Annotated in this window: 49 protein-coding genes and 1 pseudogene (1 of these 50 running past the window's edge); 20 read left to right on the forward strand and 30 right to left on the reverse strand. The window is 40.4% G+C overall.

Features of this window, described 5'->3' with window-relative positions; genetic code table 11:
* Positions 1 to 77 precede the first annotated feature (77 nt).
* Positions 78 to 446, reverse strand: a complete 369-nt coding sequence (locus tag RMY32_RS00975; RefSeq protein WP_322713898.1) for a type II toxin-antitoxin system RelE/ParE family toxin — start codon at positions 444 to 446, stop codon at positions 78 to 80.
* 161 nt (positions 447 to 607) lie between these two features.
* The gene (locus RMY32_RS00980) at positions 608 to 2,362 is read right to left on the reverse strand and encodes an N-acetylmuramoyl-L-alanine amidase (protein ID WP_322713899.1); all 1,755 of its coding nucleotides are present in this window, start codon (positions 2,360 to 2,362) and stop codon (positions 608 to 610) included.
* An 84-nt stretch (positions 2,363 to 2,446) separates the two neighbouring features.
* Between RMY32_RS00980 and RMY32_RS00985 the strand changes: the two genes are divergently transcribed.
* Both RMY32_RS00985 and RMY32_RS00990 read left to right on the forward strand, forming a co-directional pair.
* Complete coding sequence (locus RMY32_RS00985) at positions 2,447 to 4,084, forward strand: CTP synthase (protein WP_322713900.1); 1,638 nt, start codon at positions 2,447 to 2,449, stop codon at positions 4,082 to 4,084.
* Positions 4,085 to 4,199: 115 nt separating this feature from the next.
* The gene (locus tag RMY32_RS00990; protein ID WP_322670423.1) at positions 4,200 to 4,622 is read left to right on the forward strand and encodes a hypothetical protein; all 423 of its coding nucleotides are present in this window, start codon (positions 4,200 to 4,202) and stop codon (positions 4,620 to 4,622) included.
* 120 nt (positions 4,623 to 4,742) lie between these two features.
* Here the strand turns inward: RMY32_RS00990 and RMY32_RS00995 are convergent, their stop codons facing one another.
* The 4 genes from RMY32_RS00995 to RMY32_RS01010 form a co-directional block, all read right to left on the reverse strand.
* Entirely contained in the window at positions 4,743 to 6,212 is a 1,470-nt protein-coding gene (locus tag RMY32_RS00995; RefSeq protein ID WP_322713901.1) for an ABC transporter substrate-binding protein, read from the reverse strand.
* A 176-nt stretch (positions 6,213 to 6,388) separates the two neighbouring features.
* Positions 6,389 to 7,291: an ROK family protein gene (locus RMY32_RS01000; protein WP_322713902.1), complete on the reverse strand. Its 903-nt coding sequence runs from the start codon at positions 7,289 to 7,291 to the stop codon at positions 6,389 to 6,391.
* Between the two features lie 110 nt (positions 7,292 to 7,401).
* A complete protein-coding gene (locus tag RMY32_RS01005; RefSeq protein ID WP_322713903.1) occupies positions 7,402 to 7,596 on the reverse strand; it encodes a hypothetical protein in 195 nt (64 codons plus the stop codon).
* Between the two features lie 101 nt (positions 7,597 to 7,697).
* Entirely contained in the window at positions 7,698 to 8,594 is an 897-nt protein-coding gene (locus RMY32_RS01010) for an ABC transporter permease (RefSeq protein ID WP_322713952.1), read from the reverse strand.
* A gap of 330 nt (positions 8,595 to 8,924) precedes the next feature.
* Between RMY32_RS01010 and RMY32_RS01015 the strand changes: the two genes are divergently transcribed.
* A complete protein-coding gene (locus RMY32_RS01015; protein WP_322713904.1) occupies positions 8,925 to 9,218 on the forward strand; it encodes a hypothetical protein in 294 nt (97 codons plus the stop codon).
* 325 nt (positions 9,219 to 9,543) lie between these two features.
* On the opposite strand, the gene trxB is transcribed toward RMY32_RS01015, so the two are convergent.
* Positions 9,544 to 10,914, reverse strand: coding sequence for a thioredoxin-disulfide reductase (gene trxB / locus RMY32_RS01020; protein ID WP_322713905.1), 1,371 nt, complete (start codon positions 10,912 to 10,914; stop codon positions 9,544 to 9,546).
* 180 nt (positions 10,915 to 11,094) lie between these two features.
* Here trxB and RMY32_RS01025 point away from each other — a divergent pair, with 180 nt between their 5' ends.
* From RMY32_RS01025 to RMY32_RS01035, 3 genes are all read left to right on the forward strand, one after another.
* The gene (locus RMY32_RS01025) at positions 11,095 to 11,661 is read left to right on the forward strand and encodes a Uma2 family endonuclease (protein ID WP_322713906.1); all 567 of its coding nucleotides are present in this window, start codon (positions 11,095 to 11,097) and stop codon (positions 11,659 to 11,661) included.
* Between the two features lie 204 nt (positions 11,662 to 11,865).
* Entirely contained in the window at positions 11,866 to 12,423 is a 558-nt protein-coding gene (locus RMY32_RS01030) for a type IV pilin-like G/H family protein (protein WP_322713907.1), read from the forward strand.
* Positions 12,424 to 12,614: 191 nt separating this feature from the next.
* A complete protein-coding gene (locus tag RMY32_RS01035; protein ID WP_322713908.1) occupies positions 12,615 to 14,852 on the forward strand; it encodes an O-linked N-acetylglucosamine transferase, SPINDLY family protein in 2,238 nt (745 codons plus the stop codon).
* 186 nt (positions 14,853 to 15,038) lie between these two features.
* Here RMY32_RS01035 and RMY32_RS01040 read toward each other — a convergent pair whose 3' ends face one another.
* The 10 genes and pseudogenes from RMY32_RS01040 to RMY32_RS01085 form a co-directional block, all read right to left on the reverse strand.
* The gene (locus tag RMY32_RS01040; protein ID WP_322713909.1) at positions 15,039 to 15,365 is read right to left on the reverse strand and encodes a helix-turn-helix domain-containing protein; all 327 of its coding nucleotides are present in this window, start codon (positions 15,363 to 15,365) and stop codon (positions 15,039 to 15,041) included.
* Positions 15,365 to 15,738: pseudogene (locus tag RMY32_RS01045) on the reverse strand (type II toxin-antitoxin system RelE/ParE family toxin). The gene RMY32_RS01040 and the pseudogene RMY32_RS01045 overlap by 1 nt, the downstream one beginning before the upstream one ends.
* Before the next feature lie 123 nt (positions 15,739 to 15,861).
* Positions 15,862 to 20,367 carry a glycosyltransferase gene (locus RMY32_RS01050; RefSeq protein ID WP_322713910.1) on the reverse strand — a complete coding sequence of 1,502 codons (4,506 nt, stop codon included), beginning with the start codon at positions 20,365 to 20,367 and terminating at the stop codon, positions 15,862 to 15,864.
* Positions 20,368 to 20,545: 178 nt separating this feature from the next.
* Positions 20,546 to 21,649: a DegT/DnrJ/EryC1/StrS family aminotransferase gene (locus RMY32_RS01055; RefSeq protein ID WP_322713911.1), complete on the reverse strand. Its 1,104-nt coding sequence runs from the start codon at positions 21,647 to 21,649 to the stop codon at positions 20,546 to 20,548.
* Positions 21,630 to 22,061: an FdtA/QdtA family cupin domain-containing protein gene (locus RMY32_RS01060; protein WP_322713912.1), complete on the reverse strand. Its 432-nt coding sequence runs from the start codon at positions 22,059 to 22,061 to the stop codon at positions 21,630 to 21,632. Before RMY32_RS01060 ends, RMY32_RS01055 begins: the two co-directional genes overlap by 20 nt.
* A gap of 11 nt (positions 22,062 to 22,072) precedes the next feature.
* Positions 22,073 to 22,810: a class I SAM-dependent methyltransferase gene (locus tag RMY32_RS01065; RefSeq protein WP_322713914.1), complete on the reverse strand. Its 738-nt coding sequence runs from the start codon at positions 22,808 to 22,810 to the stop codon at positions 22,073 to 22,075.
* 3 nt (positions 22,811 to 22,813) lie between these two features.
* The gene (locus tag RMY32_RS01070; protein WP_322713915.1) at positions 22,814 to 24,232 is read right to left on the reverse strand and encodes a hypothetical protein; all 1,419 of its coding nucleotides are present in this window, start codon (positions 24,230 to 24,232) and stop codon (positions 22,814 to 22,816) included.
* Positions 24,229 to 24,972 carry a methyltransferase domain-containing protein gene (locus tag RMY32_RS01075; RefSeq protein WP_322713916.1) on the reverse strand — a complete coding sequence of 248 codons (744 nt, stop codon included), beginning with the start codon at positions 24,970 to 24,972 and terminating at the stop codon, positions 24,229 to 24,231. Before RMY32_RS01075 ends, RMY32_RS01070 begins: the two co-directional genes overlap by 4 nt.
* A gap of 16 nt (positions 24,973 to 24,988) precedes the next feature.
* Complete coding sequence (locus RMY32_RS01080; RefSeq protein ID WP_322713917.1) at positions 24,989 to 25,966, reverse strand: hypothetical protein; 978 nt, start codon at positions 25,964 to 25,966, stop codon at positions 24,989 to 24,991.
* A 136-nt stretch (positions 25,967 to 26,102) separates the two neighbouring features.
* A complete protein-coding gene (locus RMY32_RS01085) occupies positions 26,103 to 26,492 on the reverse strand; it encodes a tetratricopeptide repeat protein (protein WP_322713918.1) in 390 nt (129 codons plus the stop codon).
* An 860-nt stretch (positions 26,493 to 27,352) separates the two neighbouring features.
* Between RMY32_RS01085 and RMY32_RS01090 the strand changes: the two genes are divergently transcribed.
* Positions 27,353 to 27,571, forward strand: coding sequence for a DUF4327 family protein (locus RMY32_RS01090; protein WP_012407469.1), 219 nt, complete (start codon positions 27,353 to 27,355; stop codon positions 27,569 to 27,571).
* 91 nt (positions 27,572 to 27,662) lie between these two features.
* Here the strand turns inward: RMY32_RS01090 and RMY32_RS01095 are convergent, their stop codons facing one another.
* The 3 genes from RMY32_RS01095 to RMY32_RS01105 all read right to left on the reverse strand — a co-directional run bounded on the left by RMY32_RS01095 (position 27,663) and on the right by RMY32_RS01105 (position 32,236).
* Entirely contained in the window at positions 27,663 to 28,949 is a 1,287-nt protein-coding gene (locus RMY32_RS01095; RefSeq protein ID WP_322713919.1) for a protein kinase domain-containing protein, read from the reverse strand.
* Positions 28,950 to 29,097: 148 nt separating this feature from the next.
* A complete protein-coding gene (locus RMY32_RS01100) occupies positions 29,098 to 31,092 on the reverse strand; it encodes a serine/threonine phosphatase (RefSeq protein WP_322713920.1) in 1,995 nt (664 codons plus the stop codon).
* A 328-nt stretch (positions 31,093 to 31,420) separates the two neighbouring features.
* Complete coding sequence (locus RMY32_RS01105) at positions 31,421 to 32,236, reverse strand: basic amino acid ABC transporter substrate-binding protein (RefSeq protein ID WP_322713921.1); 816 nt, start codon at positions 32,234 to 32,236, stop codon at positions 31,421 to 31,423.
* Positions 32,237 to 32,367: 131 nt separating this feature from the next.
* Between RMY32_RS01105 and RMY32_RS01110 the strand changes: the two genes are divergently transcribed.
* Entirely contained in the window at positions 32,368 to 33,570 is a 1,203-nt protein-coding gene (locus tag RMY32_RS01110) for a PLP-dependent aminotransferase family protein (RefSeq protein ID WP_322713922.1), read from the forward strand.
* Between the two features lie 126 nt (positions 33,571 to 33,696).
* Here RMY32_RS01110 and RMY32_RS01115 read toward each other — a convergent pair whose 3' ends face one another.
* From RMY32_RS01115 to RMY32_RS01130, 4 genes are all read right to left on the reverse strand, one after another.
* Positions 33,697 to 34,152 carry a hypothetical protein gene (locus RMY32_RS01115; RefSeq protein WP_322713923.1) on the reverse strand — a complete coding sequence of 152 codons (456 nt, stop codon included), beginning with the start codon at positions 34,150 to 34,152 and terminating at the stop codon, positions 33,697 to 33,699.
* 366 nt (positions 34,153 to 34,518) lie between these two features.
* Positions 34,519 to 35,145, reverse strand: a complete 627-nt coding sequence (locus tag RMY32_RS01120; RefSeq protein WP_322670449.1) for a J domain-containing protein — start codon at positions 35,143 to 35,145, stop codon at positions 34,519 to 34,521.
* 234 nt (positions 35,146 to 35,379) lie between these two features.
* The gene (locus RMY32_RS01125; RefSeq protein WP_322670450.1) at positions 35,380 to 35,988 is read right to left on the reverse strand and encodes an ATP-dependent Clp protease proteolytic subunit; all 609 of its coding nucleotides are present in this window, start codon (positions 35,986 to 35,988) and stop codon (positions 35,380 to 35,382) included.
* Between the two features lie 117 nt (positions 35,989 to 36,105).
* Positions 36,106 to 36,768: an ATP-dependent Clp protease proteolytic subunit gene (locus RMY32_RS01130; protein ID WP_289797597.1), complete on the reverse strand. Its 663-nt coding sequence runs from the start codon at positions 36,766 to 36,768 to the stop codon at positions 36,106 to 36,108.
* Positions 36,769 to 37,006: 238 nt separating this feature from the next.
* On the opposite strand from RMY32_RS01130, the gene RMY32_RS01135 reads away from it, so the two are divergent.
* The 4 genes from RMY32_RS01135 to RMY32_RS01150 all read left to right on the forward strand — a co-directional run bounded on the left by RMY32_RS01135 (position 37,007) and on the right by RMY32_RS01150 (position 41,037).
* Positions 37,007 to 38,263 carry a VWA domain-containing protein gene (locus RMY32_RS01135; RefSeq protein WP_322713924.1) on the forward strand — a complete coding sequence of 419 codons (1,257 nt, stop codon included), beginning with the start codon at positions 37,007 to 37,009 and terminating at the stop codon, positions 38,261 to 38,263.
* A 12-nt stretch (positions 38,264 to 38,275) separates the two neighbouring features.
* Positions 38,276 to 39,556 carry a VWA domain-containing protein gene (locus RMY32_RS01140; protein WP_322713925.1) on the forward strand — a complete coding sequence of 427 codons (1,281 nt, stop codon included), beginning with the start codon at positions 38,276 to 38,278 and terminating at the stop codon, positions 39,554 to 39,556.
* 305 nt (positions 39,557 to 39,861) lie between these two features.
* Entirely contained in the window at positions 39,862 to 40,086 is a 225-nt protein-coding gene (locus RMY32_RS01145; RefSeq protein WP_322713926.1) for a hypothetical protein, read from the forward strand.
* Between the two features lie 246 nt (positions 40,087 to 40,332).
* On the forward strand, positions 40,333 to 41,037 hold the full coding sequence (locus RMY32_RS01150; RefSeq protein WP_322713927.1) for a hypothetical protein: 705 nt from the start codon (positions 40,333 to 40,335) through the stop codon (positions 41,035 to 41,037).
* 475 nt (positions 41,038 to 41,512) lie between these two features.
* Here RMY32_RS01150 and RMY32_RS01155 read toward each other — a convergent pair whose 3' ends face one another.
* Positions 41,513 to 41,719, reverse strand: coding sequence for a hypothetical protein (locus RMY32_RS01155; protein WP_322713928.1), 207 nt, complete (start codon positions 41,717 to 41,719; stop codon positions 41,513 to 41,515).
* Between the two features lie 67 nt (positions 41,720 to 41,786).
* Positions 41,787 to 43,991, reverse strand: a complete 2,205-nt coding sequence (locus RMY32_RS01160) for a hypothetical protein (RefSeq protein ID WP_322713929.1) — start codon at positions 43,989 to 43,991, stop codon at positions 41,787 to 41,789.
* A 194-nt stretch (positions 43,992 to 44,185) separates the two neighbouring features.
* Here RMY32_RS01160 and RMY32_RS01165 point away from each other — a divergent pair, with 194 nt between their 5' ends.
* The 3 genes from RMY32_RS01165 (at position 44,186) to RMY32_RS01175 (ending at position 47,169) form a co-directional block, all read left to right on the forward strand.
* Positions 44,186 to 44,572 carry a VOC family protein gene (locus RMY32_RS01165; RefSeq protein ID WP_322713930.1) on the forward strand — a complete coding sequence of 129 codons (387 nt, stop codon included), beginning with the start codon at positions 44,186 to 44,188 and terminating at the stop codon, positions 44,570 to 44,572.
* Positions 44,573 to 45,050: 478 nt separating this feature from the next.
* Positions 45,051 to 46,070, forward strand: a complete 1,020-nt coding sequence (locus RMY32_RS01170; protein ID WP_322684543.1) for a saccharopine dehydrogenase-like oxidoreductase — start codon at positions 45,051 to 45,053, stop codon at positions 46,068 to 46,070.
* A gap of 193 nt (positions 46,071 to 46,263) precedes the next feature.
* On the forward strand, positions 46,264 to 47,169 hold the full coding sequence (locus tag RMY32_RS01175) for an alpha/beta fold hydrolase (RefSeq protein ID WP_322713954.1): 906 nt from the start codon (positions 46,264 to 46,266) through the stop codon (positions 47,167 to 47,169).
* 80 nt (positions 47,170 to 47,249) lie between these two features.
* Here RMY32_RS01175 and RMY32_RS01180 read toward each other — a convergent pair whose 3' ends face one another.
* On the reverse strand, positions 47,250 to 47,615 hold the full coding sequence (locus RMY32_RS01180; protein WP_322713932.1) for a BON domain-containing protein: 366 nt from the start codon (positions 47,613 to 47,615) through the stop codon (positions 47,250 to 47,252).
* 270 nt (positions 47,616 to 47,885) lie between these two features.
* On the opposite strand from RMY32_RS01180, the gene ilvN reads away from it, so the two are divergent.
* From ilvN to RMY32_RS01195, 3 genes are all read left to right on the forward strand, one after another.
* Positions 47,886 to 48,404 carry an acetolactate synthase small subunit gene (ilvN, locus tag RMY32_RS01185; RefSeq protein ID WP_322670465.1) on the forward strand — a complete coding sequence of 173 codons (519 nt, stop codon included), beginning with the start codon at positions 47,886 to 47,888 and terminating at the stop codon, positions 48,402 to 48,404.
* Positions 48,405 to 48,560: 156 nt separating this feature from the next.
* Positions 48,561 to 48,863, forward strand: a complete 303-nt coding sequence (locus RMY32_RS01190; RefSeq protein WP_322713933.1) for a type II toxin-antitoxin system Phd/YefM family antitoxin — start codon at positions 48,561 to 48,563, stop codon at positions 48,861 to 48,863.
* Positions 48,838 to 49,152 (forward strand): Txe/YoeB family addiction module toxin, encoded by a 315-nt coding sequence (locus RMY32_RS01195; protein WP_322645488.1) that lies wholly within the window; start codon positions 48,838 to 48,840, stop codon positions 49,150 to 49,152. Before RMY32_RS01190 ends, RMY32_RS01195 begins: the two co-directional genes overlap by 26 nt.
* 11 nt (positions 49,153 to 49,163) lie before the next feature.
* On the opposite strand, the gene RMY32_RS01200 is transcribed toward RMY32_RS01195, so the two are convergent.
* The 3 genes from RMY32_RS01200 to RMY32_RS01210 are packed head-to-tail and all read right to left on the reverse strand — an operon-like array spanning position 49,164 to position 56,231.
* Positions 49,164 to 50,297 carry a YbjN domain-containing protein gene (locus RMY32_RS01200; protein WP_322713934.1) on the reverse strand — a complete coding sequence of 378 codons (1,134 nt, stop codon included), beginning with the start codon at positions 50,295 to 50,297 and terminating at the stop codon, positions 49,164 to 49,166.
* 23 nt (positions 50,298 to 50,320) lie between these two features.
* The gene (locus RMY32_RS01205) at positions 50,321 to 50,965 is read right to left on the reverse strand and encodes an SMI1/KNR4 family protein (RefSeq protein ID WP_322713935.1); all 645 of its coding nucleotides are present in this window, start codon (positions 50,963 to 50,965) and stop codon (positions 50,321 to 50,323) included.
* A 7-nt stretch (positions 50,966 to 50,972) separates the two neighbouring features.
* On the reverse strand, positions 50,973 to 56,231 hold the full coding sequence (locus RMY32_RS01210; RefSeq protein WP_322713936.1) for a DUF4157 domain-containing protein: 5,259 nt from the start codon (positions 56,229 to 56,231) through the stop codon (positions 50,973 to 50,975).
* Between the two features lie 836 nt (positions 56,232 to 57,067).
* Here RMY32_RS01210 and RMY32_RS01215 point away from each other — a divergent pair.
* Together RMY32_RS01215 and RMY32_RS01220 are read left to right on the forward strand one after the other, a co-directional pair.
* Positions 57,068 to 57,478 carry a hypothetical protein gene (locus tag RMY32_RS01215; protein WP_409882160.1) on the forward strand — a complete coding sequence of 137 codons (411 nt, stop codon included), beginning with the start codon at positions 57,068 to 57,070 and terminating at the stop codon, positions 57,476 to 57,478.
* 131 nt (positions 57,479 to 57,609) lie between these two features.
* On the forward strand, positions 57,610 to 57,671 hold the 5' end (the start) of the coding sequence (locus tag RMY32_RS01220; protein WP_322713938.1) for a hypothetical protein. 145 nt of this gene lie beyond the right edge of the window; the window shows 62 of its 207 coding nt (coding positions 1-62); it begins with the start codon at positions 57,610 to 57,612; the stop codon falls past the right edge of the window.

Raw genomic sequence — 57,671 nt, forward strand, 5'->3', positions numbered from 1 at the left:
GGAATTGCGCCAACGGATTAAACATGAGTTAGCTCAAATGTCTTCCGAGTTAATCTCCTGTTTGACCTGTTATGATTTTATCCTTGAAGCTCTGTTCCATGAAGCTTTATTCTATGCATCTTCATAGAGAATTGGTATAAGATAACAGCACTGATGCCAGCTTTTTTAATTGCTTTTTCTTCTTTTTTGTTAATGTTACTGCGCTCGTTTTTCGAGAAGCCGAAAACAAAAAACCAGCAATCTCCCTTGTTGGTTGCGACGAATGTATGAAAGCCACCACGCTTACCTTGTCCAGAGTGGGCAATCCGCTTTTTGAACAGCCCGCCTCCTAGATCGGCTTCGTAAAGTCCTGCCGTCATTTCGTTTACAGCAGCGCAGAGGCTGAGGTCGTTTAAACCCTCTTTGCGTGCCCAACGGTCAAACCATCGGGTTTTGTAAATTATCATGCTATGGTCATTATCTTCGCTTATTATATAGCACCAAGTGCTATGCTTGGCAATACACTATAAAACTCAAAAAGCTTGAACAAAGACCGATCGCAACATTGAGTAGAAACTAGCTAATCGCACTCCACCAGATACAAAGGTAAAACTTTAGTTCTCCAATTTTATTTAACACTTTTAAACCACTCAGTAATCCCTTGAGCGATCGCTTTTGCCATTTTCTTTTGTTCCTCTGGGTTCGCTACCTGCTCAAATTCATCGGGATTGCTCATAAAACCCAATTCCAGTAACACCGATGGTGCAGCAGTTGGACGTGTCAGCGCCAGGTTATCCCAAAACACACCATAAGAAGGTCTACCGATTTTTTTGACTACATAGTTGTGTAAAAACATTGCGAGACTGTGTGCTTGGGGTTGATACCAAAAAGCGCCGAATCCCTTGGTTTTTTCAGCATCACCATCATCGGGTAAAGAATTGTGATGTATGGAAATAGCGATGCATGGTTCCTCTCGACTGATAATTGCCTGACGTTCTACGAGCGAAACTTCCTTGTCGTCCTCCCGCGTCATCACCACCGTTGCCCCTCGCTTCACCAACTCGTCGCGCAGCAACTTGGATACCACCAAATTGACATCTTTTTCTAAATATCCAGTTGGCCCACTGGCACCAGTTTCTTTACCGCCATGCCCTGGATCTAGTACAATCTTGAAATTAGCTAAAAGCTTGCGTCTTGTGTTCCCAATTTTAGGCGGATGACGCAAAGCCAAAACCAGGGTTGTACCGTCGTATGTCAGCTTGTATCCCCACTGTTGAGCTTTTTTGAGGTTAAAGGTGTATTTTACTTGTCCTGGAGCCTCCTGTTGCCAGTCTAGGCGATAAATTAGGGGGTCATCATCCAGGCGAATGATGTCCGTTTGGGCAGTAGTATTGTAGAGAGTGAGAGCGAAAGTTTGCTCACTTTGTTGTACGCTCACGGGTACGGGAACTTGCAAGGGGAAAACTATCTCTGTCGCACTAGGGAGTTGACGGTATCCGACACTGCGAATTATTGTCTGTGGCGGAACTGCACCAGGTAAAATGCGGGTTTCTTTGCTATTAATCCAAGCGCCATAATCTAGGCGCAACCATTCACCTTCCCTACCTGTAACTGTGGCGCGTGTGCCTTTGGGCAGTGGTGTGAGTCGGGAATAATCGGTGCTAGGGCCAGTACGAGCAACGCCTGATTCTACTGTAACCTCAGAAACTGGCAACTGTGTTCTTGAGAGGATTTCAATCTTACCAGATCCTGGTTGAGTTATCGTCTTGCCATCAAGCGTCAATTGAAATTGAGGTTTTCCTAGATCGGCGGCTGTTGCCACTGTGGTGCAACCTTGATAGTTGCCTACGCTAGACTGGGCATGAGGCTGATTTCGCCCTGTCAAAGCTGCCGAATTACTTGGTAGTTGTGCCTGTTGAGGTTGCGGCAAAAGGGCAATAGTTTGATTAGCCAGGATTACAGAGACATTAGCGTTAGGGGGTACGATCGCACTAAAACAAATTACTTCTCCTGGTAATCTGGCAATGTCAACTGCGGGAGTCAGGGAATCTTTCGCAAAGGCTACCCCCTGTGGTAGTTCAGGACTAGCGTTAAGCCCGATCACCTTAATCTTAAGTTCTTGATTCTGGCGACGCACAGTAAAAAGATTCTCCCCCAACTGCAAGGGGAAACTAGGGGAAAAATGACCAGCTTTGCTGCGGGTAATTGGCTTACCATTGATCAAAACCTGACCATCTGGTGGTGCAGTGCCCAGAAAAAAGATTTTTTGGGCACTTGTCTGGTAGTTTGTCTGGGGAAAAACAACTATAAGAGATGGCTCTGCCAATGCTACCGAGGAGGTGAGAATACAGCTTAATATTACTAATCCTAAGAGGTTTTTCACAGCAAATCACAGAAGATGACACCACAACAACTGTGGCACAATGACGGGATGTATTTTTAGAAGTTGTTAGAAATTCAAACTACTATGACTAAGTTTATCTTTGTTACTGGAGGCGTAGTTTCCAGTATTGGTAAGGGCATTGTAGCAGCAAGTCTAGGGCGTTTGCTCAAGTCGCGCGAATATTCGGTGTCGATTCTCAAACTCGACCCTTATATCAATATCGATCCTGGGACGATGAGTCCCTTTCAGCATGGGGAAGTATTCGTTACCCAAGATGGTGCGGAGACAGATTTAGATTTGGGGCATTACGAACGCTTTACCGATACCTCAATGTCGCGCTTAAATTGTGTGACTACTGGCTCAATTTACCAAGCAGTCATTAATAAAGAACGGCGCGGAGATTACAATGGCGGTACTGTACAGGTAATTCCTCATATTACCAATGAAATTAAAGACCGGATTCTGCGAGTTGCTAAAAGTACAAATCCTTCTGTAGTAATTACAGAAATCGGTGGGACGGTGGGAGATATTGAATCGCTGCCGTTTTTGGAAGCAATTCGCCAGTTCCGTAAAGAGGTGGGGCGGCAGAATGTGCTGTATATGCACGTAACTTTGGTGCCGTGGATTGCCTCTGCGGGTGAAATGAAAACTAAGCCGACACAGCATTCAGTTAAAGAACTCAGATCCATTGGCATTCAACCAGATATTTTAGTTTGTCGCAGCGATCGCCCTTTACCGAAGGGATTAAAGCAAAAATTGTCGGGATTTTGCGATGTGCCGGAAGAATGCGTTATCACTTCCCAAGATGCCAAAAGTATCTATGAAGTACCCCTAAATCTAGAACGGGAAGGAATGGCAGAACAAGTGCTGAACTTGCTGCAAATGGAACAACGTAAACCAGATTTGACGCAGTGGCAAACCCTGGTACAACGTTTGCATAGTCCGAAGCACGAGGTAGAAATTGCCATTGTTGGTAAATATGTACAGTTAAGTGATGCTTATCTATCTGTAGTGGAAGCGCTCAACCATGCTGCAATCTCCACTTATGGCAAACTGCGCCTGCGTTGGGTGAATTCAGAAGAATTGGAAACTGAACCAGCCGAAAATTATCTTGAAGGTGTTGATGGCATAGTTGTACCAGGAGGTTTCGGGGTTCGGGGAGTCGATGGCAAAATTGCCGCGATTAAATACGCCCGCGATCGCCAAATTCCTTTCTTGGGTTTATGCCTGGGAATGCAATGTTCTGTGATTGAGTGGGCCAGAAACGTAGGGGGATTAACAGGTGCTAATAGTGCTGAATTTGACCCTTACACAACTAATCCGGTAATTAATTTATTGCCAGAACAGCAGGAAGTTGTGGATTTAGGGGGTACAATGCGCTTAGGATTATATCCTTGTCGTGTTCTCCCTGATACTTTAGCTTTTAAGCTCTATCAAGAAGATGTAATTTATGAACGACATCGACATCGCTATGAGTTCAACAATGCTTACCGCGATTTGTTGTTAAAGTCTGGCTATGTAATTAGTGGTACTTCTCCCGATGGACGTTTAGTTGAAATTGTGGAATTACCCAAGCACCCATTCTTTCTTGCTTGCCAATTTCATCCAGAATTTCAATCACGCCCCAGTACACCTCATCCTTTATTTAAAGGATTCATTCAAACAGCGATCGCTCTTTCCCTTTCAACATCTAGCAAACCAACACCATTGGAGGTGTCATAACAATTCAAAATTCAAAATTCAAAATTCAAAATTAATTGCAACATTAACTTAAGGCTTCAGTAGATTTGGATATTCAGGGTGCATCATTCGTAAATTTCGGACTTGAGGAGATGTTGTGGCGTACTGGGTGAAAATCCTTTACGAGAGGAAAGAATATGTAGTAAATTTTGAACGTGTCCATGCTTTTTGTTATGAACTGAATGGCAGAGTTACTTTTTGGCTACCCGATAGTGCCATTCCCATAATAATTAACCCACAAAATAACCTAGAAGATTATCAAAAAATTCTCGATTATTTAGAATGTGTGACAGGATTAGAATTAGAGCGTGCCCACTGGGTGAAAATAATTTACGAAAAAAATGAATATGTCATTAATCTCAACTGCATCAGTTCCTTTTGTCATGAACCGAACGGCAGGATAACTTTTTGGTTGCCAGATGGCACTATTCCTATTATCATCAACCCTGTGAGTAATCCTGAATCTTATGAAAAAGTTGTGAAATATGTTCAAAAAGCAACAGGATATTCTTTGTCTTGAAATTCCTGTATAGCAGAACAAGGTAAAATTCAAAATTCAAAATTCAAAATTCAAACATTTTAGAACTTCTGCCTCCTGCCTCATCCCAACTACAAATATTTACGCGATTCTACTTATCGCTTACTGCCATTCATCAAAAATTTGTTTTATCCGCTCAATTGCCGTGTTTGCTGCTTCTTCTGGAGATATGCTATTGACAACTATTCCATTGAGAGCTTTACCCCAAACATTCTCTTCTAAAACTAGGCTGTAAGCAGGGTTTTGGACAATATAAAATGGACGAGTATCTTTAGTTAATGTTTGAGTTGCAGTGGAAAGATGAGGATCTGCTGGATTTGTCCAAAAAGGATCTTTCCAAACAGACTTCATTACTGGTAGATACCGACCTCCGGTAGCTTTGAGATAGTTTCCTATTATTTCAGGTTTAATTAAATATGCGAGAAAATCTTTGGCTACCTTTTGGTTTTTAGACTCGGCAAACAAAACTATTTCATTAATCGAGACTAAGAAGCGCATCGGTTTACCATTAGGTTTGTTCGGAAATTCTAAGATACCAAGCTTATGACGATAGGTGTCAGAATCTTGGCGGACAGCAGCAGGAATCGAAAGCGAGCTGTTAGGCGTCATAACCACGCCATGATTGAGTAAGCTGCGATTATTGTCTGGATTTAACCAGTTTACTGCGTCTGGTGGTACGTAACCCTGCTGGAAAAATTTCGCATACCACTCTAAGCTTTTAACAATACCTTGATACACCTTGGGATCGTTGAGCAAAAGTTGACCCTTGGAGTCTAAAATTTGGACATTGTATGCCTCTAAAATCTGCTCAAATAAGTAGTAGGTATCTGTAGAACCAGTGGAAAAAGGAAAGCCTAACCCATAAATATTCTGTTTTTGCTGTGCGCGCAAATCATCTTGCACTTGTTTCCAAAACTCCCAGAAAGCATCCCACTCTTTAGGGATATCGCTTTGAGTTCGACCTACTTTCTCTAGTAAGTCTCGCCAGTAGAAGATGTGAATTGTTAATTGATTAATTGGGACTGCATAGTAACTCGGCTTCTTATCAACATTGTTATATAAACGAACTGCTTCCAACACACCTTCAGAATAAATACTTTTGACTGGCTCAATTACATCAGAGACATCCGCCAATTTACCTTCCCAGGCAAGACGTGGATACAGCTCTCTCTCAGCACTGCTATTGATGACAAGATCGGGTGAATTACCTGCCTGAAGTGCTCTTTGAGTCTTTTGTGGCAATTCATCGTTAGTATAGAAAGTAAGTTTAATTTTGTTGCCGCTTTGTTTTTCCCAGTTATTAACGATCTTCTGGAGCGCTTCATCCTCTTCCAAGGTATAACCTTTATCTGACCAAATCTTCAGGACTTTACTGTTAATAGGAGACTCGGTGACTGAAGATTGGGTAGATTTTAAGATGTTAATGCAGGCAAGAATTATCAAGCTGAGTATTAATGCCACGAGTACGTAGCGATGGCTAGCTCTGATTAGCATTACGGCAAAAGTTTGCCTAACTCTTTGCTGATTCTTCAAGCCTTTAGCCATTGGACTGGCTTTTGTTCTGAATAACATGCTCATTTTATGATTTTTGCCAGAAAAACATCTTTACTGCATCTTCTGACATTACATAGCGTTTATTCAAGCTTAAATAGTTGCTTTTCACTCACCGAAACAGTGCCTCGGCTTAGAGTAACGTTAGCGGAAAGTTAAGGTTTAGCCCGTGCTGAGTAAAAAGTAAAATTAATAATTTAAAATCTTGAATAGTTTTGCCATGCCAACTTTGCTGCACCTAATATTCCTGCAAAATTGCCTAACTTTGCTGGCAATATTTGTAAACCCGCTCGTGATAAAGGCTGCACTCGCTTCTCAATTTCTGCCTTCACACTTGGTAAGAAAAACTCAAAGCTACCACTGATACCGCCACCAATCACGATCGCTTGTGGTGTCAGTACATAAATCAAACTCGTCAAACCAACTCCTAAATAAACACCATATTCTTGCCAAAAAGTCAATGCTGCGGCATCTCCTTGTTGGGCAAGAAAACCCAATTCGATGGGTTCCTTGAGAGTGCGGCGGCGAATGGCAGTAGCACAGGCATATTGTTCCAAAGAGCCTCGATTGCCACTATTACAAATTGGCCCATCAGGATTTAAGGAAATTAAACCCAACTCCCCGGCGGCTCCTTGATGTCCAATAAATAATTTGCCATCAAGGATAATTGCGCCACCAACCCCAGTACCTAAAGTTAGCAGAATCAGATTTTGAAAGTGGCGACCGGCTCCCAGCCAAGCTTCTCCCAAAAGAGCGCAATTAGCATCATTAGCGATCGCAGTTGGTTTGCCAGTTTTAGCTTCTAACCAGTCTGCTAAAGGCACATCGATCCATCCAGGTAAGTTAATAGCGATTTTGGCAATGCGTCCTGCGGCATCGGCTGGGCCAGGAGTACCAACACCAATCGCAACAGCTTGATTATCTGGATCGATTTGAGCGATCGCATCTAGCAGAACCGCCAACACCGCTTCCGGCGTTGTTGGTTGAGGAGATACCACAGTTAAAGATTGCAGACAAGTACCATCATCTGCAAAACGCCCCAGCTTAATTGCCGTTCCCCCGACATCAATGCCAATTACTTGAATTTTGTCATTTGTCATTTGTCATTTGTCATTTGTAATTGGGTATGAGGCATTGGTAATTGGTGAACAGTTATCACCCATTGCCTATTGGCGATCGTCGAGTTCAAAATCAAGAATTCGTCAGGGTTTTAGGATTTGGCACGAAAATATTCTAAATTTTCTGTCCTATTGGGTGCGACTCGTAAATTAGCAACAGTCATAGTACGAACACTAGATTGCTCTTGCCAAGCTGTAATTGGCGCACCTCTTAAGATACCAGCAAGAGCAAAGGAAAGGATAAATCCGCCAGTAGCGGCAGCAATTAACGTTAGATTATCTCTCATACAAATCTCTGTATTGTTTATTTGTCATTTGTCATTTGTCCTTTGTCTAAAATTAATGACCAATGACTAATGACTAATGACTAATGACCAATGACCAATGACTATTGTCGGATTCTATTTTCTCTCCGTAATCGAGGATTGACAAATTCATTTAACCCCTCACCAAGTAGTGATAACCCTACCACCATGAATGTCATCGTCAAACCAGGAAAAAGGGTAGTCCACCAAATTCCAGTAGGTAGAGCTTCTAGGGCTTGTTTTAAATCATGTCCCCATTCTGCCACTTCTTCGGGAAGTCCTAGCCCCAAAAAGCCTAAACCGCCCAACACCAAAATTGCATCAGCGGCGTTGAGCGTGAATAGGACGGGTACGCTTTGAATGACGTTGAAAAACAAATAACGAGAAAGCACAACCCAAGTAGAAGCGCCCATTGCTTGAGCAGCTTCGATGAACACTTCAGTTTTCACGCTCACGGTGTGGTTACGGACAACGCGATAGTATTGGGGGATGTAGGCAATGCTAATAGCGATCGCTGCATTCAATATCCCACGCCCCACCACAAAGGCCAGTGTCACAGACAGCAGCAGTCCCGGTAAGGTGTAGATGCTATCCATAATAAATAGCAGCACTTTATCCAATTTACCGCCGAGATAACCACTCAGCATCCCCAAAGGCACACCGATAATCATACTCAGTGCCGTTGCCAAAATTACCACCTGCAAAGCAGCTTGAGCGCCGAACAATGTCCGAGAGAATACATCATAACCCAGGCGACTAGTACCAAACCAATGTTTAGCTGAGGGTGGCTCGTGAATTGGATTAGAGAGAAAATCTTTGGGGTTTTGCAGCCATCCCCAAGCCTGCAATACGGGAGCGAAAAATGCCAGGAAGATGAAAAATAGGGTAATGGCTAACCCGATGAGCATGAGTTTTTGCGAAAGATTAAGACTTTTGCCAAACTGTAAAAATGTTGGTAGCCGCCGTCTTGTAATGGCCATAAAGCGATCGCCTAAAGCAAAGCTTGATACGCTGACCATTTTACATATTTAGATAAGGGATTGCGTAAACATCTTTAAATAAAAGTCCGACTACTTCACAGGGATACAGATATAGACTGAGTTAGAGGTGAAATTATGCCTGATTTTTGCCAGTGCTTTTAACTGCGATTCAGAGTACTACAATGTTTGTGATAATCTTTATCAACGAATCAGTCATCTTGAGGATGCAGCCTTTGATTTTTTTGACACACTTTCAGTATTTTAACTGTGGTCTTGGCTGTTAATACTTAATTAATATGTAGCACAATATTTTTTATTATCTTAGTCATTGTGAAACCTCTTCTACAGACTTACTTAGAACAAGAAATTTGGATACTAGTGAGAGATAAGTGGTATTTCGCCACAATTATCGGAGTTTGGGATGATTTATTGTCGTTTAAACATAGAACTTACAACAAAGATACAGAGGAGGATACTTTCTGGGAAATGGTTGTGAAAATTAGTGAAGTAATTGCTATTGATAAAGTTAAGTCTGTTATTAGTAGAAAACCAGATATGCTGATTTCACGGCTACTAAAAACCGATCAAAGTACAAGCGATCATCATCAAGATAATGAATATTAATTAGCTCTATTTCGCAGTTAGACTTATCCTTTACATCTGTCTCAAGATGCCAAGCATAAGCAGTGAAGTTGTTCGCTTTTCGCATTTTTTCTTGTCATCACTAAAACTTGATGTCCCAAGTACACGGCTTCTTGTATGGAGTAGGCAATTCAGGCTATCACTTAAGCGAACTATAGCAATCCGATTTGATTTTTGAAAAAATCTAAATATACGTAGGGTGCGTTACGCTTCACTAACGCATCCTATGTATATTTCAAACATCAAATATCAGGCCTACATAGCAGGTATTGAGTAGAGTCTTCCTCAGTTCCCAATACCTACTATCTCAAAGATTACTTTCAATCAACTGGCGATATTCGCTCTTTTGCTTCACGCCTTTGACTTCCTTCACCAGTTCCTTATTTTTGAACAATTGAACTGTTGGCGTTCCTGTCACACCAGCATTTTCAGCAATATCTCGGTCTTTGTCGATGTCAATTTCTACAAAGTGAATAATGCTTTCAAATTCATCCACTACTTTATTTAAAATTGGCTTCAGGGTATGACAAGGGCCACAACCAGGAGAGACGTATTTAACCAGGAGCAAGCGATCGCTTTCATGGAACAATTTTCGTAAAGCATAACCTCCCTCATGGCGCGTCCCATCCAAATTAAATCCAGCTTCTTCCTCAGCTTCAGTCTTTTTGGCTGGCTGATGTTCTAATTCATTATCTTTTGTTTCAGGCTGTTGATGGAATTCTTGAATCAAGCCACTGGATGACAACCAGCGTTCTGCTAACATCGCCGCCATACAGCCAGTACCCGCAGCCGTAATTGCTTGGCGAAACTCATGATCTTGTACGTCGCCAGCAGCAAAAACGCCTTCTACACTGGTTTCTACAGAACCAGGCTTGGTGACAACGTAACCTACCTCATCCAGTTCTAATTGTCCTTTAAATAGAGAGGTGTTGGGACTGTGACCAACGGCGTAGAATAAACCTTTAGCGTGCAGTTGGCTCTCTTCACCAGTTTTAGTATTGCGGACTTTCACCCCTTCCATGTGACCGTTACCGAAGATATCCACGGCTTCTGTGTTCCAATGCACTTGGATTTTCGGGTTGTTCAAAACGCGGTCTTGCATAGCTTTAGAAGCCCGCATTTTATCGGTGCGTACCAACATATTCACTTTAGAACCATATTTGGTGAGGTAAATTGACTCTTCCGCCGCCGAGTCGCCAGCACCAATCACAGCCAATTCTGCGCCGTGGAAAATTGGTGTTGCACCATCGCAAATTGCACAAGCGGAAATACCCCGACTCCAAAATTCGTGTTCGTTGGGTAAACCCAAACGCTTTGCTGTTGCACCCGTAGCAATAACGATGCTGTTGGTTTTAATTTCCCTTTCTTGCGATCGCACTGTAAAGGGACGCTGACTCAAATCAACTGAGATAACATCTTCAGTATATAGTTCAGCTCCCCAGCGCTCCGCCTGCGCCTTCATCTGATCCATCAGTTCCGGCCCGGTAATTCCTTTCGGAAATCCCGGAAAATTTTCAACTTCTGTTGTTGTCATTAGTTGTCCACCAGGTAATCCCCCGGCTTGGAAACCTTCAAATACAACAGGTTTCAAGTTAGCACGTCCGGCATAGATGGCGGCTGTGTATCCTGCTGGACCAGAACCGATAATTACCAAGTTTTCTACAGTTGGGTTACTCATGAAAATATATGAACTCATAACGACTACGCTTAATATAGCATAACAAACTGTGATTGGCTACGCCAGATGGGAAGCGATCGCAAGTTAGAAAAATCGGGAATACAGAGACAGCGCTCATAGGTTGCCGCTTGATGTGTGAGGAGTATTTATGATAGCTATAAGAATATTTCCTGTCGTGTTATGTCTTTTACTATTACAGACTTAGAGCAGCTACAAACCGAGCATCCAGAATGGCAGATGGAGCTGGTAGAGGGGAAAATCGTAGTTATGGGGCCATCAGATTACGAGTCAGAGGAAATTGGTACTCGGTTGAGTACCTTCTTGAATATTTGGGTAATGTCGCGCAAGCTTGGGCGAGTGACTGGCTCTAGCGCAGGCTTCATATTACCTAGAATAGAAAAGGACGACTCGGAAAAAAGGAACCTACGTGCCCCTGACGTGTCGTTTGTCCGCGCTGACAGATTGAAAAAGACCAAGCGCGACTTTGTAGAGTTAGTTCCAGACTTGATAGTTGAGATTAAATCTAAAAGCGACAGAATCAAACCACTTGAAGAGAAGATTCAGTTATTCTTGCAACTTGGGTCAGTAGTCGGCATACTGATAGATCCTGATAAATTGACATTAACAATTTACCGATTAAACCAAACTCCAGTGGTGTTGGAGAATGGAGACACACTTATATTACCGGAGTTGCTACCAGGTTGGGAACTGGCGGTATCAGAACTGTGGCCACCTGAGTTTGAATAAAGTACTCTCACAAATGAAATTAAGAATCTAGCCCTTGGCAAACACCAGGAGCTTAGTTATATGTGTGTCATTTGGAATGCAAGGATTCTGAATTGTGTAACTGTATCTCCCCAAACTTTTTTTCTAGAGATGATAGGAAAGCGATCGCAGCTGGGTAAGTTACATCTAGAACACCCAAGCACTTCCTACCCTAGGAAAACACTTATGAAAACCGAATTAAAAGCCAAGTTTCTCCAACACATCCTCAACAAAAAGAATGAAAATGAGGGTTTTACACTTATTGAATTACTAGTAGTAATTATCATCATCGGTATTTTGTCTGCGATCGCTCTACCTTCTTTCTTGAACCAAGCTAACAAAGCCAAGCAGTCAGAAGCTAAAACTTATACAGGTTCGATGAACCGCGCCCAGCAAGCTTTTTACTTGGAACAGAACCAATTTGCAGCCCAAGCTGACTTTGGTAAATTAGGCCTTGGTGTGGCAACACAAACCACGAATTACATATACAAAATTACTGGCGGTGGTAGTGGTACCCCTAGCCTAGTAACCAACCAAGCAAGTACAGTCGTTAGTACTGCACCTCTCAAAACTTATGTTGGTGGTGTGAGTGTAGCAACACAAGCTGCTACTAGTGAAGCTACTACTATAGCTGTTTTGTGTGAAGCTGATAAAGCAAGAGTTAACGGTGGTGCAGATATAGCAGACGCTACCGCTGGCGCAACCGGACCTAGTTGCCCTACCAACTTTACTCCTTTGAGATAAGTAGAAACATGATTTACTACGTGAGAATATAGTTCGGTTAAGCCACTTCATCGCAAAACTAATTCTTTCTGTAGTTTGTATTTAACTAAATTATGTATTTTTTAAAGTGGGTAGATTTTTCTATCCACTTTATTTCCATAATGTGAGTCATTCACAACATATTACCCATACACTTTTCCCCAACAATCACAATGATTACTAATACATACAATTGGCAAAATCAGGCTGAAGAATACTTTATTCAAGAAAACTATCTGGAATCGTCAAAATTATATGAGCAAGCAATCGCCATAGAGCCAAATGCTGTTTTATATTATTGGTATTTAGGATTAATATTATTATTACAAGGGCAAGAAACAGAAGCTCAAATGACTTGGATGCTGCCAATGACAGAGGCAGACGAAAAGCGTTTAGAAATTTGGACGATTGAACTGTTTGAATTTTTGCAAATAGAAGCAGAAAGGCGCGAAAATCTGAGGCAATACTCCATAGCCTGGTTAATTCGTCAACATATGCGGGAAATTAATCCTAGTGATATCAATAATTTACTCCAGATTTTATTACTTTCTATCAAACTCGAAAAATTTGAAGAAATTGATGATTTGCGTGACTGGGGATTAATTAAACTTTTAAATGAAAAGCAAAGTACAAATGTCAATACCGAACTATTAACACAAGTTTTACAAGAAGTTTTAAGTACTATTCCTTTACATCCAATAAATTTAGATTTAGCAGAAGCTTGTTTACCTTACTTTTCTGATATTTATCAATGCTTCGATATACTGCTTACAGCTGCTCTGCAAATTGGTCATACTTTACTACAGCCTGTACTAGCATCATCTCTTCTGGAATTACATTTACGATTGGAGCCAGAAAATGTAGAAATTTTGCGGCATTTAGCGACTTTTTATCAAGATGCTCGTAATTATTCCCAGGGTATAGAGACAGCTAAGTTGTGTTATTCCTTATCAGAAGGCTTGGCTGATAAAATTTTTGCACTCCATTTGCTGTTAAGAGGTCTAATGTCAGCAGGGGGATATTGGCAAGAGATATGCACAACTTGCCAAGAGTTAGAAACTGTATATCAAAAGTTTATCCAAGCTAAACCAATTGCTTTAGAAGAAGCAAGAATATTACGGTTGCTAACACCATCTTTTGCGATACCTCACATTAAAGATACTCCTGCTGAATTCCGAGCTATTCATAATAAAGTAGCTGAAATTTTTAATCACGATCTTCAATCTCTTGCCAAATCAGAAGGAAAAAACTACAATCGCCAAATTATTAATTATTCCTCTTTAACTATTAATTCAAAAAAATTAAAAATTGGTTATATATCTTACGCTTTAAGGAATCATTCTGTTGGTTGGCTAGCTCGCTGGTTATTTCAGCATCATAATCGAGATAAATTTGACATTCATACTTATTTTGTTAACTACAAATTAGTAAACGACTATCTCCAAGAGTGGTATCTAAGTCAGGCAGGAAAAGCTCGTCAATTAGGTATGAATGGTCTAGAAATTGCTGACCAGATATATCAAGATGAAATTGATATTTTAATTGACCTTGATAGCATCACTCTAGATGTTACTAGTGAAGTGATGGCACTCAAGCCAGCCCCCATTCAAGTTACTTGGCTGGGGTGGGATGCATCAGGTATACCTGCAATTGATTACTTTATTGCAGATCCTTATGTACTGCCAGATGATGCACAAGATTACTATACAGAAAAAATCTGGCGATTACCCCAAACTTACATCGCAGTAGATGGTTTTGAAGTTGGTGTACCAACTCTCCGCCGCGATGACTTGGATATTCCTATGGATGCCATTGTCTATCTCAGCGCCCAAAGAGGATATAAACGCCATCCAGAAACGACAAAGTGGCAAATGCAAATTATTAAACAAGTACCTAATAGCTACTTTTTGATTAAGGGACTTGCTGAACAGGAAACAATTAAACGCTTCTTTTACCAAATTGCTGAAGAAGAAGGTGTAGATTGTTCTCGGTTACGATTTTTACCACAAGTTTATTTAGAGTCAGTTCATCGTGCTAATTTAGGCATTGCTGATATTGTATTAGATACATTTCCCTACAACGGAGCGACAACAACTTTAGAAATATTGTGGATGGGTATCCCGTTAGTGACGCGAGTCGGCGAACAATTTGCAGCGCGTAACAGCTACACCATGATGATGAATGCAGGGATTACAGAAGGCATCGCTTGGACTGATGAAGAGTATATAGAATGGGGTGTGCGCTTAGGAAAGGATGAGGCTTTACGTCAGCAAGTCGCTTTAAAATTGAAAGCATCTCGACAAACAGCACCCCTGTGGAATGGCAAACAGTTTACCCGTGAAATGGAGAAGGCTTACGAGCAGATGTGGCAGAACTATAGCGGTTCTCAATCGCACGGAATACAGACCTAACCCCCAGCCCCTTCCCTTGTAGGGAAGGGGAGTAAAATTCAAATGCCTCTCTCCTTTTAAAAGAGAGGTTAGAGTGTATTGCATCCAAATGAAAAGCGATATATGATTTACCACTACACAAGCAAAGTCCACCTCCGTGGACTAAGGAAAAAGTAAGGTTTTTAACCCGCGTAGGCGAATTTTGCCCTATAGCGAGATCACTGTTTCAGCAGATTGGCCCGACGCATGACGAGGGCGAAGATGCAAGGTGATTTCCGTATCGAGTCGCTTGAGGAAAATGAGGAGTTTGCCTTCGCTGAACCGTTGAAACTCTCCTTTCATCAAATGAGATACTTCTGGTTGGGGAATGCCAAGAAGTTCGCTAATTTCGCGGTGTTTCAAATTGCGTTGAGAGAGGAGGCGGAGTACTTCAATCCCTATCTTGCCCCGCGTAAAAAGTTCTGAAGCATTCGACAAACCGAGGTCAGCAAATACGTTGCCACTGCTTTCTTCAAAAACGGGTTCCTGTGTCATTATTGTTTTTCCCTTGCCACTGCATCCTTATAACGTTGTTTAATCAGGTCAACATCAGCCTGTGGGGTTTTAATACCCTGCTTTGATTTCTTCATTTGAAAAGCGTGCAGGACATAGATTTTCTCTCCAATCTTTACTGCATAGACTGCCCTGTAAGTATCAGTATCGTAGCGTTTGACTTTCATACACGCCACTTCCAACCCCTTTAAAAGGCTTGGCATCCATTGGTGTTTCTCCTGCTTGCACCAATTGCAGCGCATAGCCTACTGATGCACGCACTTCTTCAGGAAATGAACGGATATTTTTGAGAGAGTCTCCCATCCAAACCAGAGGTCGTAAAGGAATTTCATATAATATCCTCGTCATCGTCCATTTTATATGAAATTTACTATAAAACAAGTCAGACAATAGCATGAAATGTCCCCCGCGCCACTTCCGAGGTAAGTTGGGAGGGGCAAGATTGGGTAAATTAGAAATTTAAGCGCTAAAGTGCTTGCTACAAACTTAAGCTATCTACATCGCAGGATGGAAGAGTTTCTGCTTTCGCTTGTGCGATCGCCTGTTGATTATCTGTTGCTAAAGTAATTCGAGTATGAATTCTAGGCAAAAGAGTTTTCCATTGTGTATCACTTATCTTACTAAGCAGAGAAATTTCTGGCCCTTCAGTTATATCTACATCATCTTCCATGAGCAAATTCATGGTCAAAGACGATAAAAGCATATCGGCTTCTTCTTCAGAAATATTTTGAGTATTTATCAGGAGAGTTATGTGGCTTTTATCTGGGTGAGTGGTGAGAGTAGAAATAACACTCGCTAAATCTTGATATAGTAAATCTTCTGGCTGTAACCAGTCTGGGAAAATAATTAGATTAATATCTCCTAAGCGGAAATTTTGACTCAGAGTATCTGCAAGATATTTACTAAATAGTTCTTGGAAGAGGCTGCCTATTTTAGCTGAGTAAGCGCGGCTATCTAGAAAACTAGGATTAACTTGCATTTTTTCCTTGATTTCGGCGCTCTTTTGTTGACGTAATTCAGGATCGGTTCCAAGTGCAACTGCTAACTGTATATAAGACTCTTCACTATCTGCGACTAAATTAGGTATATTTAATGCTTGCACCATTGCAGCCCCCATTGCAGAGCGAAAGCTAGTTCCCCGTCTAGCAATTATTGGTAAATTAACCTGTAGTGGTTCTATCAAAGAAGTTGTTCCAGCAAATGGAAAAGAATCTAGATAAATATCCGCAATTTTAAAGTATTCTTTAACTTCTTGTCGATTTGGCACTGGCTGAGGATCTAAAACTATTAATTGTTCTGCTGGTATTCCATGCTTTGAAAATACTTTAATTAACTGATTTATAAAGGCTTTTTTAGGATAATTGTTTGACCAATTCGGGCCAAATGGCAGAAGCACTAAAACAGAGTTAGAAACTCCAGAAATTATTTTTGCCCAAGTATCAATTAGTTCGGGGATGATTTTAAAGAAGTTAGCACCAGAGATAAAAATAACTGTTTCTTCGGATATACCCAAACTTTTTCGATCGACTTTGACAGTTATATTTTCTTCTTCATTACCATAACTAAAGCAATGAACAGACCCTTCAAGTTTCACCAACTTTTCTTGATATTGCTGTTCTGCCGTTGGTGATGGATCGGTTAGCGTACCAGAAATGTAATAATCTATATGCCGCATTCCTGTTGTTACTACAGATCCGCCACTTGTGATTTGTATTCTGGCTAACCGATGCATTGATAAGAAGCAGATTTGATTAGTTACTGCCGTCACATTGGTAGCAATAAACAATATATCAAGATCATCAGCACGAATAATATTTACCTGTTCTTCTAAATTTTGTGGTAGTAGTTTAAAGTAGTTGGCACAGCTTTGGCAATATTGCTCTAGTTGATGACCAGTTTGATTAAGAGAGTACAAAATTACTTCAAAATCTCTACTGATATGCTCATAAACAGGTAGGTAAGCAAATGTTTCAGAACCAGGTAGAAAATGTGCAGCCAGGACACCCAAACGAATTTTTTTTCTGGTTATAGGTCTATCAGCAAAATCGTAATCTACCTTATAACCATTTATCTTGAGTAAAAATTCTATAATTTCTGCACGTTTAACATAGATATCTTTAAGATTATGCTCATTAAAATATAGTGGAATAAAATTAGAAATGGACACAAAATTACTAACTATTTTATCCCACGATTGAGAATTCGAATTTTGTAATATCGATGTGTGTAAATAATTAATCCATCTTTGCATAAAGCAATAGTAATTATCTGCTTCACCCGGCTTTTGAAAGTGAACTGGGGAAGAAAATAGGAATTGTAAATAGTCCTGAACTAACCAATGGGGTATGTGAGAGAGGTCATACTGTAATGGTAGCTGATCAGCACGACAATACAGCATAGCTGCTAGTAAACTCTGAATTGCTTTTGGCCGATCAAAACCTTGAGATATACTTGTAACGATATTATTAATAAAAATCTGTTCATCATTAGTCAAGCTTTCATGTTTGATGCTACTATTTACTAACATATTATGTGTCTTACCTAGCAGACCTACATACATATCTGTTATCTGAGCGTCTGAAGCATTTAGACATTCTTCTGCTATTTGTTTTCGCAACTTCTGCAATTCTGCATTTTTTTCGCTCAAAGCTGCGTATCTATAAAGGGCTTGTTGTCTCGTTGCTTGAGGATATCGTTGATCGCTGTAAATCGTCTGAAACAATTTTTGATAATCTAATAAAATAGCATCCTTTAAAGCCGTATTCCGACGAGTTTGTTGTTGTGGGTGTATCCTAAAGTGAGATAAAACTTGATCGACAAAACCAACTTTGTATTGGCTCATAATTCTGAGCCACATTTCCAAATCTACAAGTTGACAAAACTCAGAGTTAAATAATCCTACTTTATCAAAAACATCTTTTCTAATTAGTACTGTGCTTGGCTCTCCAATTTTATTAATTGGATTGTCAAGTATATTTGGATCTAGCAAAAGTTGCTGTCCTGATTGAATTGTCTTTAATGTTGACCAAGCTTTGTGTACATCTTTAGCTTCATGATGCATTAAAAAGTTTGAATCGTAAACGGTATGACCAATATTAGTGAAGAGTGTTCGCGGCGAAAAAACTAAACCTATCTCTTCATCTTGTTCAGCCAAATTCACCATTTCTTCAATAGCAGTTGGCTCTAATAAATCATCTTGAAATAAAAACTTTATATATTTTCCTTGAGCTTGAGAAATACAATAGTTCCAGTTTTGAGCTAGTCCATACTGATTATGTCGAAAAATTGAAAATTCAAAAAGTGATTCTTGCTTGAATGAGTTAGCGATATTAACAGTATTGTCACTAGAATTATCATCAGATATAATAATTTCCATATTTGGATAAGTTTGTTTGAAAACACTATTGATAGCTTCTGCAATAAAATTTGCACCATTATAAGTAGGGATACAAATACTAACAATAGGTGATTCCTTTCTTATTCCTCGTTCTACTTTAGTTAGAATATTTCTTTCACTTAGATGCTGTTGTTTATCGTAATAGTTGGTTTGTGCAGATTGATTATTTTGTATTCCTAAAGATAAAATATCTTCAATTACATAAGTATCTGTAATAGCAAAAAACTTATCAAAAAATGATTGCAAATCATTTTTATAGTATGGTTGAAGCTCATCAGGGATAGGCGTTGTTTGTCTTAATTCAATTTTTTTTAGTAAGTCTGGTAATATTTTGGGTATATGATTTTTTTGATAATGTCTTCTAGAATAAACAGATTCTGTCTTTAACGCTTCAGAAGTAGTGTTTCTTAAGTATCTATAAAGTTCGTCGGGTGTTTGCCAGCGAAAAGCTTCTGGATAAGCAATATCTGTACTACAAAGTTGACGAGAACGATAATTATTATGAACTATAATTGGTGTACCAGATGCCATAACCTCAATACCTGCACGACCACCGCCTAAAGGAAATGACTCTAAATATATATCAACTTTATGTTCGGACATTGCTTTCCCTAAGCTTTTAACCCAGGGAATGTGAATAAATCGTTCTAAACTAATTCTAAATTGCCCTAGCTCTCTTTCTATAACACTAAGTGTATGCTGTGATAAATCTCCAATATGTATATGAAATCCACCAGTAGAGGCAATTATTTTAGGCACTTCATGAATATAAGAATATAAATAAGGAATTTCTTTAAACTTATTTTCACTGCCAGAAGAACAAGTTCTTAATTGGCCGTCTGAAACAAAAGAAGAGGAACACCTATCAGAAACGTTATCAACCACTAAGGGAAGATAAATATTGTTGGAAATTCCTAAATTATTACGACAGTTATAGAAAGAACCAGGGTCACTATCTATATGTTGTGCATAGGAAAGATATACGCCAAGACAAAGAAGATGACCAGCATGATGATAAAAAATTAAGTTTGGTGTTAAATTTGGCTGTACTGCCGCTACTGCTACAGCATCCTGTGGATGATTAAATAGAAATACTTGATTTGCAGGATTGGCTATCAAAGCTTCCTGAAGCCACCTCAACTTGTCTATTGATGTGCCTTTTGTTGACCAAAGTATCTGCACGTTCAAAGGTCTAAATCTCTCTTCAACTGCTGGACGATCAGTTGAATTAAAGGTATCAGTAATCAGAATTAAATGTTTCTTCTCTGGTCGAGCTTTTATCAAATCCTCAATAACAGCAGTGTGTCCTCCAGTTTTATATAGTTGAGTAGCTATATATATAATAAGTTCATCATCTGGGTTATATTGATTTTCTAAAAAAGGTTTTTGAATTTTCAGAAGTTCGCTACCAATGCGTTGACATAATTGATCTAAAATAACTGAGCCAAATACATTAGTTATCGTAATTACACTTGCTTTACCATAGGCTATTTTATGAGCAAAGTGAATAATTATATTTAGAGCCAAATTTAAATCACCTGCATCTATGGTTTTTAATATTTCTGATTCAAACTCTGCTAATGACATAGTATTGTTTCCTTGGTATACCCAAACAATTAATAAATCAACTCAGGATCAATGCATTGATTTCCGGGAGCATCCCTTTTTGTAGCTCGTTTTTTTAGATCAACTAGATAGTAGACTTTTTGACACCAAATAATTATATTTCTTCCAAAATTGAGTGATACCTGATTTATGATTTACTTTATGAACCCCATTTTTGTAATACTTCTATTACTCTGTCTAAGAGTTTATTAGAAAGATGAGATCCCATAGGTAAACTAAGGACTCTTGTTGATAGATTTTCTGTAATTGCTAGTACTTCTTTAGTCCATTCATTGTCAATGTAAGCTTTAGACAAGTGAGGAGGAATAGGATAATGAATTAAACTACCAATGCCAGAAGTATCTAAATGATTTTTTAGATTGTCTCTTTGAGGATGAGTGATGACAAATAAATGCCATACTGGTTCAGCCCATTCTGATACGTAGGGTAATTTTAAATCTACAACTTCTTGCAATGATTTTAGATAGTATATGGCTATTTGTTTGCGTCGTTCATTCCATTCATCTAATTTCGTAAGCTTCACTCTCAAGAAAGCAGCCTGTAATTCATCCAATCGTGAATTAAATCCTTTGACTTCATTCTCATACTTAACGCGAGAGCCATAGTTACGGAGCAGACGAATTTTATCAGCTAATTTAGCATCGTTGGTTGTAATTGCTCCCCCATCACCAAAAGCCCCTAAATTTTTACCAGGATAAAAACTAAACCCTGCTGCATCTCCTAAACTACCAACTCGACGATTTTTATAACGTGCGCCATGTGCTTGAGCCGCATCTTCAATAACCTTAAGATTATGTCTATTAGCAATTTCATTGATGCAATCCATATCTGCTGGCTGACCATAGAGATGAACTGCTATGATTGCCTTTGTTTTGGAAGTAATAGCTGCTTCTATTTTCTTATGGTCAATATTATAAGTATTGATATCTGGTTCAACTGCTATTGGTGTTGCTCCTGCATAAGAAACTGCTAGCCAAGTGGCAATATAAGTATTAGCTGGAACAATTACCTCATCACCTGCACCTATTTCCAAAGCTCGTAAAATTAAATGCAAGCTTTCTAATCCATTACCTACCCCAACGCAATACTTAGTTTCACAGTAAACAGCAAACTCTTCTTCAAAAGCTTCTACTTCCTGACCAAGAATATACCAGCCAGACTCCATGACGCGCTGATAAGCTGCATCAAGTTCTTCTTTTAGTTCCAGATAAGGAGCTTTTAAATCAAGAAAGGGAACCTTCATTATCTTTGTTTCTCACTGCTTTGATGAATTCTTCATAATGACGGTAGTAATCAGACTCGTCATAAAGTTCTGAAGCTAAAGCCATACATACCGCTCCAGAAGAAAAATTATCAATTTCTCTCCAAGTTAGAGGAGATATATAAAGTCCATAATAAGAGCGATTCAAATGATAGTTATTTTTTTGAAATCCGTCATAAATAGTAACATCAAAACTACCAGACATTGCTATCAAAAACTGATGACATTTATTCAGCGCATGACCAGCACGATTTGAACCACCTGGCACATCATATAAATAGAAAACTCGTTTGATGTCAAATGGGATATGTTTATCACTTTCAACAAAAGTTAAGTTTCCGCGAGAGTCTTGAATTTTGGGAAGCTCAATAAGCTTACATCTGGATACATTCATGATGTTGCTAATTATTTATTTTGAATTTGTGCTACTACGCCGATATTGGCTAATAAATCTTTGGGAATACTAGTGGATACTTCATTTAATGCCCTCAATAAATCTTGAGAATATTCAAGCATCATAGAATTTGGTAGAACTTTCAGAAAAAAACCTGTTGAATCTACCAGATGATAATCGATAGCTTTTATATCTGCTTCAAGCGTTTCCAGAGAATATACTCTCTGATGTCCTACCAATAAGTCTCTTTGACTTAAAGTATCTAATGCGGGTTGTAAACCCATGATTACAGCTAATTTCCTATGAATAGAGTTTTTATTGGGTACAATAGCTATGATTACACCATCATCTTTGAGCCATTGTTTCATTTGCTTTAATAAAACTCTAGGTTGCTCAATATGTTCTAAAACGTGCAGTGCTAAAATTGCGTCGAATTTTTTAACTGGCTCGTAGTCTTCAAATAAGCAATGAACATAATCAATTTTTTGACCAAATTCTTCTTTTGCTTTATCTATTAGAACAGAAGAGCCTTCAACTAAAGTGACGTTATAATTATCATGTACTAAAGCATTCGTAAAAATACCTTCACCATACCCTAATTCGAGAACTTGTGTTTTTCCTTGAAGGTGCTTTTTAACCCATTCAATAGTATATATCTGACCCAAATCTTCTATGTGTTTGTCTGAAATATTTTCATTTGTGTGATAATTTAAGGCAATTTTATTTAGTTCTTCTTTTGATATTCCCATTTTTTAAATCTCCATTTGTTTAGCAACCTGTAAGCCCTGGATTATTTGATCATTTAAAGATGACGACATAAAACTAGAGCTATTACCGATAAGTTTAATCTCTGGAAATTTTCTTAATACCATAGATTTCTCGGTATTAAAGCACTCATAACTATTTTGGCTAGGAACCATTAATGAATGTTTCCAGTGCTTACAATAAAAATACTGAATATCAGTATTGGATTCTATAATATGTAATTTAATTAATTCAGATTCTATTCTAGTTTTGATTTGTGCTTCATCTATAACTCCTATTGATGTTGCGAAATCAGTATTAAATTCTACTACTATTTTAGTGAGATACGAACTGCTTCTGGAACATATATTTTGATTAGTTACTCTATAGGAAATAAATTCTTTATCCAAAATAAATAAGGTGCTAAATTCCCTATTTATCGTATTACTTAAAATTCCTATAAAACAAATGCTTATAGATGCTTTGTCATAACTTAATGGCTGCTGATTTTCTTGAATAAGTTTGATAAGTGGAAATAGGTCTAAGCCCCACACAAGATTATTAGTCTCAACAAAATGATCGTTAGCTAACTGTAATTGATAACAATCATTAAAAATGAGAGATTTTATAGTTGCATTTTCGATATTAATTCTACTATTATCCTGAGCTTTCATTAACAAAGCATTAACAAAAGTACCTGCATATCCCTGATATGGATAATAAAATTCTGTATATTTTAAAATTTGTGGTGCTATTTCAAACTGAGATAAGATAGTCTCAGGATAGTAAAGTGGTAGCCATACACCTCTATGGTAAATTCCTAAAAAATCCGCAGTATTTTTATATATGACTTTTTTACAAAAAGATTCAATAAAAAGATTGTGAAAAGTTGTACCCTGATTTGCCAGCGATATTGCGTTAAAATTATTAGTAAAAAATAAATTATTTTTAAGTTTATTCTTAGCATGAAGTGAAGTGTTAGAATTGATTGTTATTTCTAACAGCTCTTTTTGAATAGCTTCTTTAATTCCAACACTAAGTTTTTGAAAAACACTTAGGTTATTAGAAATCATTAAATCACCAAATATTTCCCCATTAAAAAACATTTTAGGTTGAGGAACTACTTTTGTTATTATTAAATCACTTACATAACTTTTTATTAAAGAAGTAAATCTTCCAGAATCATTTCGTAAATTGGGATTATAATTCAAAACCTCATCAGATTGATACTGATGAAACGAATCGAACTCAAAAAAGGTCATCCCACAATCAAAATGATCGTTGTGAAACGTTAAACCACCAAAATGCCCGCCCCAACTAGATAATGGATTTATTATTTTTACTTTCCAATCTTGATCTGCTAAGGCAATTGCAGCTACTAGACTAGAAACATTATTTCCTATAATTGTAGCTTGTCTTTCCATCATTTATTTGCTTTGATATTAACAAAAATTTCAGAACCCATTTCCGGCATATATTTAACCATCAGATACAATCCATTTAAAATTTCTTTTGTAAGAATATTTTGAGTATACATTTTTTGCATTTGCTCATGAGTAAAAGGCTTAATAAAGTAAGATCCAGATTCAATTATAGAGAAGCCATGACTAATTACGAAAGATTTTAAGTTGTCCAAATCAAAAGTTTTAAATTGCTGCATTTTATTTTGGGTAGCAGATTTTTCAAAAATATTACTTATTAAACCCATTTCGTAAGCTAATATGCGGTGAAATGATTTTGCATTTGGAACATTAACATGGATTACAGTATTAGCAGAACTTATTTTATTAATAGACCTTAATAACTCTTCTGGATTTTCAACTTCATGTAAAAGACTACTCATGACAATATAATCAAATTTCTCTTTGGAAAGAGAAGCAATGTTATCTTCTAATTTACCTAAATGTACTGTGACATTACTTCTACTTTTAGCCATCACACAAGCATTGTCATAAAATTCCAATATTGGTTCAACAATGTGTATACTTTCAAAGCTACTTATGTAGTTAAATAAAGGATCTAAACCGCAACCAATTTCACATACTTTTTGAGCTTTATATGTCACTAAATATTCCAGTATTTTCTTTCTTCTATAAGAAATTTGGATCTCTTCAAAAGGAAGACTAAGATAATCTTCGTAGTATTTTTTTAAATTTCGTGTTTCCATACTTTTTATAATTTTATTAATTTGTCGAAATCATTCTTTTAGAATCCTTTGAAAAAAATAATTTAAGAGATTCTTGGCATCCTAAATTTTTTTTGAATTGCATCAATCCAATATTGGGTTCTCCTAAAATTGTTGATGTACCAAGATCAAGGAGTTTAAAAGCTTTTTTCTGAGCGTATTCATATATATAATTAGCTAGAAGTGTTATTGGGCTATAATTTTGCATATTATCTATATCACCCCAAGCATAAACATAAAGTATTAAAGGATTAATTACCACACATATGCTGCTACATACAATTGTATTTTTATTAAATACACCAAATAATTTTATTTTTCCGGGGAACATATTAACCATTTGCAAAATTTGTTCATAGTTCATTGAAAACATGAATCCTCGCCTTGTCCTATTTTCTAAAATAACAGAATAAGCTTGTTCATAAATTGAATAATCAAGTTCTTGTCCTGTAAAACCTTCTCTTAAACATTTATTCAACCTTTTTCTATTGCCATGATTAATTTTTGCCGAAAAGCATATATCATCCACAGCTAAATTATAATTAAGCTCATGATTTTTGACTACATAACCCAGCCTGATCATAATATTATAGGTGAGAGAAAATAAAGATGGATTATGACACATAGGTTGCATTATAACTTCTATTCTATTAGCACCTATACGCCATAAATAATCATCAACAGTTATAATAAACTGCTCATAAATATTGAACTCGATATTTTCTTGAATTACAAATCCTCCAAATGTTCCTTTTGCTGGACTTTTGAATACATCAGACGCAATTTCTGTAAAATGTATTGTACCTAATACTATCTCAGAATTTTTTTTACATAATTGAAAATAGAAAGCTCGCTCAGTTTGATGAATCTTAAAAAAATCACAAGTATTGAAAAGATGATTTATTTCGCTATCGATAAAGTAATTTACCTTAACTTCATATTTATCATCAATAGATAAAATAAAGTGTCTGTTCATTATTTTTTATGATTAAAATATGAATAACTTGCTGTAACCGTTTTTAGCGCATACTTAACACTCTAAGGCTGTATTAACCTATCTTCTTAGTTACTAGCCTTTCGCGGCGATAAATGCTTGATAACAAGGAAAGCTTTTACTCGCCCATTTTCTTTTTCACATCCGCTAGAACAGTCTTATAATCTTGCCGCTCAGGATGTAACTTCACCAGCTTCTCCAAAGGTTCCATCGCACCCTTATAATCTTTCAATTGCAACCGCAGCAAAGACAGTTTCTCTAAAGCAAGTTGGTTTTCTGGTTCCCGTTGTAAAACCAACTCGTAGCCCCGCGCCTGTTGCTGTAATCCTGACTCAGGAGAAGCAGACGCAGTTGCTGGCTTAGGTTGGGTAGCCTGTTGGATTGCTGGAACGACTGCAAATAACGTAGAACCAAAAAACGAGAACATCGACACTATCGTGAGAATCTTTTGTCGCCGCTGAATCTGCTTTTTGCGGGTAATTAGGTATTCTTCGTCTGAACCAGCCATGTCTCACATACTTGCTGCGGTAAACACTTAAGTATCAGCAAGCCTCCGTTCTGAGGATACCCATCTGCTCAAGAGAAACTAACATCCGCGCTAAAAATTTTTTACACAAACTTCAAATGCTGACTCAGAAGACGAGAGAACCTTATGGTAAGCCTATGTTGTAACAACAATTTTGCCATGCGTAGTTTACCGCCGTAGGCATCGCTCCGATATCTCAAAGCAAAACCCTACCCTGTGCCCTAACAAGTCTTATTCTCTGAGCAAAAGATTAAAATTATATAAAGATTTGCAATTATTTTGCCTAAAACCAGATGTTTGCGATAATCTAAATAACATTTAAATCAACAACTTTCAAATTAGCTCGTATCCTATAGCTACTGCAACAAGCAAGCATATTTTTCCTAATTTAAACAAACAGAATTTTCCTAGTAATCCTTAGTCACACTACTTAGTGGAACTTCCCTGAGGACTAATTATTCTGCTCGGCGTTCACAATAGATATCTTACGAAAGGTAGTGTTGCACTGTTGCAAAAAAAAGGTAGACGTAAAGAGGAAAAACAAAAGGGGCAAAAGTTAAAGAAAAAAGGGTAAACATAAACATCCCTTACTCCTTCTCCCAATACTTTTGTCTGACTTCTGCGAAAAGTTTAAGGACTACTTGGTAAAATTGGGATTTTCTGGTGGTAATTACCGTACAAAACCGAATTTACCAGTAACTTAGTAGAGTTTGTTATGGTATAGTTAAAAAGTTAAGACTAGCTTTACCAAATTAAACCACTCTACGGGCCGGCAACAATTGCAGAATGGGAAGCAGTTTTAATTAAGCATTTACCCACAAAATCAGAATTCAATCGAGGTTATGACTCAGCAAGTGATTCACCCAATGGTGAAATTGCAGCGCAACGTGCAATCACTCATAGAATCGAATATTATCAAGCCAAGCGATAGCATCTGGAAAATCGCTCTGCTCTATGGTAATGAATGGCAGCACTGGAAACAAGAACTGCTTGACTTTGGCTTTAGTATGCAAGACCCAGTTAGTGAATTGCTAGCTGTAGAAACTTGGGATGAAGAGTAGGGAATAGGGCATAGGGCATAGGGAATAGAAATTTTTAATATTCACTACTCCCTAGACGCGATTAATCGCGTCTCTACATACTCCCGATTCTCTAAACTTTGCAGGCAGTTAAAGCTGCTGCCAATTCCTTTGCATTTTGATAGCGATCGCGTGGCAATGGTTCTGTAACCCGATCGATAACATCTCTTAATTGGGAACTAATAGTGGGAACTTTTGCCACATCAAACCTGAAGTTTCGCCCTCGTTGGCGGTAATACTTGAACGGGTTTTCGCCTGTGAGCAGAAAAATCAGCGTTGGCCCAATTGCATACAAATCAGATTGAGTTAAAGGTTGTCCTCGTTCTTGTTCGGGAGCGCAGTAACCTTCTGCACCAATTCGAGTACCGGGTGCTGTGCCAATTTCCTTAACTGCGCCAAAATCTAGCACCACGATCCGATTTTCTGAACTTCGCACCATTAAATTGGCGGGTTTGATATCGCGGTGAATCAGTGGAGGCTCTTGGCTATGAAGATAGTCTAAAATATCGCAGGTTTGGATCATCCAAGCGATCGCTTGGTTTGGTGTCACTGGGCCAGTGGTATAGACACGTTTCTCCAAATCTTGTCCGTGGATTAGTTCCATTGCCAAGTATTTTTTTCCGCCTTCTACAAAGAAGTCATAATACTTGGGAATTCCAGGATGGTTAAGGGATTTGAGAGTGTGCGCCTCTCGCTCAAATAACTCTTGAGCTTTGACAATTTTTAGCATATCAGCATTCATTTGCTTCAACACCAGCAGTTGTGGCACACCCGCAATCAGACCAGCCTCATCCCAAGCCAGATAGGTAGTACCCATACCTCCTTGTCCGAGAGTTCGCAACACCTGATAATGGCGAATTCTCTGTTGGACTGAGAGAGGTTGACCGCAGTGGATGCAAAACAAATTGTTTGGAGAATTGCCTTCGTGCGTGCAAGTGGAAGATAAATTTGCCAGATTCCTTGCTGAGTAAAGCGTCTCAGCGGCGTTTTCTTCTGTACCTTGTATTTGTTCGTGCGATCGCAAACCAGTTTCCAGTACTGTTACCTGCTGAATTTGGAATTGCAATATTGGGCCTCCCTGTGCCAATTGCAAAAGGGAATTATCTGGTAACGGACTCTGAAGTACAAGGATACCGTTGAGAAAAGTCCCATTTGTACCTTTACTAATCAGCTGCCAAGCATCGCCATTGCTAGCGTCACCGACTTTTCTCAGTTCTAGATGATGCCGGGAAACTAAACTATCAGTTAAAACAACGTGATTATCTGCCGCTCGACCAATCCGAATTATGGAGGAGTTCTCAAAGCTCCACTGCTGGAGGGGCGTTTTCTGTTGCGGTTCTAACAGGGTCAGACTAACCACAATACAACCTACAAGGTAAATGGATTAGGGATTGGGGAAGGTGGGGTCCCAAGAAGGGGATAAGGGGTAATGGAGATTGGGTATTGGGGATTGGGGAGTAGAAAAATTATTTCACAGTTCCCAGTCCCCAGTCCCCAGTCCCTTAATTTCAACTTTCTAGATTTGGGCGTACTTTTGCCCGAATAAGTATACCAGTAATATTGTCGTGACCGTTGTGTTGATTTGCCAAATCAATTAATTCTGTAACCCCCCGTTCTAAGTTAGCACCAGAACTAAGTAAGGGTTCTAAGTGCGTCTGCCAATGGGTTTCTAGTAAATCATTATCTGATAGACCGTCTGATGCCAACAGCAGAAGAGTGTCTTCGTTGATGTCGAAAAAGCCAACGTCGGGATTAATCGAGTTTTCATCACGAGGCCCCAAGGCTTGGGTGAGTTGGTAGGCATCTGGACGGGCGTAAGCGATGCTTGCTTCTACTCCTCGGTTTATTTCCCGTTGCCCAACTTCGTGATCTACTGTGACTTGTTCTAGTCCCTGTTTGCGCGTCAGGCGATAGAGACGGCTATCTCCGACATGAGCAACTGCTGCTTGAGTATCTTGAATTAAAAGCATTACTAAAGTTGTACCCATACGCCCAACTCCAGAACGGGCATCTTGTTGATTGAGCTTGTAAATTGCCTCATTAGCTAAAAACACTGCCTCACGAATGCTATCTTCTGTTGGCAGCTGGTTGGCAATCCAGTGTTCTTGAAAGTATTCCCTTAGGGTGTTGACTGCTAACTCACTGGCTATCTCGCCGCCAGCGTGTCCACCCATACCATCACAAAGAATATACAAACCATGCCCTTCTAGAACTCGACTTTTAGGGAACTCCAGTTTCTGAATTTTGGTTTCAATGCCAAAGCAGTCCTCGTTATGATGACGTTGACGCCCCACATCTGTGCGTCCTGCATCTTCTAAGCTACTTAACTGCATCGCCAGCACCACAGTTGCCATATCATCAGTTTTGCTAATGATATCTTCTAACTCATCTGATTGCGGGGTAGTGGACACAGCAGTATTGTTCTCCTTTATTGGGGGCAAAGTTGCGCTTCCTAATGCTTCCAGTTCAACAGAAATTTCCTCCAAACGCGATCGCAATTGAGCGATCGTCTGAATCTTACCTATCTCTAAATCCCCCAACATTTGGACTACAGAGCCAAATTGAGTTCGTTGCGATTGTCTAAATAGTGCTTGCCAAACCCTTCCCAAAGCTTGGATAGTTAACGGCTCCTCTGGAATGGCAGATGTTTGGCGAGGAGCATCTTCTAACGACTCCGTGGCGGGTTGAGAATTCGGCGATTCCAAATACAACCTTTGTAGTGCCAACGTTTGGTCTTCATCCAATCGCAAATTCGACAAATCTAAAAGGCTTTGACGACAATTTACTGGTTCTAAGACTGCCCAAAGGTGGGTCATTTCATAACACCAGTGTAAAATTTTTAACGAACTGGTTGTTTCTTCTTGCCACAGGTCGAGTAAATACTGCCAATCCGAGCGGTTTTCGATTATTAATACCTGTATATCACCTTGCTGCCATGCGTCGTGAATCGACGGTATCCCCCGCTCACCTTGGGATTGTAAAGCAATATAAAGTTTAGCAAGGCGAGGAATCTCATTCGCTTCCACTGATGGTGTGAGCAAATCTGATTCCTGATTTTCTAGGATTGCCTCAATCGGTGATATTTGATACGGCTGGCAGTCTAGAACTCTCACACCCACATCAGTAATAATGGCAGTTTCCGTTTGAGCAGGTAGGGCATCTAATAATTGATAGCGTTCTTGGGAGTCTAAATAGGAGCCTAATGTAATTTGAGAACTAGGAGATACAGAAGATGAGGAGGGTATTGCTCGTTCATCTCCCTCACCTCCCACATCTTGGACATCCCCTTCTCCTCTCAAAGCTTCCCCAGTCTTTTCTTTAACAATAATTGCCCAAAACACTGTTCCACATTCTGTGTCGCAGTTATGACAACGTAATACATTCACAAGTACATCATCAGTACCGCATTCAGGACAAATCTTGTGAGTCAGGGACGTGCCACAGTTTTGACAGAATTTGTTGCTATTGGGGTTTTCAAATTTACACTGAGGGCAAATCAGCATAGTGGAAGTTCCTTTATTCCCATTCGTTCCAAGGTGCTTCTAGCCACTAACATCCAAGGTGCCACAATTGGCTGTCCCTGACTACAGTAGATTGTAGTTGATCAATGAATTTTGGTGGCAGTATTAATTGTGACGCATATTAGATAAATATTTCATATATTGGCAGCTAATTCCTTGGAAATGGGGAATGGGGAAGAAGCAGGGGGGCAGGGGAGCAGAGGGGCAGGGGAAAAGGTTAAAGGTTAAAGGGAAAAGGAATAAATTTAATCTTTCCCCTTTTCCCCTTCCCCTTTCCGTTTCCCCATGCCCAATGCCCAATGCCCAATTATCAAGAGTCTGGCAATTGTGGAGGTTCAGCGTCAAACCATTTTTGATAAATTTGCTTGTAAGTGCCATTGGATAACAAAGTTGCTAAACCTTTGTTAATTGCATCCAAATGTGGTGAATCCTTGGGCGTAGCAATCCCGTAGTATTCTTGGGTGAGCAAATCCGCAACAACTCTAATGCCTTTGAGTTTGCCATTTTTAATAGCATACAAAGTAGCGAAAGCATCGCTAACCACGGCATCAACGTTGCCATTGAGTAAGTCTTGGAAAAATTCTGGCCCAGAATTAAAAGTACTAATTTTGGCGTTGGTGATGGTTTTGGCAAAATCTGCCCCAGTGGAACCAATTTGGACAGCAATTTTTTTACCTTTGAGACTTTTCAAGTCTTTAATATTTTGATTGTCTTCGCGGACAGCGATCGCAAGTCCAGCTTTAAAATAAGGTCGTGAAAAAGCAATTGTTTTCAGGCGTTCGGCGGTAATCGTGATTCCGCTAATTGCGGCATCAACTCTTTTAGCTTCTAAAGTCGAGATCGTGCCATCAAAGGGCAGACTTTCAAACTGGATTGTAAAATCTGCTACTTTAGCGATGCCTGCGGCGGGCGACGCCAACGCATTCATCAAATCAATATCAAAACCTTTTAACTTACCGTCAGCTGTTTGAAATTCAAAAGGGACAAAGGTGGGGTCTGTGGCCACCTTGAGAATTTTAACATCTGGGTTAGTAGTGGGATATAAACTTTGACAGGCAATAATTAGTAGTAGGCAGCCTAAGCTTAGAATTAGCTGCTGCCACTTGAAGTTAATTAATTTCATCATAGTAATTTTGTTCTAGTAATCAATTTTTACGATACTTGTCAAGATGTTATAAGAAAGAATACATACGTATGACTTTTTGCTAATTGCCTTTGTGTGTGTTCTATATTCTGACTCTCAATTTTTAATCGCTTATGGCTTCTACCACTTCTGCTTACCAAATTGCTGATTTGTTCGCCAAAAGAGCTAGAAATCTGACACCACCAACTTACGGCACTGAGTTAACCAAAATCATCACCGTCAGCTTTGCCTATGGTCTGGCTGACCCAATTCTCTTTCCTCATGCTGATTTGTCTGCTGCAAGTGCTGCTGTACTGGCAGAAGAAGCTCCGCTCGCTCTCAATTACGGGCCACCTTCAGCCCAACTTTACGAACAAATAATCCTCCGCTTGCAGGCTCAAGGAATCCCTGCCGATCGCGATCGCGTGATTATTGGCTACGGTTCCAGTCAGATTTTGGGCTTGCTACCAGATGTGTTTCTCGAACCTGGTGATGTGGTAATTGTAGAAGGACCAACCTTCTTGGAAGTAGTTAATAGATTTGTCCAGGCTGGCGCCCGCCTGATTACTATTCCTGTAGATGAGATGGGAATGGATGTAGATGCGTTAGAAGAAACTTTAAGCGACTTGAAAAAACGGGGGATTCGACCCAGGTTTATTTACACTATCCCTACTTTTCATAATCCCACAGGCTCTACTATGCCGTTATCTCGTCGCCAAAAACTGGTAGCGTTAGCGGCTGAGTATGGCGTATTGGTGGTAGAAGACGATGCCTATAGCGATTTGCGCTTCCAAGGCGAAGCTGTGCCATCCTTAGCAAGCCTTGACAAGGAGGGGTGGGTGTTATACGTGAATACCTTCTCGAAAATCATTGCGCCTGGTATCCGGCTAGGCTGGGCTTGTGGCGATCCAGCAATTATTGAGCGGTTGGCAATGTTCAAAAGTGAAGGGCCTGTGGGGCCGTTTGTCAGCCATGTAGTTGGTCGCTACTGTGCTACAGGCAAACTAGATTTTCACATTCAAGAGCTAATCGCCTGCTACAAACATAAGTGTAATTTGTTGTTAGAAGCGATCGCTCAAGAGTTTCCCAGTGATATAGTTGCTTTGCGACCAGGTGGTGGCTTTTTTGTATGGTGTAAATTGCCGTCAGACATCAGCGCCGAAGCACTCCTAACTGCTGCCAATGAACACGGTATCAGCTTTCTCCCAGGAACTCGCTGCTACGCCAATGGACAGGGGGATGATGCCATCAGGTTAGCTTTTAGCTTTCAACCAACTAAAAAGATTGTCGAGGGAATCGCTACCTTGGGAGCAGTGCTACGTGGATGGCAGCGATGATCGTACCAATTTTAGATTTTGTGGATAGTCCGATATAAGGAAATCTCTGGTCAGACTTTTTTTCCTTACGAGCCGTAACAATTAGCGAACCGCTCTTTCTTTTCCACATTCTGTGAAAAGTCACGCTTAGTACCAGTTAGTGCGGGTAACAACGGTTCCGGTACCGCAGACTAGGGCCGCGCGAGAGAGGCGGCCACTGAGGTTATTGCCGACCTTCGTGTAGGCAAAGTTAATGCCCGGATCGACGGTCTCACCAACATAGTCCCAGCTGCTGGGGTTGGGGTTACTGCTCCGGGTGCGATCGAGGTAGACCTTGCAGTAAGGCGGCGCGTTGTCGATTCGTGCGAATGAACCGCATTGGCCGCTGTAGAAGTACTTCAGTGTTATGTTGCTTCCAGCCCAGGTTGCCTTCTTGCTCTGCTGGAGGTTGTAACGGCAGGGCGTGGACTCCGAGTAGCGACCTTCATAAGGGTAGCTTGGATAGCCCGGACTGTTGAACGGCGCAGCCTCAGCGGCGGTCGCAAACGCTAGCGATGTGGAGATGAATAGGCCGAAAACCCTGGTGATTGTTTTGATCCCCATGAGTGGTTTCCAAATTTAATTTTATATTTATTTACTAGATTAACTGTTTATAGTAAGTAGGCAGAAAAATTTCTAAGTATGTAACAAAAATCTAAAGTAATTAATCCTCTTTAATTACTTTGAACAAAGAAAAAATAAGAGCGTATTTTTTAACTGTAAATAAAGTGATAATTAAAGCGTTTATTTTCTAATAAAATCCTAAAATCAAGGTTTTTGGTAAAAGTTTTATACTCAGAACTAGCCCTTTCAAGGTGAGTCAGCATTTTTTGGGAATTTATTTAACTGCATTAGTCGCAGATAACACAGAAGTAAGAAGAATTATTGTCCAAAAATCTTACCTAGTTTGAAAGGGCTAATTTTGAATCTTTAAAAAATTTGCTCCAAGCGCTGGAAATCACGCTGGACTTCATACCAGAGACTTTTATTATGAGGGTCTGTTTTCAAAGCTTTTTTGAGATAAATTCTGGCTTTGAGTAATTGTTTTTCGGAAATTAGCGCCCGTCCCCAAATTTGATAGGCGATCGCTAACCATTGACGGACTTCTGCATCTGTTGACAAACGATCTGCTAAAGCTTCCGCCAGGGCGATCGCTTGCGGAAATCGTTTTTCTTGCAAAAATCGCTGCAATTGCTCATAAGTCTTCCACTTCAGCCGTTCTTCTATTTCCAACAGATTAGGCGGCTTTGGTTTCCCTGATTCTTGACTTGTCACCGTTGTTACTGGTGTTTTCTGCCTATGCGTCGCCTTCGCGTCATCACGCCCACCAGATGTTGATACCTGAGTTGAATGTGCCACAGTTTCCTCTGGTAGTACCACTGTCATCAGGAGTTTGTACGCTTCTGTCAAGGCAATAAACTTATCTTTGGCTTTGTTGTCATCTGGGTTGATATCGGGATGATATTGCTGCGCCAGTCGTCGGTAAGACGCTTTGATGTCAGCAAAAGAAGCTCCCGATCTTAAACCTAGTAAACGGTAGCAATCTCCAAGATCCATCTTGAGCTATCAGCTATCGAATATTTAGCTATTGGCTATTATCTGTCAGTATCAGCTTCAAGCCCGGACTATTAATGATAAGGGCTAATTTTCTATTTTAAAGTTCAATGTTGACAGTTTGTTCATAAAAGGGCATTGGGCATTGGGCATTGGGCATTGGGGAATTAATTATTCTTCCTTGTTCCTCTGCTCCCCTGCTCCTCTGCTCCTCTGCTCCCTGCCCCCTGCCCCCTACTAACCAGCTACTACAGAGGTTCGTTCTTCAATCACGCGGTCAATTAAACCGTATTCTTTTGCCTCTTCGGCAGACATGAAAAAGTCACGATCCATATCTTTTTCAATTTTTTCTATGGTCTGACCTGTTTTATCGGCATAAATGCCATTGAGCTGGTGACGAATCCGCAGAATCTCTCTAGCTTCAATTTCGATATCGGTTGCTTGTCCACGGGTTCCACCTGAAGGCTGGTGAATCATAATCCGTGAGTGAGGCAATGCTAGGCGTTTGCCTTTGGTGCCAGCAGCCAGCAGGAAAGACCCCATTGAAGCAGCTAATCCCACGCAAATAGTTACTACATCTGATTTAATATGTTGCATGGTGTCAAAAATAGCCATGCCAGATGTAACCATTCCACCGGGGGAATTGATGTATAAATAAATGTCTTTACCTGGATCGTCTGAGTCCAGATACAGCATTACAGCGATAATTTGATTGGCAATTTCATCATCAATATCACGCCCCAAGAATATAATCCGTTCTCGGTAAAGGCGATCGTAGATGCTAATCCAATCTGTATATTGTCCACCGGGCATCCGGTAAGGAACTTTAGGAACGCCTATAGGCATAATTTACTCCGTTTTTAATTAGTCAGTCATTAGTCATTGGTCATTGGTCAATTGGTCGTTAACATTAATAATTTTTGGTTATTAACAAAGGACAAATGACAAAGGACAAAAGATAAATTAAAGGACACTGGCAGGAAGTGGAGGATTGGCGAGTTCTTCTTTCTCAAAAACTCGGTCAATTAAACCGTATTCCTTCGCTTCGTAGGGTGTTAAATATAACAAGCGATCCATGTCTTTAGTAATTTTTTCTGGAGCCTGTCCAGTGGTGCGATGTAAGATATCAACTAAGGCCCCTTTATTTACCAAAACTTCCCTGGCGCGAATTTGAATATCCGTTGCTTGACCTTGGGCGTAGCTCTTGGGCTGATGCAGGATAATCGAGGAATGAGGCAAACTAGCGCGACAACCTTTTGTACCAGCACTGAGTAGCATCGCTGACATTCCCATCGCGGAACCGACGCAGATGGTGTGGATAGGAGGCTTGATATATTTCATGGTGTCATAGATGGCGAAGGCTTCGGTTTCAAAGCCAATGGGTTCGCCACTGTAACCGGAAGTGCCGGTGGAGTTGATATAGATTTTAATCGGTTTTTCGGGGTCGTCGGATTGCAAGAACAGCAATTGGGCCACGATTAATTCCGTAACAGCAGGCACCAGTGGCATCCCAATATAGACGATTCGCTCCTTCAATAAAAGGGAAGGTAAATCTGGCGGTGGTGTTCGGTAAAAGTTATCGCCGTAATATGGGGCTTGAACAGCCTTAATTGGGGAAATGTCCATAGCAACTGATCGCCTGAAACTATGCCGTTAACTGTAATACATCCTAGCGCGATGCACGCGTCCCTCAAGGTGCGGATTTCTCCCTAATGCTGAAGGTGGCTTCGCATCTGCCAATGCTTGGCTTCTAAGATATTCTGATTATATTAGTGTATTTATGTTGGATAAGTTTTCCGTAGAGCTAAAGTAGTGCTTTGAAGTTATTTTTTTATATGTATATCCTGAATAGGGACTCTGAGTTATGAAGGTTAATTTGCAGCCTGCCTTGAATGATGGTAATTTGGACGCAAATCAACTGAACAGTCAACGTCAGTTGGGAATTTCGATTTCGGCGATCGCAGAGACTCAAGACCGCCATGTACCCCTGAATTTGTGTTTAATTCTCGATCATAGTGGTTCGATGAATGGGCGATCGCTAGAAACGGTGAAAAAAGCCGCGAATCGTCTGGTAGATAGACTCAACCCTGGCGATCGTCTCAGTGTGGTAGTTTTCGATCACCGTGCCAAAGTCTTAGTATCCAATCAAAGTGTCGAAAATCCAGAGAAAATCAAACAGCAAATCAATCGCCTCGCCGCCGATGGGGGAACTGCGATTGATGAAGGGTTGCGTTTGGGGATTGAGGAGTTGGCGAAGGGCAAAAAAGATACTGTTTCCCAAGCTTTTTTATTAACCGACGGGGAAAATGAACACGGTGATAACAATCGCTGTTTGAAATTTGCTCAATTGGCTGCTAGCTATAATTTAACTTTAAATACTTTGGGATTTGGTGACAACTGGAACCAAGATGTTTTAGAAAAAATTGCCGATGCTGGCTTAGGTACTTTATCTTATATTCAAAAACCCGAACAGGCAGCCGAAGAGTTTAATCGCCTGTTCAGCCGCGTTCAAACTGTGGGATTGACTAATGCTTATCTATTATTCTCCCTGATGCCCAATGTCCGGTTAGCGGAACTTAAACCCATCGCCCAAGTTTCCCCAGACACAATCGAGTTACCACTGCAACAAGAAGCTGATGGACGTTTCGCTGTGCGGTTGGGAGATTTAATGAAAGATGCAGAACGAGTAATCTTAGCTAATATTTATTTGGGACAATTGCCAACAGGTGAACAAGCGATCGCTAATGTGCAAGTCCGCTACGACGATCCAGCCGCCAACAAAGTAGGTTTAGTTACACCAAATATCCCAGTTTATGCCCATGTAGTCAAAAATTACCAAGCAGACCCGAATCCCCAGGTGCAACAGTCTATTTTGGCATTAGCGAAGTATCGCCAAACCCAGTTAGCCGAGACGAAATTACAACAGGGCGATCGCTCTGGTGCGGCGACAATGTTACAAACGGCTGCGAAAACTGCCTTGCAAATGGGAGATACTAGTGCAGCGACGGTGTTGCAAACTTCTGCCACCCAGCTACAATCTGGACAAGATTTATCCGAAAGCGATCGCAAGAAAACCAGAATTGTCTCCAAAACAGTTTTGCAAGATACTCCTCCCCAGTAAACTCAGGTTTAGATGAAAGTTAAATTGCTCTCGGCGTTAAATGACAATAATGTTGATCTGGCTCAAACAAGTAGCCAACGTCAATTGGCAATTACAATTTCGGCAATCGCTGGTGAGTCCGATCGAAATCTTCCCCTTAATCTCTGCTTGATTTTGGATAAAAGTGGTTCCATGCATGGACATCCAATTAAAATGGCGATCCAGGCGGTGGAAGGTTTAATCGATCGGTTGAAAGTAGGCGATCGCATCTCGGTTGTAGCTTTTTCTGGCACTGCGGAAGTCATTATCCCTAACCAAGCGATTGAAGACCCCGAAAGCATCAAATCTCAAATCAAAAGCAAACTGACCGCTAGCGGCGGTACTGCGATCGCTGATGGTTTGGAATTGGGAATTACAGAACTGATGAAGGGCACAAGAGGCGCTGTTTCTCAGGCGTTTCTACTGACGGATGGACATGGTGAAAGCGGTTTGCGGATTTGGAAGTGGGATATAGGGCGAGATGACAATAAGCGCTGTCTGAAACTGGCGCAAAAGGCTGCCAAGCTGAACCTAACTATCAACACTTTCGGATTTGGCAATAGCTGGAATCAAGATATGCTAGAAAACATTGCTGATGTCGGTGGTGGTACTTTAGCTTATATTGAACGTCCCGAACAAGCTGTGGAGCAATTTAGCCGACTGTTTGGACGGATTCAATCGATTGGGCTAACTAATGCTTACTTGCTGTTATCTTTAGTGCCCAATGTCCGACTAGCAGAATTGAAACCCATTGCTCAAGTTGCCCCAGACACAATCGAGTTACCAGTGGAAACTGAAGCTGACGGTGGCTTTGCTGTGCGTTTGGGAGATTTGATGCAAGATGTAGAACGGGTAGTTTTGGCTAACATTTATCTGGGACAATTGCCAGAAGGGAAACAAGCGATCGCGCATCTGCAAATTCGTTATGATGACCCATTGGTTAACGAACAAGGCTTACTTTCGCCCTTGATGCCAGTGTACGCAGATGTAGTGCGGGCGTATCAACCGACATCTAATCCGCAGGTGCAACATTCTATTTTAGCATTAGCAAAGTATCGCCAAACCCAGTTAGCCGAGGCGAAATTGCAACAAGGCGATCGCACTGGTGCAGCAACGATGTTGCAAACAGCTGCTAAAACCGCTTTACAAATCGGAGATAAAGGTGCAGCAACAGTGTTGCAAACTTCTGCTACTCGCTTGCAAGCTGGGGAAAAACTTTCCGAAGCTGACTTGAAGAAAACTAGGATTGTATCTAAAACCGTTTTACAAGAATAGTAAAAATTCAACGTTACTGATTAACGGTATGAAAGTTTCGCGTCGAGGCGCAAAGCGAGAAAAAATATTTTATTCCTCAATTGAGCAACAAAGTAATAGCATATTCCTAATTTAACCTGAGTTCGATAAACCTCTCCCTGCCTTGAACTTTAGTTCAAGGCTGTCCCTCTTTGACTCGGAGAGGGACGATTTTGCCAAGTAAAATCAGGGAGAGGTCTTTTTGATTGAGCGAATTTTGCGGACACTATATAAGCCGTTGAATTCACGTTAACTTATTGATTAACAACCAACGAAGAGTTTGACTTATGCTGATCCAAAAGATTGTCCAAGAATTGCAAGACATCCCTGAAGACAAACTAGCAGAACTTTATGACCTAATTCACTACTTTCGGCTAGGTTTAAGTCAAGAACGTACACAACCTCTTGCGGTGAGCGAAGTCGAACCGCGCACCCCTGGTTTATTAAAAGGAAAACTCGGCGATGCTTTCTTTGAACCACTACCAGAAGATGAACTCCAGCAATGGGAATGAGCTTCCTCATCGACACCCATATCCTGCTGTGGTGGCTCTTTGACGACCCAAAACTCCATATTGACTGCCGAGACATCATTCGCAACCCAGATCATCGCATTAAGGTGCAGCGACAGTATTGCAAACTTCTGCCACTCGCTTGCAAGCTGGGGAAGAACTTTCCGAAGCTGACCTCAAGAAAACTAGGATTGTATCTAAAACCGTTTTACAAGAATAGTAAAAATTGATTTTGTTTGGAAGTGTAGAATGTCAACAATAAACTCTGTTATTGATAAGATTGCAATCCTTGCAGAACAAAGTGGTTATATAGGCTGTCTTGAAGATTGGAGTGTTTGCGGCAGTTATAATCCAGATTATCCTCCAAGATTAAGTTTTGAGCAGATCCAGGAACTTACTCAAAATTATCCGTTTAATTTACCATTAGAACTTTGTGAACTATACCAAAGGGGTAATAGTTGTTTGCCTATTGGTGTCAACCACAACAAAAATTGGGATTCCTTCGACAGTTATTTTCCATTTCAATTTCCATTGGAAGATGACGTTTTTTTCCCGTTAGGAGAAGCAATTAATACATATTGCTCTATAGCCTCTTGGTTAAAGAAGAACGAACACAAATTACAGCTATCAGGAAAGACAAATGATTGCCAGCAAAAAATTCTAGTTTCTCTCCTGAATAACAATAATTTTTCTTCACGCTTGTTTCCTATTTCTAGCCCGGAGAATGGCTTATACGTTGTAGTTGGTAATGAAAAACAACAGGAAACATCACCAATACTCTTTTTATGGGAAGATTTAGTAATTTCTATGGAATGGCCAAGCCTTACTTGCATGATGCTAGGAATGGCAGAAGTCATGGAAAGAAAAATGCAGTCACCAAAGCCTAATGGGTATGAAATCGAAGCTATTTGGCACAAGTATGCTGTCGCAGATGCTTCAGTTTTTCCAACATAAAGTGAATGGGCTGAAAAATTAAATATAACTACGTGATAATAGTAATATCTAGGTATTAAATTAATATATTAAGCAGCATTTGAAGGATTTTTGCTGAATGAAGCGATCGCTACCTCCGCCACAGGCATCGCAAGCTAGTGGCTTAACGATATACCAAAATGAATGCGTAAATTACTTAAATAAATAAGTAAACTGGGGTTTGAAAAAGTAAAAGCTGATTTTACTTGCGGAAAACACCAAAATGAGAAAGTAAAAGCTTGTTTTGCTTGCGGAAAACACTAAAATGAGAAAGTAAAAGCTGCTTTTGAGAAAGTAAAAGCTGATTTTGCTTGCGGAAAACACTAAAATGAGAAAGTAAAAGCTGCTTTTGAGAAAGTAAAATGTCATTTTGAGAAAGCAATATGCCTTTTCGCTTATTAAATATGAAGTTTTGAGAAAGCAATAAGCCTTTTTGCTAATTAAATATAAATTTTAGTTAAATATGCGAAAGGTTAGATACAGGCAACAATGGTAAACGACGGATACGAAACGTAGCAATGCTGCCGCAGAGAGTGGTAATCCCTGAGCAAGCAACAGTTTCATAGCGGTTAGGTAGTTCAATGATGCGATCGCTCAAGTAGGACGATGCAAAAATTAACCCACCCGACGTTACGCAGCAACTTGAAAATACTTGTGTGTACACAGTAGCTCTTACAAGGAAAGGGGTTTGAGTCTTACTCCCCTTCCCTTGTATAGTAGCTAGTGCGTTGCTATAACGAAGGTTCAGTTAACAAAGGTTCAGTTATCAAAGATTCCTTTAGCGAAGATTGGTCTATCAAAATCAAAGGTTGGTCTATTGTCTCATTTACTTCAAGAGCGAACGATTTAATTACGCTGTTACCCACTTGTGTACCTAATTGGATATCGGGATCTTTTGCGGCATCTATAGCAAAAGTACCTTCAGAAGTAGTGATAGTATTGCGTATTACTTTACCATTTATGGTTATAGCGTCTTGGGTTGTAGGTGTTTTGCTTGTTACTGGTATCTGAGTTACTCCAGAGGATGGGATATGAACCCCGCCGAAAATACGGCTTGCGGCATTGTCCTCTATTGCCTCGGAAATGGTATTGTACGTCAAAGCCTGGCCTGGTAAGTCTTGCGAAGGAACTGTGAAAGGTGTGTTGTCCCCGAAGAAGTTAATCAATACTTGACCTGCTGCCGAACCAAATGCAGCGTGTCCTGAGTTGTAGTCTGGGAACGGTGGGGTTAAAGGAGTATTAAAGAAGTTTTCAGGCTGATGATACGATAGCAGGGGTAGCCAGTTCACATCACGAACTACTCCTGCTGACACGTCAAGGCTATTGTCTTGGCGGATTGCTTGAATTGGTCGCAATTGATTGTAAAAATACTTAGAATCCCACGTCAAAATACCCACATCAGCTTGTGCAAGGTTTAACTGAGCAAACAAGAGGGCGTTCTGAGATAGATTATTGCTCCTATTCAAAGAGATTTGTTCTGCAAACTGGTTCCACTGACCGGGAGGTCTGAAGGTATTTGGGCGATCGAGTGCCCAGAAGATAGCATTTTTCGTTTGGTTAGAAGTGCGAGTAATTGTAGTAACGCTAGTGTTCGAGAAGGCTCCTACCTGCCGGATAAGATTCTCTTGGTCTGCGAACTGTTGGCTACCAAATAGTACTGGACCAGACAGTCCGAACTGTAGCAGGCGAGCTCTAGGATTTGCTGGATCGCGATCGGGTATATCAGGTGAAAAGGGAAGAACTGATCCCCACCCTGGCAATAATCCAGGTGTAAAATCGGGGAAAGTTGGTCGCCATTCGCCTGCGCTATTTCCTCCCGTGTAAGGTATCTGCGCCTGAGCCGAACCATCGTTTCTCCGCAAGGCTAGGATAATACTAGCAACTTCTTTTCCTATAGACCTACCGTTGCTCTTAGCCGTACCGTTCGGTATTGCTGCCAAAGACGTTCTTAGCTGTTCGTCTAGTAGAGTTCTTATAGCTGTTTTAGCTGCTTGAGTTTGTGCTGAATCTTGGGGTGTTGAAGTTGTGAATAGATTAAGTAGTGTTGTATATGCTGCTTGGACTGCTGCTGCTGGTGCTGACGCACCGCCCGTAAGCCGAGGATCAGAGGGGCTTATTCTCACAGCGTAAGACCGACCGATCCGGTTAATCGCGTTTACAGCATCATAAACTGCTAAGTGAATGATCGCCTGATTGCGTGCTCCTATTGGGGGTGCAGTTCCACCTCTGGCTGTAAGAACGCCATTTGCATCACGGGAAATTCCTGAGACAAGGATGGAATTCAGAAGCGTTGCATTCCAAACAATTACAGGATCACCAGCATTAACCAACTGACTGACTACTTTACCGTTTGTAGTCGCTTGGGGGATGGTGGTGTCAACCTCAGCAATCAGCTGGTAGGCTCCAGGTGCTACAACACTTGGACTACGGAAGTTAGAGCGAGTAAAGTCATTAAAGCTAGTAAAGTCTACGGTAACAGTTTGGGATTCACCAGGAGACAAGCTAACACTTGGAAGGCTTTGAGTTCCGAGTAGTTCATCTGTGCCCACCAAAGGGGAATTTGATGTGGTTCCCAAAATCGCTACTGAAGTGATGACTCTAGGGGTATTGAGAGGGTTTTTGTCGAGGATTGAATCCGGAGACACGTATATGTTGAGATTTAAAGCTCCTTGAAAAACTCTCGTGCCGTTATTAGTAACAATTAGGTCAAATCGACCTTGTTTGACTGCTTCGCCTAATAGTGTAGGTCTTTGAAATTTACTGTTACTAAATTTGATTTGGATATCTGGTGTTCGCGGGATTGAGATACCTGGTTTTGGCTGGTTTATTGCATAAGCTGCTGGAATAACCATTGTACCAAGTATAGATATAGTTACCGCGCTCTTGATAAAGAACGAAAAAAACTGGAAGATGGTATTTGGCTGAGAGTTTACCATGAGTTTGGATTATTTGCTTGCAGAAGAATAAATGAATGATGTCTTTTAGGAAGAATAGACCTCTTGCAAAAGTCAGTTTTTACATGTCGCAGACTACTTATCACGCTTTTGTTTACCATTTATGCAAGAAGTCTAATCGGTTAGTGCCTAAAATCACAGCCAACCACTTTTCAAACAACCTCTGAGAAGTACACATGAAAACCACTGGCATTCATCATGTAGCTATTATTTGTTCTGACTACGAGCGCTCCAAAGCATTTTATGTCGAAACTTTAGGCTTTCAAATTATTCAAGAGACTTTTCGCGCCGCCAGAAATTCTGATAAATTAGATTTAAAAGTTGCAGAAAATACTCAAATCGAACTATTTTCTTTTCCAAATCCTCCAGAACGACCTAGTAAACCAGAGTCTTGCGGTTTAAGACATCTTGCTTTTCAAGTTGATGATGTAGAGGAAACTGTTTTTTATTTAAAATCAAAAGGTTTAGAAGTAGAAAATATCAGAGTTGATGAAATTACAGGTAAAAAATATACTTTTTTTAAAGACCCAGACAATTTACCATTAGAAATTTATGAGCGTTAAAATTACTACTAACAGGCAAACTTCTGATCGCTTATAGATAATGTGAGAGCTTTTGGGGAGATATATGTCATGAAAGTCAATCTCCTGAAGACAAGTTATTTTGATTTTAAGTTAACTTTACTACATAAAATTTATCTGGTTGTTTGGGAGACAGGAAATACTTCTACCAAAGGAATCGCCAGTTTCAGCATCCGTTACTTCCGCGTCTCAATTCTGACTCCTGAATTCAGAAGGACTGAATTCTTCTTCAAGGGTTGCCAGTTGCGCCCATTGGTTTAAATCTGGTATATTCCCAGTCAAAAAACTCAAAAGCGATCGCTAGTAGATAAATATCTGCAATATCCAGCCAAAGAACCCAGGATAATGAATCATAATTAATCTCTATAGCTTTGAGTTATCAGCCATCAGCCACCAGTTAACACCCGGAAGCTGAGATGCCTAATAATCAAGGCTTTGGATTCAACTTAACGAATTGACTATGAATTCTGAACAAATCAAAAATTCTCTAAATATTTCGCCAGCGATACGTGTGGGAGTACTGGGTTTTGGCGGACTCGGACAAGCAGCCGCCAAGGTAGTTGCTGGCAAACGAGAAATGATTTTAGTCGCAGCAGCAGATCAAAAAGGCTACGCTTATGCTGCTGAAGGTTTAAATACTGAAAAATCCGTTGCAACCTATCAGTCCCAAGGTTCGGTGGGTTATTTAGAGCCAATTGGTACATTAACAAATCAAAGTATTCAGGATTTAATCGAAATAGCTGAAGTAGATGGGTATTTTTTGGCTTTACCCAACCTACCTAATGACTTTATTCCCAATGTCGCCAAAGAATTTATCAAATCTGGTTGGCGTGGGGTACTAGTAGATGCAATCAAACGCACCACTGCTGTAGAACAACTCCTAGCGATGAAAGAGGAACTGCAAGCCGCCGGGATTACCTACATGACAGGATGCGGTGCTACACCTGGACTATTAACAGCAGCAGCAGCTTTAGCCGCCCAAAGTTATGCCGAAATTCATCAAGTTGAAATTACCTTTGGGGTGGGAATTGCTAACTGGGAAGCTTACCGCGCCACTGTCCGGGAAGACATCGGCCACATGCCTGGTTACACAGTAGAAGCTGCGAGGGCCATGACTGACGCAGAAGTAGAAGCACTATTAGATAAAACTAATGGCGTGCTGACCTTGAAAAATATGGAACACGCTGATGATGTGATGTTAGAAGTAGCCGGGATAGTAGGGCGCGATCGCGTTACAGTTGGTGGTGTAGTCGATACCCGCAATCCCAAAAAGCCTCTCAGCACCAATGTAAAGGTAACAGGACGTACCTTTGAAGGAAAAATTTCTACCCATACATTTACTCTCGGAGATGAAACCAGCATGGCAGCCAATGTCTGCGGCCCTGCTTTCGGCTATCTAAAAGCGGGCAGACAATTGCACCAACGCGGCATCTATGGAATATTCACTGCTGCCGAAATTATGCCGCAATTTGTTAGGTAAATAGGGAATGGGGAATGGGGCATGGGGCATGGGGTAGGGGAGAAATCAATTCAAAATTCAAAATTCAAAATTCAAAATTAAAGAACTTCTGCCTCCTGCCTTCTCTTTCCCAATGCCCAATCCCCAATCCCCAATCCCCAATCCCCAATTCTTATAATGGTATTTTAGTGCTGATAAATCGGAGGTAAGTGCGATCGCTACGGTACACTGGCAGGAACGAGTTGGTAATCAAAGAGATTGGATTTGGCGTGGCTGGCAAACCCGCTACACTTACATTCGCCCTAGCCAAAGTCACCCCAATACAACACCGCTAATTCTGTTACATGGCTTTGGCGCTTCTATTGGTCATTGGCGACATAATTTAGAGGTGTTGAGTAAGTATCACACAGTTTACGCCATAGATATGCTGGGTTTTGGCGCTTCTGAAAAAGCCGCAGCTAATTACAGCATCGAACTCTGGGTTGAGCAGGTTTACGATTTCTGGAAAACATTTATCCGTCAACCAGCAATATTAATAGGCAATTCCAACGGTTCGCTGATTTCGATGGCCGCCGCGGCCAGTCACCCCGATATGGTGCTGGGTATGGTGATGATGAGTTTACCCGACCCGTCATTAGAACAAGAAGCAATTCCTCCTGTGCTGCGCCCACTTGTCACAGCAATTAAAAATGTTGTTGCTTCGCCGTTGATACTTAAACCTGTATTTAACTTCGTGCGCCGTCCTGGGGTGCTGCGTCGCTGGGCACGTCTTGCCTACGCTAACCCAGAGGCGATTACCGATGAACTGATCGAAATTTTAGCAGGGCCTCCCCAAGACCGGGGTTCTGCGAGGGCATTTAGTGCTTTGTTCAAAGCGGCGATCGGAATTAACTTTAGCCCCAGTGTCAAGACAGTATTACCAACCTTAACAATTCCAATGCTTTTAATTTGGGGACAAAAAGATCGGTTTGTGCCGCCAGCCCTAGCTAGCCAATTTGCCCAGTATAACGAGAAATTGGAACTACTAAATCTGGAAGAGGTAGGGCATTGTCCCCATGATGAATGTCCAGAACAAGTTAACCAAGCGATTTTAGATTGGATTGAGAGATGGATGGCGTAGGCGAAGCCCGCCGCAGGCGATCGCCAACCATTGGTTATTCCCTAAATATTATGCAATGGAAGCGATCGCATCAGCAGTACCTAGCCAATCGTTGCTTGGTTAGTGTCAACATCTGTAGCACCATTCACAGAACTCGCTACAGAAACCATTTTGTTGAGAATTTCTTGACTGGGAACTTTACCTTTCAACACTACAGTGCTACCCGTCTGAGCCACCCAAAGGGTATTAACATCGTCGAGTTGGGGATCTTCATCAAATGCCAACGCTACCCGCTTTGCCAAACCACTTTGGTCATATTCTCCGCTTAATCCCAGACGTTCTGGGGGTATTGATTGCGTAGCACTAGCAACATCACTACTAGGAGCTTGCTGTATAGCCTGTGGAGCCGGATTTACTTCTGCATTTTGAGGTTTTTCCATGCCAAACAATCTTTGTAGCCAACCCATAAAAACTTTTCTCCTATTAGAAACCGATCAAATCTGAGTATAAAAGGTTTGCAACAAATGCTGCATCTGCCAACAAAAAGATATACATTCAATCAAATTCTTGCTTGCAGTCGGATTTCTAAACAATTTCTCGATTGGAAATGCAATGAGTGCAGCTCTTAAGTTTACAATAAGAGGTCGCACTGAAAATTTAGTGCGGTAGTAGGTCTAGCGTTGCCCTTAGCTAGTGTCTGCGTTACTCAATTCCTGCTCTAGCCTCTGTTGGCGAAGATGAAACATACCCTTTCAGTTCTCGTAGAAGATGAGGCGGGTGTTCTTTCCCGCATATCTGGTTTATTTGCGCGTCGCGGCTTTAATATTGAAAGCCTTGCTGTTGGCCCTGCTGAACAAGGAGGAGTCTCCCGAATTACAATGGTTGTTCCTGGTGACGATCGCGTGATCGAGCAACTCACTAAGCAACTGTACAAGTTAGTCAATGTCTTAAAAGTCCAGGATATTACCGAAACTCCTTGTGTCGAGCGGGAATTGATGCTTTTGAAGGTGAATGCTAGTACCAGCAATCGCTCAGAAGTGATCGAATTGTCTCAGATTTTCCGGGCGCGAGTCGTGGATGTGGCGGAAGATTCTCTCACTTTAGAAGTAGTGGGAGATCCAGGTAAACTGGTAGCGATCGTCCAAGTATTACAAAAATTTGGTTTGAAAGAAATCGCCCGTACTGGCAAAATTGCCCTAACTCGTGAGTCAGGCGTGAATACTGAGTTACTCAAATCTTTGGAAGCAAAGGTTTAGTTGCAAATTTAAATCAAGACTCAGAAATACTCAAACAGAAGTCATAGTGGCAATTGTTACTATGACTTCTATTTAGGAACTAGCAAAAAACAAATATTCAACTACCCACGAACCGCATAGTTTATAATTTATGTACAACTTTATGTACATTAACTAATGTTGTTTTACAAAATCACATCCCCAACCGATGCGAGAAATGACTTTTTTAAGTTATTAGAGCTAGTAGTAGAAAATCATCAGGTGTATATGATCAACCGTCGTGATGGTGAAAATGTAGCCTTGATTGCTGAATCAGATTTATTGAGTTTACTTGAGACGGTTTATCTTTTGCGATCGCCTGCTAATGCGCGTCGTTTACTGGATGCAATAGAGGAGTCGAAAACAGGTAACATCCAATCTCAAACGCTAGCAGAACTTCAGCAGGAGTTGGGGATTGAGCAAGAAGAAAAAAAAAGCTGAACCTATTGAAATTAAACCAGTTATTGTTAATCGCAGTCCTGGTTTTAGTTCTCAATTTAAAGAAGATTTAGCTTGGTGGTTTAAGCAGGATTTTCAGAAAGCATCGAAAATATTAGATTTGGTTACGGCTGTAATGCAAGACCCGTTTGAGGGGATTGGTAAACCAGAACCATTAAAATATATGGATGCAGATATTTGGTCGCGGCGAATTGATTTAGAACATCGGCTTGTATATCGGGTGGGAAATACTCAGATTGATTTTTTAGCTTGTCGGTATCATTACGAATAAGGGCTGATTAACTACCTTTCAATTTTGGCGATCGCTTCTTCTGGTGACACATTACCATAAATCACAGACATAATACCTGGCAAGTATTCATCCATCATCGTCACGTTGGCGTAAACCACCCGTTGAATAAGTGCAAAACTGAGTCTGTCACCTTCAACATCAATACTAGTTTTGTAACTAATTTCGCCATCGGTAAAATCTAACTCAAAATTGCCGATCATCATGCCAGAATTAGCTCTAGTTAAAAACTCTGCTACAGCCAGCCGCTTATTTTCTGGTGCGTTGACTGGACAAATTGAGTAAAAAACGAATTGATTTTGTTTGCTTCTGGCTCTAGCGTAACAATTCCATTTGCCATTTTCGCCTTGAAACAGTATTTGTAAAGCTGGCTGTCCTGGAAGTTGTACAAAGGGCCAATAATCAGCTTGGAAAAAATTGATTATTTCTTCAAAAATACTACCATCTGTAGAATCTGGGGGCAAAGTTGCCTCTATTTTTTGTGTTACCTCATCTGTGTTAATATCAGCTAATTCTGTCAAAAATTTATCGATTCCTTCCAGCATTTTGGCAGATGCTTTCTGAGTTTTTACAGATAAATTCGCCTCAGTCCAATCTTTAAAAAAGTTGACAATACCTTCAGCAATTCCTTCACCGGAAACGTTTGTTTGAGCAATATTTTCTGGACTAATATAAGACCAAAAAGTACGATAGCCGATTTCGCCTGATTCTTGTTGCTGTTTAACAGATAAACCCAACCAACTTTCAGTGAAGAGGATTTGGTTATCGGGTTGTTCTTGGCTTAAATTCAGGATATATTTTGCAGTTTCATCAATGTTGACGGCGTATTCTGCTAGTAGCGGTAATAAATCAGGTTTCAGGCTGGTTTCGATGGTGATGTCTGGTTCGCTGAGGAATTTTCCAGATGATAGAGGGTTACGCACATCTGGTTTGAGATTGAATAAAGCGGTGGTATCGATGCGTTGGTAGAGTTGTGGGTTGATTTGGAGGGTGAGACGACACGCGATGAGTTCGTTGTTTTGTTTGGTGAGAGATAGGGCGATCGCGCGAACTATGAGGGGGTATTGGGAGGAATCGTGTAGGGTTAAGTCGGTGTTTATTTGGTGATTTTCTGTTTTTGCAGTCATGCAGAGTTAGTCATTTAATAATTTTATTCCTTATTCAACCTTTGAAAATCTGATCCATCAAAGTCTGCAAAAAGCTGAGGCATAATTTTTCTAAAGTTTCTTTCTTCAGTTGTAATCGGAGCATCAGAGTTAACATCTTCAGACCCAGCAATAGCTAGATGCCAATACCAAAAACCACGTGATTTCAGTAACAGTTCCAAATATCCCTCAAAATCTACACCTAGCGGTCTCATTTTTTCGCCCCGATAATAATAATAGACTTCTGGGTTATCTGATCCATTTAAATAAAGCGCTGCACAAGCATTACCAATGAAAAAATCTATGGGATGTAAAGGCTTACAAGGATCATTTTCATCAAAATAAATAATATTTTTCCAATCCTTAAATACTTCCTGAACAGGCAACAAATCAATATATCCAGCCGCTAATCCTCCTCCAGCAATTTCTACTTGCTCCGCTCTTTCCCAGAAAATATTAATACCATTTGCCTTGCTATAAAAATCAATCATCGCTGGAGTCAGCTTGAACTTTATTTGGGCTGCATTTAGTTCTTCCTTCGTTGCCGGAGGATTAAATTCGCAACTGTCAATGTCGATATTAATAGCTTGGTTATTTCTCAGATAATCTACCATTAAATGAAATTTATGTACGATATTTTGGTTTTTCATTTTATTTCTATTTTTTCCCTGACAGTTCTAGTTCTTCTCCAATCTCACTAACTTTCTGTTTCTTAGTAGATGAAGCTTCTAAGTTTTTACTATCAGTAGAAGATGATGGTTCTACTTCTTCTTCCATCTCACCGCGTTTTCGTTTTTTAGTAGATGAAACTTCTACTTTTGTAGCATCAAATAATGGGTCTTTTATTCCGTCTTTATCACTAAATTCATCCTTATTAATTTCATTTTTTGTATCCTTTCTCTTCTCTCCTAATTCCGAATGAATAGTTGTTTTGATAGCACCTTTAAAGGATTTTTTCCCATCAACATCAAGTTTAGCTGCTTCACAAACTAAATCAGCATTAATGACTCCATTTGCCAGATCAACCTTCTCATTAGCAACTTCAACTTTGTAATAAACCCAATAGCCCTGACTATTAACCCAATCCTTAACTATACTTTCAACTTGTCGTACATGTTTATTGTTTGCATCAGCAGTTATAGGATAAAGATTTTGTGCGCTTCCTGGGCCACCAAGGTTATCATTTAACAAGTGGCCTTTTATATATTTTTCGTGATTACCTGAACGAGGATTAGTTTGTAACTTCTTCATTAGCAGATTTAGTGCGCCCCCAAGTGGAGGACTTCCTTGTGGATGATTTGGACCTAGCTTGGTAGCTTCCATCTTTTTTCCAACCAAGTATTTGCTATCAATATTACCTGTTTCAAAAGTAACCTCTTGCTTAAATTTGTTACTATGGGTTGTATCTCCTTCGTTAAGTATTAGATCGGAGCCAGAGAGATCAATGATTGCTTTGGGATTAACTTCCATGATTACGCTAGCCGAGGGCGTGCCTATTTTTTCCCACTCAAGCTTCTTAAGTCCAAAATCTTTTTGAATAGCAGGAAAATGTTGTTCGACTTGTTTTGTACTCTCAGATTTGGCAATAATTCCCTGCATTTTTTTTCGAGCTGCTTCTAAATCCTTCTTTTTCATATTATGAGTTCGTTGATCTTGTGATGTATTGTCTTTACTATTTTGATCTTTCTTTCCTTTCTGTTTATCTTTACCAAACCCAAACTTATCTTTGACTTTATTGCCAAACTTGTCAAACTTATCCTTAACGGATTTTTGCTTATTCTCAACCCATTTCTGACCAGCTTCTTTCTTATCCTCAACCCACTGCTTACCGGCTTGATATTTTTCCTTCGCCGAATCTTTCAGTTCTCCAGCCTTCTTACCAAACTTGCTATTCTTAACCTTGTTCCCAACTTTCTTAAACGCCTTCGCGCCTTTATCAATTACCCAATCAACTGCTTTTTCCATCGGTTTCCGCAACTTCTGGAATATTGCCTGAATCTTGCCGGCAATTCCATCTAAGCCCAAAAGACTTGCTAGGAAACTGATAACTACAGGTAAAGATTTTGCTAGGGCATTTTCAACACCCTTGATTGCTTGATCGATCGCACCACTAGCGATCGCACCAATTGCATCCAGTATCGCATTAATTAAATCGGCAATCTGCTGGGCGCGTTCAATAAAGAATTTGACAATTTCATAAATCGCCTTAGCAGCTTTGATAAATGCTGAAGCCGGAGTCAACAAGCTGAGAATCCACTCAATCCCGGCTGTAATCACTTTTTCAATAATAAAGTTCTTGATGGGTTCAATCACCAAAGCGTTGAGGTCGCCCATCTTCTCTTGGACAAACTCCCACATCCCAGCCACACCCTGACTAGCTAAGACTTGAAATACATCAACAGTTTGTTCCAACCGACTGACCTTTTCTTCACCCAATCGTTTCACAGCTTGGGCGCGAATTGCTTCATACGTGAAGCCCAAAAGCTGCATCGCTAGACTAAAGATCCCTTTGAGGTCGAAGTTTTCTGGCATTTCAATACCAGTTTCTGCCATTGTGCCTGTCAGCCAGCCGATTAATCCTTGCTGGAGGTGCTTCCCGATATTATTCATGAAGTTGAGGAAGCCTTGCTTCAGTGCCTGGATCAAATTAGTCAAGAAACTAATCGGATCTTTGAGGATTTGCCCAACTACGCCAGCAACTCGCGCTAGCACTTGCAAAAGCATTTTGGTCAGTTCAATTATCGTCTTGATGACTCCCACGATGAAGTCGAAAGCTTTTTGAATAAAACCTTTATTTGCTGCCTTCATCTCTTCAATGCGGGCATCAACAGCTTCCAAGTTTTCTTTGTATTTCTGCGCTAGGGTGTCAATTAGCTCATCTTGCTTATCGTTAACACTTTGTTGCAATTCTTCAAATTTGCTGTCAATGTCTGCGGCAGCTTGTTGACCAACTCCTTTTAAGTCTTGCGGCAGTTGATGAACATAATTCTGAATCTCCTGTTTCCCACTAGCAATTTCTGCTTTGGCTTGGGTCAGTCCTTTACTGATAATGGCGACAACTTTGTTAATCACACCATCCATCTGATTAATGTAAAGCTGCCGTCCCTCTTGATAAAAAGCGTTCACCTCTGAGGGCATACCAAACAATTTGTCTTTCAGCCATTTTGCTGGCCCCCAAAAGCCACTGTAGCGATCGCTCTTATAATCGTCCATCCGCTTGCCAACGTAATCCTCGAAGGCTTTTTTGGCGTCAGCAGCACCAGCATCAAAGGCTTGTATAACTTGAGTGTCTAGTTCGTTGAGGGTTTTCTCAACTTTGCTTTTGGTCTTGTCATAAATCTTATTAATATCACCAGCAACTTTTGCCCGTGCTTGCTCATCCTTGCTCTTGGCTCCAATCTGCTGCTCCCCTACCTGACCTAGGTTTTGAGTACGGATACCGTGCATTGCTTGGAGATGCTGCTGGGCTGTAGCTTCTGCCGTAGCTTGAGCGGTTGCGAGTATGCCTTGCTCTTGTTGGCGATATTGTGGCGGCGCTTCTTGGGCATTGGTTTGAGCATCTTTCTTGGCTGCAAGTGCGCCTTGAAACTCCGGTTCATTGGAGTTTGCCAATTGCTCCTCGGTAATATCCGCCTCTTTCATCTGCTGGTCAAGTTTTTTACTGTCATTTTGCAGTGGTGCCTCGACTTCAGCTTGTCCTTTAGATTTGGGTGCGGCTTTATCTGCATCAACACCTGTTGGCGGTGTCCCTGGCTCATTCTTGGGCAGTGGTGTTACTTGTTTAGCCTCAATCCCACTGGCATCAGGTTTTTCTTTAGTTTTTTCTTCTAATTGACCCTGAGAGCTTTTCTGTTCTTCTTTAACCTGACCGCTCAAATCGCTTTTAACAGAGTCCAGTTTATTGTTATTTTTAAAGTTGTCCGCCTCTTCCAAGTTCTTGGGAGCCATATCAGCAATGCGCTGCATCAATTTGGCTTTGAAGGCGGCAGCATCAAATCCTGGTGTTGGGGCTTGTTGCATCTCCCCAACTTGATTGGCTTGCGCTTTGCTGTCTACTTCATTACCTGGGGGTTGGGCTGCCGCTTGGGCTTCTTGGGCTTTGCTATTAGCAGGTGGGTGTTTTTTCTCAAGTCCTGCAACCTCTCTTGTTATGCCAGCTACCGCTTGAAATGCTGGGTCATTTTCAGGGGAAGTAGGAGCCTTTTTACCATCAGCTGCATCAAGTAATTTTACTGTGGTGCTAGCTACATTTGCTCTTGGTAATCCGGCGATCGCTTTCCCTGCGTTTCCTCCAAGTAAATCTGCGTTTACCTTACCTACATCTGCTCCTTTGTTTTGAGCTTGCTGTTGAGAATCGACCTTTTCTGTATTAACTTTGGTATCTTTTGACTCAAGCTCTTTTGGTTGATTTCCCCCAACCTCAACCTGTTTCTGAGTTACTGCTGCACCAACCTTTTTTGTTGGAGGTGGGTCTGTTGCCGCGTTTCCACCATTATCTGGGGGTATAGGCATAGCTTGATGTTTTTCTGTTGTAGGCTGATTTTGTTGTTCGCCGTTTTCCGTATCAGTTTTTGACTCTAATTTTTTTTGGTTATCTTCGTCACTTGGTTTTTGAAAATTCTCTCGCAGTTGGATAGCTAGCCCATGCCCCGCAGAGGTTGTCGGCACTTTTGTCTGGAGTTTATTTTCTTTTGGTGATACATGAAGAGATTTCGGCTGCACTGCACTGCCATTCTGCTGGACAACGTGCGTCAACTCATGGGCCAGTAATTCCTTGCCTGCATCACTTCCAGGAGAGTATTCGCCTTGACGGAAGAACACATCCTGCCCTGTGGTAAAAGCACGAGCTTGTATAGATTCATTTAAACGATTAGATTGAGCATCAGTATGAACCCGGACGCTACCAAAATCAGCCCCAAATGCTTGCTCCATTGGGTGCTTGATATCATCTGCAAGCGGCTGCCCATTGCCACGTGCTTGTTGGATTGAAGTTTCTAGCTCAGATGTTGCGGCTGTCCTTCCTCCACCCTGACGCTGCACCAAAGGAGTAATAGAATCCGCCAGGGATTTCATTTGTAATTGGTCTTCTTCCTCTGGTAATGCCTCCCGTCGGATAGATTGCACAGGTTCGCTCATCCTCTGCATCACCAATTGGGCGACACTATCAGCCTCCTGCTCATAAATGTCTCCAGGCTCGTTAACTGTCAGTTTTGTTTGTGGACGCCGCAGTGATATTCGACTAATGTCATGTCCAAGCGGTTTGCTTGGGGATTTTACCTCATTCATTATCTGGGATGAAGTACCAAGCGGCTTCATTTGCAATTCTTCTTCTGGTAGTTCCTCCCGTTGCAGCGAGGGAGTTTCTCCCCAAGATTTCATTTGTACTTCTTCTAGCAGTTCCTCGCGCTGAATACTGCCCTCTGGTTTCATTTGCAATTCTTCTTCATCAGATAATTCTTCTCGCTGAAGTTTCTCACTCTGTGGCTGATGAATTTTTTGCATCACCTGACGTGCTGTTTGGTCAGCTTCCTGTTCGTACTTATCTCCAGGCTCCCCAATCGTCAGTTTTCCTTGAATTGGTGTTGATGTATTTGGTCTTCTGACTGGAATATTGGCAAAGTTATGACCAAATCGAGTTGCTTTTTCCAGCCGAGAATTCAAAGATCGATCCATCTTGGCTTGCAATACAGTCAGCCGTTCTTGTCCCTCTGGCGTAATCGTCCGATGCTTGGCTTGTAATTCCAATCCACTTACTTCCATCTTTTCTTCAGCTTCATTCTCTACATCCGTTTGTGTCACGGGCGTAAAAGATGCTTTTTGAGTTTGGCCACCAAATGGTCTATACGCCAATTGAGGAGTTTGTTCTGGCGCTTGAAAATTAGAAAAGCTGGATGAGGGACTTTTGAGGGATTTCATCGGTTTTGATTGCAACTATTGACGATTCAATTTGTCAAGGTGATTAGTTTTGATTATCATTTACCCAAAATTGCAATTATCAAGATAATTTTAGAACGCTAATCAATTAGAAATAATTAAGATGTGTTGCTCCTGGAGATAAGTACTGGCTTGTAAAGAGTCTCATATCGGATAAAAGAGAACACGCAGCCGTGTTCCCCTAGTCACGAGGAAAAGTATCCTTAAATCTGCCTTTTGATATTAGTACTTTCTTAAGTTGACAATGTTTTTATGCAAAACTGACTCCTAGTGTATAAGTAAAATCAGGATTAGAATTGCTACCAGAGAAATTTTAAATTAGATGATGAAAATATCACCTTCTTCAAGATGTTACAATTAATACTACAATCAAGAGAATCATTACTGAAGTTGAGACTAGTTCTCGGTGCGAAACTGCTGAACAAATCAGATATAAAAATTTGTTAATAATCACTAGTTGGTACATATAACCAAGCCAGTTTTAACTATATTATCTTGCTAAATTTTATAGGATGATTAAAAATCATCCTCAAACTTAATTGATAGTAATAATTTCAAGCAAAACCGTGATTACTTATTTTATTTTTGAGAGTATCTCGGCTAATAATAGTTAAATTATGAGCGATAACTTCCCAGGCAACCCAATCGAAAAATCGATCATATATAGCCGTTATAAACACCTCTAAAGCTTCAGTAAAAGTGTTCAGAGGCTTGTTAGCCCACCTTAGCCTTAAGAGAGCATCCCAGCAAACATAAGGAAGAAACTCGCGAATAATCTGGGTTTTTTCCCTCTTTTTGCTTGCTTTGGGATGCTCCCTATGGCGATATTTTTTGTCATGTTACTATTAAGTCTGAACCTTATATGTTTACCCATAGCTAAGACCGTGAAAAAAGTGATGAAAGGGCTAATTTTTTATATAATAGTACCAGTATTAATCTCAGCAATCATAGGATTGCTTTGGGCAATAATTTATCTACTGTATAGCCAAAATATTCAAGTAACTCTCAAGTTATTTTTCTACTCATTTTTAGGAGGATTGCTTGGTGGAATAGTTGGTGCTTTTATTGGTCATTTAGTTGGTTGGAGGGTATCTGAAAAAGCACCAGGTTCTATCTTTATTGGCTCTGAAGGCTTCGCCTGGTTCTTTTGGATTTTAATTTTCTGGATTATAGGCATTATTTTAGGAGCTGTTTTGGGAGGATTGATTTTCATCAGATTTTATTCATAATCCATTCTGGATAAGTACGTGTTTATAGATCCTATTCGTGCGTATTTCTTTTATTTTTTGTCGAATTCCGATCGTTACTGTTATGTGTTTAACTAGAAACTTTTACGGTTCATAATACTATACATATATAAATGAAAACTCAAACTGTCATAGCAATCGTAACGATTCCAACAGTTATTTTAGGAATACTTGG

It is taken from the genome of Nostoc sp. ChiSLP03a (genome assembly GCF_034531215.2).
Classification (GTDB): domain Bacteria; phylum Cyanobacteriota; class Cyanobacteriia; order Cyanobacteriales; family Nostocaceae; genus Nostoc.

Excerpts from the sequence above, each read along its gene's own strand:
- RMY32_RS00975 (WP_322713898.1), bottom strand. The coding sequence starts at position 446 with ATGATAATTTACAAAACCCGATGGTTTGACCGTTGGGCACGCAAAGAG.
- RMY32_RS00985 (WP_322713900.1), top strand. The coding sequence starts at position 2,447 with ATGACTAAGTTTATCTTTGTTACTGGAGGCGTAGTTTCCAGTATTGGT.
- RMY32_RS00995 (WP_322713901.1), bottom strand. The coding sequence starts at position 6,212 with ATGTTATTCAGAACAAAAGCCAGTCCAATGGCTAAAGGCTTGAAGAAT.
- RMY32_RS01000 (WP_322713902.1), bottom strand. The coding sequence starts at position 7,291 with ATGACAAATGACAAAATTCAAGTAATTGGCATTGATGTCGGGGGAACG.
- RMY32_RS01005 (WP_322713903.1), bottom strand. The coding sequence starts at position 7,596 with ATGAGAGATAATCTAACGTTAATTGCTGCCGCTACTGGCGGATTTATC.
- RMY32_RS01010 (WP_322713952.1), bottom strand. The coding sequence starts at position 8,594 with ATGGCCATTACAAGACGGCGGCTACCAACATTTTTACAGTTTGGCAAA.
- trxB (WP_322713905.1), bottom strand. The coding sequence starts at position 10,914 with ATGAGTAACCCAACTGTAGAAAACTTGGTAATTATCGGTTCTGGTCCA.
- RMY32_RS01025 (WP_322713906.1), top strand. The coding sequence starts at position 11,095 with ATGTCTTTTACTATTACAGACTTAGAGCAGCTACAAACCGAGCATCCA.
- RMY32_RS01030 (WP_322713907.1), top strand. The coding sequence starts at position 11,866 with ATGAAAACCGAATTAAAAGCCAAGTTTCTCCAACACATCCTCAACAAA.
- RMY32_RS01035 (WP_322713908.1), top strand. The coding sequence starts at position 12,615 with ATGATTACTAATACATACAATTGGCAAAATCAGGCTGAAGAATACTTT.
- RMY32_RS01040 (WP_322713909.1), bottom strand. The coding sequence starts at position 15,365 with ATGACACAGGAACCCGTTTTTGAAGAAAGCAGTGGCAACGTATTTGCT.
- RMY32_RS01050 (WP_322713910.1), bottom strand. The coding sequence starts at position 20,367 with ATGTCATTAGCAGAGTTTGAATCAGAAATATTAAAAACCATAGATGCA.
- RMY32_RS01055 (WP_322713911.1), bottom strand. The coding sequence starts at position 21,649 with ATGAAGGTTCCCTTTCTTGATTTAAAAGCTCCTTATCTGGAACTAAAA.
- RMY32_RS01060 (WP_322713912.1), bottom strand. The coding sequence starts at position 22,061 with ATGAATGTATCCAGATGTAAGCTTATTGAGCTTCCCAAAATTCAAGAC.
- RMY32_RS01065 (WP_322713914.1), bottom strand. The coding sequence starts at position 22,810 with ATGGGAATATCAAAAGAAGAACTAAATAAAATTGCCTTAAATTATCAC.
- RMY32_RS01070 (WP_322713915.1), bottom strand. The coding sequence starts at position 24,232 with ATGATGGAAAGACAAGCTACAATTATAGGAAATAATGTTTCTAGTCTA.
- RMY32_RS01075 (WP_322713916.1), bottom strand. The coding sequence starts at position 24,972 with ATGGAAACACGAAATTTAAAAAAATACTACGAAGATTATCTTAGTCTT.
- RMY32_RS01080 (WP_322713917.1), bottom strand. The coding sequence starts at position 25,966 with ATGAACAGACACTTTATTTTATCTATTGATGATAAATATGAAGTTAAG.
- RMY32_RS01085 (WP_322713918.1), bottom strand. The coding sequence starts at position 26,492 with ATGGCTGGTTCAGACGAAGAATACCTAATTACCCGCAAAAAGCAGATT.
- RMY32_RS01090 (WP_012407469.1), top strand. The coding sequence starts at position 27,353 with ATGACTCAGCAAGTGATTCACCCAATGGTGAAATTGCAGCGCAACGTG.
- RMY32_RS01100 (WP_322713920.1), bottom strand. The coding sequence starts at position 31,092 with ATGCTGATTTGCCCTCAGTGTAAATTTGAAAACCCCAATAGCAACAAA.
- RMY32_RS01105 (WP_322713921.1), bottom strand. The coding sequence starts at position 32,236 with ATGATGAAATTAATTAACTTCAAGTGGCAGCAGCTAATTCTAAGCTTA.
- RMY32_RS01110 (WP_322713922.1), top strand. The coding sequence starts at position 32,368 with ATGGCTTCTACCACTTCTGCTTACCAAATTGCTGATTTGTTCGCCAAA.
- RMY32_RS01115 (WP_322713923.1), bottom strand. The coding sequence starts at position 34,152 with ATGGGGATCAAAACAATCACCAGGGTTTTCGGCCTATTCATCTCCACA.
- RMY32_RS01120 (WP_322670449.1), bottom strand. The coding sequence starts at position 35,145 with ATGGATCTTGGAGATTGCTACCGTTTACTAGGTTTAAGATCGGGAGCT.
- RMY32_RS01125 (WP_322670450.1), bottom strand. The coding sequence starts at position 35,988 with ATGCCTATAGGCGTTCCTAAAGTTCCTTACCGGATGCCCGGTGGACAA.
- RMY32_RS01130 (WP_289797597.1), bottom strand. The coding sequence starts at position 36,768 with ATGGACATTTCCCCAATTAAGGCTGTTCAAGCCCCATATTACGGCGAT.
- RMY32_RS01135 (WP_322713924.1), top strand. The coding sequence starts at position 37,007 with ATGAAGGTTAATTTGCAGCCTGCCTTGAATGATGGTAATTTGGACGCA.
- RMY32_RS01140 (WP_322713925.1), top strand. The coding sequence starts at position 38,276 with ATGAAAGTTAAATTGCTCTCGGCGTTAAATGACAATAATGTTGATCTG.
- RMY32_RS01145 (WP_322713926.1), top strand. The coding sequence starts at position 39,862 with ATGCTGATCCAAAAGATTGTCCAAGAATTGCAAGACATCCCTGAAGAC.
- RMY32_RS01150 (WP_322713927.1), top strand. The coding sequence starts at position 40,333 with ATGTCAACAATAAACTCTGTTATTGATAAGATTGCAATCCTTGCAGAA.
- RMY32_RS01160 (WP_322713929.1), bottom strand. The coding sequence starts at position 43,991 with ATGGTAAACTCTCAGCCAAATACCATCTTCCAGTTTTTTTCGTTCTTT.
- RMY32_RS01165 (WP_322713930.1), top strand. The coding sequence starts at position 44,186 with ATGAAAACCACTGGCATTCATCATGTAGCTATTATTTGTTCTGACTAC.
- RMY32_RS01170 (WP_322684543.1), top strand. The coding sequence starts at position 45,051 with ATGAATTCTGAACAAATCAAAAATTCTCTAAATATTTCGCCAGCGATA.
- RMY32_RS01180 (WP_322713932.1), bottom strand. The coding sequence starts at position 47,615 with ATGGGTTGGCTACAAAGATTGTTTGGCATGGAAAAACCTCAAAATGCA.
- ilvN (WP_322670465.1), top strand. The coding sequence starts at position 47,886 with ATGAAACATACCCTTTCAGTTCTCGTAGAAGATGAGGCGGGTGTTCTT.
- RMY32_RS01190 (WP_322713933.1), top strand. The coding sequence starts at position 48,561 with ATGTTGTTTTACAAAATCACATCCCCAACCGATGCGAGAAATGACTTT.
- RMY32_RS01200 (WP_322713934.1), bottom strand. The coding sequence starts at position 50,297 with ATGACTGCAAAAACAGAAAATCACCAAATAAACACCGACTTAACCCTA.
- RMY32_RS01205 (WP_322713935.1), bottom strand. The coding sequence starts at position 50,965 with ATGAAAAACCAAAATATCGTACATAAATTTCATTTAATGGTAGATTAT.
- RMY32_RS01210 (WP_322713936.1), bottom strand. The coding sequence starts at position 56,231 with ATGAAATCCCTCAAAAGTCCCTCATCCAGCTTTTCTAATTTTCAAGCG.
- RMY32_RS01215 (WP_409882160.1), top strand. The coding sequence starts at position 57,068 with ATGGCGATATTTTTTGTCATGTTACTATTAAGTCTGAACCTTATATGT.